Annotated in this window: 53 protein-coding genes, 5 tRNA genes, 1 other RNA gene and 6 pseudogenes (2 of these 65 only partly in view); 35 read left to right on the top strand and 30 right to left on the bottom strand. The window is 71.3% G+C overall.

All coding sequences use genetic code 11. The annotated features are described in order from the left end of the window. Nucleotides 1-283 carry the 5' portion of an META domain-containing protein gene (locus AB0M11_RS07350; protein ID WP_365702320.1) on the bottom strand. It extends 143 nt beyond the left edge of the window, so 283 of the gene's 426 nt are visible here — the first part of the coding sequence; the start codon lies at nt 281-283; its stop codon lies off the left edge, out of view. A gap of 66 nt (nt 284-349) precedes the next feature. Next, nucleotides 350-1147 carry a sterol carrier family protein gene (locus tag AB0M11_RS07345; RefSeq protein WP_365702318.1) on the bottom strand — a complete coding sequence of 266 codons (798 nt, stop codon included), beginning with the start codon at nt 1145-1147 and terminating at the stop codon, nt 350-352. Here AB0M11_RS07345 and AB0M11_RS07340 point away from each other — a divergent pair. Both AB0M11_RS07340 and AB0M11_RS07335 read left to right on the top strand, forming a co-directional pair. Next, nucleotides 1034-1408 carry a Clp protease N-terminal domain-containing protein gene (locus AB0M11_RS07340; RefSeq protein WP_365702353.1) on the top strand — a complete coding sequence of 125 codons (375 nt, stop codon included), beginning with the start codon at nt 1034-1036 and terminating at the stop codon, nt 1406-1408. The genes AB0M11_RS07345 and AB0M11_RS07340 overlap by 114 nt on opposite strands. A gap of 138 nt (nt 1409-1546) precedes the next feature. Beyond that, nucleotides 1547-2131: a Uma2 family endonuclease gene (locus tag AB0M11_RS07335; protein WP_365702316.1), complete on the top strand. Its 585-nt coding sequence runs from the start codon at nt 1547-1549 to the stop codon at nt 2129-2131. Between the two features lie 57 nt (nt 2132-2188). Here the strand turns inward: AB0M11_RS07335 and purL are convergent, their stop codons facing one another. The 3 genes from purL to purS are packed head-to-tail and all read right to left on the bottom strand — an operon-like array spanning nt 2189 to nt 5384. Further along, entirely contained in the window at nt 2189-4447 is a 2259-nt protein-coding gene (gene purL / locus AB0M11_RS07330; RefSeq protein ID WP_365702314.1) for a phosphoribosylformylglycinamidine synthase subunit PurL, read from the bottom strand. Then, nucleotides 4444-5124 (bottom strand): phosphoribosylformylglycinamidine synthase subunit PurQ, encoded by a 681-nt coding sequence (gene purQ / locus AB0M11_RS07325; RefSeq protein WP_365702312.1) that lies wholly within the window; start codon nt 5122-5124, stop codon nt 4444-4446. The genes purL and purQ overlap by 4 nt, the downstream gene beginning before the upstream one ends. Then, nucleotides 5121-5384, bottom strand: a complete 264-nt coding sequence (gene purS, locus AB0M11_RS07320; RefSeq protein ID WP_015659417.1) for a phosphoribosylformylglycinamidine synthase subunit PurS — start codon at nt 5382-5384, stop codon at nt 5121-5123. Before purS ends, purQ begins: the two co-directional genes overlap by 4 nt. 326 nt (nt 5385-5710) lie before the next feature. Here purS and AB0M11_RS07315 point away from each other — a divergent pair, with 326 nt between their 5' ends. The 8 genes from AB0M11_RS07315 (at nt 5711) to AB0M11_RS07280 (ending at nt 10391) form a co-directional block, all read left to right on the top strand. Beyond that, nucleotides 5711-6028: an Lsr2 family protein gene (locus AB0M11_RS07315; protein ID WP_365702310.1), complete on the top strand. Its 318-nt coding sequence runs from the start codon at nt 5711-5713 to the stop codon at nt 6026-6028. Nucleotides 6029-6164: 136 nt separating this feature from the next. Next, nucleotides 6165-6236, top strand: a tRNA-Gly gene (locus AB0M11_RS07310). An 81-nt stretch (nt 6237-6317) separates the two neighbouring features. Further along, nucleotides 6318-6393, top strand: a tRNA-Gly gene (locus AB0M11_RS07305). A gap of 141 nt (nt 6394-6534) precedes the next feature. Then, nucleotides 6535-7467: an ABC transporter ATP-binding protein gene (locus AB0M11_RS07300; protein WP_365702308.1), complete on the top strand. Its 933-nt coding sequence runs from the start codon at nt 6535-6537 to the stop codon at nt 7465-7467. Then, nucleotides 7464-8306 carry an ABC transporter permease gene (locus tag AB0M11_RS07295; RefSeq protein WP_365702306.1) on the top strand — a complete coding sequence of 281 codons (843 nt, stop codon included), beginning with the start codon at nt 7464-7466 and terminating at the stop codon, nt 8304-8306. Before AB0M11_RS07300 ends, AB0M11_RS07295 begins: the two co-directional genes overlap by 4 nt. A gap of 20 nt (nt 8307-8326) precedes the next feature. After that, a complete protein-coding gene (locus AB0M11_RS07290) occupies nt 8327-9685 on the top strand; it encodes a histidine kinase (RefSeq protein ID WP_365702304.1) in 1359 nt (452 codons plus the stop codon). After that, a complete protein-coding gene (locus tag AB0M11_RS07285; RefSeq protein ID WP_365702302.1) occupies nt 9682-10296 on the top strand; it encodes a response regulator transcription factor in 615 nt (204 codons plus the stop codon). The genes AB0M11_RS07290 and AB0M11_RS07285 overlap by 4 nt, the downstream gene beginning before the upstream one ends. A gap of 22 nt (nt 10297-10318) precedes the next feature. Continuing rightward, nucleotides 10319-10391 (top strand) — tRNA-Gly (locus AB0M11_RS07280). 104 nt (nt 10392-10495) lie between these two features. On the opposite strand, the gene AB0M11_RS07275 is transcribed toward AB0M11_RS07280, so the two are convergent. The 6 genes from AB0M11_RS07275 to ffs form a co-directional block, all read right to left on the bottom strand. Beyond that, nucleotides 10496-11395, bottom strand: coding sequence for a phosphoribosylaminoimidazolesuccinocarboxamide synthase (locus AB0M11_RS07275; protein ID WP_365702300.1), 900 nt, complete (start codon nt 11393-11395; stop codon nt 10496-10498). 92 nt (nt 11396-11487) lie between these two features. After that, nucleotides 11488-12984: a N,N-dimethylformamidase beta subunit family domain-containing protein gene (locus AB0M11_RS07270; protein WP_365702298.1), complete on the bottom strand. Its 1497-nt coding sequence runs from the start codon at nt 12982-12984 to the stop codon at nt 11488-11490. Between the two features lie 368 nt (nt 12985-13352). Next, complete coding sequence (locus AB0M11_RS07265) at nt 13353-15320, bottom strand: hypothetical protein (RefSeq protein ID WP_365702296.1); 1968 nt, start codon at nt 15318-15320, stop codon at nt 13353-13355. Nucleotides 15321-15598: 278 nt separating this feature from the next. Further along, nucleotides 15599-16876 carry a phosphoribosylamine--glycine ligase gene (purD, locus tag AB0M11_RS07260; protein ID WP_365702294.1) on the bottom strand — a complete coding sequence of 426 codons (1278 nt, stop codon included), beginning with the start codon at nt 16874-16876 and terminating at the stop codon, nt 15599-15601. 345 nt (nt 16877-17221) lie between these two features. Beyond that, entirely contained in the window at nt 17222-19468 is a 2247-nt protein-coding gene (locus AB0M11_RS07255) for a DNA polymerase III subunit gamma and tau (protein ID WP_365702293.1), read from the bottom strand. A 45-nt stretch (nt 19469-19513) separates the two neighbouring features. Continuing rightward, nucleotides 19514-19612, bottom strand: an RNA gene (ffs, locus tag AB0M11_RS07250) — signal recognition particle sRNA small type. Between the two features lie 72 nt (nt 19613-19684). Between ffs and AB0M11_RS07245 the strand changes: the two genes are divergently transcribed. Then, nucleotides 19685-19772, top strand: a tRNA-Ser gene (locus tag AB0M11_RS07245). Nucleotides 19773-19836: 64 nt separating this feature from the next. Here AB0M11_RS07245 and AB0M11_RS07240 read toward each other — a convergent pair. The 5 pseudogenes from AB0M11_RS07240 to AB0M11_RS07220 all read right to left on the bottom strand — a co-directional run. Further along, nucleotides 19837-21071: pseudogene (locus AB0M11_RS07240) on the bottom strand (tyrosine-type recombinase/integrase). Nucleotides 21072-21212: 141 nt separating this feature from the next. Then, nucleotides 21213-21870 (bottom strand): annotated as a pseudogene (locus AB0M11_RS07235) (replication initiator); the annotation flags it as partial. 64 nt (nt 21871-21934) lie between these two features. Beyond that, nucleotides 21935-22184: pseudogene (locus AB0M11_RS07230) on the bottom strand (SpdD protein). Nucleotides 22185-22201: 17 nt separating this feature from the next. Beyond that, a pseudogene (locus tag AB0M11_RS07225) lies at nt 22202-22395 on the bottom strand (hypothetical protein). A 9-nt stretch (nt 22396-22404) separates the two neighbouring features. Next, a pseudogene (locus AB0M11_RS07220) lies at nt 22405-22512 on the bottom strand (mobile element transfer protein); the annotation flags it as partial. 37 nt (nt 22513-22549) lie between these two features. Between AB0M11_RS07220 and AB0M11_RS07215 the strand changes: the two are divergent. Then, entirely contained in the window at nt 22550-22870 is a 321-nt protein-coding gene (locus tag AB0M11_RS07215) for a transposase (RefSeq protein WP_365702348.1), read from the top strand. On the opposite strand, the gene AB0M11_RS07210 is transcribed toward AB0M11_RS07215, so the two are convergent. Continuing rightward, nucleotides 22827-23414, bottom strand: a complete 588-nt coding sequence (locus tag AB0M11_RS07210; RefSeq protein WP_365702291.1) for a hypothetical protein — start codon at nt 23412-23414, stop codon at nt 22827-22829. The genes AB0M11_RS07215 and AB0M11_RS07210 overlap by 44 nt on opposite strands. Before the next feature lie 101 nt (nt 23415-23515). Here AB0M11_RS07210 and AB0M11_RS07205 point away from each other — a divergent pair, with 101 nt between their 5' ends. From AB0M11_RS07205 to AB0M11_RS07195, 3 genes are all read left to right on the top strand, one after another. Beyond that, nucleotides 23516-24079: a hypothetical protein gene (locus AB0M11_RS07205; RefSeq protein ID WP_365702289.1), complete on the top strand. Its 564-nt coding sequence runs from the start codon at nt 23516-23518 to the stop codon at nt 24077-24079. Between the two features lie 656 nt (nt 24080-24735). After that, the gene (locus AB0M11_RS07200) at nt 24736-25014 is read left to right on the top strand and encodes a CopG family transcriptional regulator (protein ID WP_365702287.1); all 279 of its coding nucleotides are present in this window, start codon (nt 24736-24738) and stop codon (nt 25012-25014) included. After that, nucleotides 25011-25436 (top strand): hypothetical protein, encoded by a 426-nt coding sequence (locus tag AB0M11_RS07195; RefSeq protein ID WP_365702285.1) that lies wholly within the window; start codon nt 25011-25013, stop codon nt 25434-25436. The genes AB0M11_RS07200 and AB0M11_RS07195 overlap by 4 nt, the downstream gene beginning before the upstream one ends. A gap of 394 nt (nt 25437-25830) precedes the next feature. On the opposite strand, the gene AB0M11_RS07190 is transcribed toward AB0M11_RS07195, so the two are convergent. Then, entirely contained in the window at nt 25831-26226 is a 396-nt protein-coding gene (locus tag AB0M11_RS07190) for a hypothetical protein (protein ID WP_365702283.1), read from the bottom strand. 1090 nt (nt 26227-27316) lie between these two features. Between AB0M11_RS07190 and AB0M11_RS07185 the strand changes: the two genes are divergently transcribed. Next, nucleotides 27317-29758 (top strand): helicase C-terminal domain-containing protein, encoded by a 2442-nt coding sequence (locus AB0M11_RS07185; protein WP_365702281.1) that lies wholly within the window; start codon nt 27317-27319, stop codon nt 29756-29758. Between the two features lie 144 nt (nt 29759-29902). After that, nucleotides 29903-30412 carry a DinB family protein gene (locus tag AB0M11_RS07180; RefSeq protein WP_365702279.1) on the top strand — a complete coding sequence of 170 codons (510 nt, stop codon included), beginning with the start codon at nt 29903-29905 and terminating at the stop codon, nt 30410-30412. 28 nt (nt 30413-30440) lie between these two features. Here the strand turns inward: AB0M11_RS07180 and AB0M11_RS07175 are convergent, their stop codons facing one another. Next, a complete protein-coding gene (locus AB0M11_RS07175) occupies nt 30441-32345 on the bottom strand; it encodes a copper resistance protein CopC (protein ID WP_365702346.1) in 1905 nt (634 codons plus the stop codon). A gap of 145 nt (nt 32346-32490) precedes the next feature. Between AB0M11_RS07175 and AB0M11_RS07170 the strand changes: the two genes are divergently transcribed. The 3 genes from AB0M11_RS07170 to AB0M11_RS07160 all read left to right on the top strand — a co-directional run bounded on the left by AB0M11_RS07170 (nt 32491) and on the right by AB0M11_RS07160 (nt 33919). Next, entirely contained in the window at nt 32491-33240 is a 750-nt protein-coding gene (locus tag AB0M11_RS07170) for an HdeD family acid-resistance protein (protein WP_365702277.1), read from the top strand. Between the two features lie 139 nt (nt 33241-33379). Next, nucleotides 33380-33724, top strand: a complete 345-nt coding sequence (locus AB0M11_RS07165; protein WP_365702275.1) for a hypothetical protein — start codon at nt 33380-33382, stop codon at nt 33722-33724. A gap of 63 nt (nt 33725-33787) precedes the next feature. Further along, nucleotides 33788-33919 (top strand): hypothetical protein, encoded by a 132-nt coding sequence (locus AB0M11_RS07160; RefSeq protein WP_365702273.1) that lies wholly within the window; start codon nt 33788-33790, stop codon nt 33917-33919. Nucleotides 33920-33964: 45 nt separating this feature from the next. On the opposite strand, the pseudogene AB0M11_RS07155 reads toward AB0M11_RS07160, so the two are convergent. Beyond that, nucleotides 33965-34928: pseudogene (locus AB0M11_RS07155) on the bottom strand (helicase HerA-like domain-containing protein). Between the two features lie 112 nt (nt 34929-35040). On the opposite strand from AB0M11_RS07155, the gene AB0M11_RS07150 reads away from it, so the two are divergent. Further along, nucleotides 35041-35337, top strand: coding sequence for a type II toxin-antitoxin system VapB family antitoxin (locus tag AB0M11_RS07150; protein WP_003999914.1), 297 nt, complete (start codon nt 35041-35043; stop codon nt 35335-35337). A 111-nt stretch (nt 35338-35448) separates the two neighbouring features. Continuing rightward, nucleotides 35449-36117, top strand: a complete 669-nt coding sequence (locus AB0M11_RS07145) for a LytR C-terminal domain-containing protein (RefSeq protein WP_365702271.1) — start codon at nt 35449-35451, stop codon at nt 36115-36117. 200 nt (nt 36118-36317) lie between these two features. On the opposite strand, the gene upp is transcribed toward AB0M11_RS07145, so the two are convergent. Further along, the gene (gene upp / locus AB0M11_RS07140) at nt 36318-36953 is read right to left on the bottom strand and encodes a uracil phosphoribosyltransferase (RefSeq protein WP_217546064.1); all 636 of its coding nucleotides are present in this window, start codon (nt 36951-36953) and stop codon (nt 36318-36320) included. 114 nt (nt 36954-37067) lie between these two features. Here upp and AB0M11_RS07135 point away from each other — a divergent pair, with 114 nt between their 5' ends. From AB0M11_RS07135 to AB0M11_RS07120, 4 genes are all read left to right on the top strand, one after another. After that, a complete protein-coding gene (locus AB0M11_RS07135; protein ID WP_365702269.1) occupies nt 37068-37274 on the top strand; it encodes a hypothetical protein in 207 nt (68 codons plus the stop codon). Between the two features lie 524 nt (nt 37275-37798). After that, nucleotides 37799-38326 carry a hypothetical protein gene (locus tag AB0M11_RS07130; RefSeq protein WP_365702267.1) on the top strand — a complete coding sequence of 176 codons (528 nt, stop codon included), beginning with the start codon at nt 37799-37801 and terminating at the stop codon, nt 38324-38326. A 56-nt stretch (nt 38327-38382) separates the two neighbouring features. After that, on the top strand, nt 38383-38814 hold the full coding sequence (tadA, locus tag AB0M11_RS07125) for a tRNA adenosine(34) deaminase TadA (protein WP_365702266.1): 432 nt from the start codon (nt 38383-38385) through the stop codon (nt 38812-38814). Nucleotides 38815-38880: 66 nt separating this feature from the next. Then, nucleotides 38881-38965, top strand: a tRNA-Ser gene (locus AB0M11_RS07120). Between the two features lie 66 nt (nt 38966-39031). Here the strand turns inward: AB0M11_RS07120 and AB0M11_RS07115 are convergent. Further along, nucleotides 39032-39259: a PLDc N-terminal domain-containing protein gene (locus tag AB0M11_RS07115; RefSeq protein ID WP_365702264.1), complete on the bottom strand. Its 228-nt coding sequence runs from the start codon at nt 39257-39259 to the stop codon at nt 39032-39034. 288 nt (nt 39260-39547) lie between these two features. Between AB0M11_RS07115 and AB0M11_RS07110 the strand changes: the two genes are divergently transcribed. The 4 genes from AB0M11_RS07110 (at nt 39548) to AB0M11_RS07095 (ending at nt 42388) form a co-directional block, all read left to right on the top strand. Further along, complete coding sequence (locus AB0M11_RS07110) at nt 39548-39724, top strand: hypothetical protein (RefSeq protein WP_365702262.1); 177 nt, start codon at nt 39548-39550, stop codon at nt 39722-39724. Nucleotides 39725-39741: 17 nt separating this feature from the next. Further along, the gene (locus AB0M11_RS07105) at nt 39742-40035 is read left to right on the top strand and encodes a Dabb family protein (RefSeq protein WP_365702260.1); all 294 of its coding nucleotides are present in this window, start codon (nt 39742-39744) and stop codon (nt 40033-40035) included. Nucleotides 40036-40220: 185 nt separating this feature from the next. Continuing rightward, nucleotides 40221-41132, top strand: a complete 912-nt coding sequence (locus AB0M11_RS07100) for a SigB/SigF/SigG family RNA polymerase sigma factor (RefSeq protein WP_365702344.1) — start codon at nt 40221-40223, stop codon at nt 41130-41132. Nucleotides 41133-41461: 329 nt separating this feature from the next. Then, nucleotides 41462-42388: an RNA polymerase sigma factor SigF gene (locus AB0M11_RS07095; protein ID WP_365702258.1), complete on the top strand. Its 927-nt coding sequence runs from the start codon at nt 41462-41464 to the stop codon at nt 42386-42388. A 376-nt stretch (nt 42389-42764) separates the two neighbouring features. On the opposite strand, the gene AB0M11_RS07090 is transcribed toward AB0M11_RS07095, so the two are convergent. Then, nucleotides 42765-43079 (bottom strand): hypothetical protein, encoded by a 315-nt coding sequence (locus AB0M11_RS07090; protein WP_365702256.1) that lies wholly within the window; start codon nt 43077-43079, stop codon nt 42765-42767. Here AB0M11_RS07090 and AB0M11_RS07085 point away from each other — a divergent pair. Continuing rightward, entirely contained in the window at nt 43069-43311 is a 243-nt protein-coding gene (locus tag AB0M11_RS07085; RefSeq protein ID WP_365702254.1) for a hypothetical protein, read from the top strand. The genes AB0M11_RS07090 and AB0M11_RS07085 overlap by 11 nt on opposite strands. Nucleotides 43312-43376: 65 nt before the next feature. On the opposite strand, the gene AB0M11_RS07080 is transcribed toward AB0M11_RS07085, so the two are convergent. After that, entirely contained in the window at nt 43377-43580 is a 204-nt protein-coding gene (locus AB0M11_RS07080; protein ID WP_365702252.1) for a hypothetical protein, read from the bottom strand. Between the two features lie 205 nt (nt 43581-43785). Between AB0M11_RS07080 and AB0M11_RS07075 the strand changes: the two genes are divergently transcribed. The 3 genes from AB0M11_RS07075 to AB0M11_RS07065 all read left to right on the top strand — a co-directional run bounded on the left by AB0M11_RS07075 (nt 43786) and on the right by AB0M11_RS07065 (nt 47906). Continuing rightward, nucleotides 43786-44388 carry a MarR family transcriptional regulator gene (locus AB0M11_RS07075; protein ID WP_365702250.1) on the top strand — a complete coding sequence of 201 codons (603 nt, stop codon included), beginning with the start codon at nt 43786-43788 and terminating at the stop codon, nt 44386-44388. 19 nt (nt 44389-44407) lie between these two features. Next, the gene (locus AB0M11_RS07070) at nt 44408-46954 is read left to right on the top strand and encodes an MFS transporter (protein ID WP_365702248.1); all 2547 of its coding nucleotides are present in this window, start codon (nt 44408-44410) and stop codon (nt 46952-46954) included. Nucleotides 46955-47084: 130 nt separating this feature from the next. Beyond that, nucleotides 47085-47906 carry a YceI family protein gene (locus tag AB0M11_RS07065; RefSeq protein ID WP_365702246.1) on the top strand — a complete coding sequence of 274 codons (822 nt, stop codon included), beginning with the start codon at nt 47085-47087 and terminating at the stop codon, nt 47904-47906. A gap of 71 nt (nt 47907-47977) precedes the next feature. On the opposite strand, the gene AB0M11_RS07060 is transcribed toward AB0M11_RS07065, so the two are convergent. Further along, on the bottom strand, nt 47978-48496 hold the full coding sequence (locus tag AB0M11_RS07060; RefSeq protein ID WP_365702244.1) for a hypothetical protein: 519 nt from the start codon (nt 48494-48496) through the stop codon (nt 47978-47980). A gap of 116 nt (nt 48497-48612) precedes the next feature. On the opposite strand from AB0M11_RS07060, the gene AB0M11_RS07055 reads away from it, so the two are divergent. After that, nucleotides 48613-49086: a PPOX class F420-dependent oxidoreductase gene (locus AB0M11_RS07055; protein ID WP_365702242.1), complete on the top strand. Its 474-nt coding sequence runs from the start codon at nt 48613-48615 to the stop codon at nt 49084-49086. A 70-nt stretch (nt 49087-49156) separates the two neighbouring features. Here AB0M11_RS07055 and AB0M11_RS07050 read toward each other — a convergent pair whose 3' ends face one another. The 5 genes from AB0M11_RS07050 to AB0M11_RS07030 all read right to left on the bottom strand — a co-directional run. Further along, complete coding sequence (locus tag AB0M11_RS07050; RefSeq protein WP_365702240.1) at nt 49157-49897, bottom strand: TetR/AcrR family transcriptional regulator; 741 nt, start codon at nt 49895-49897, stop codon at nt 49157-49159. Nucleotides 49898-49999: 102 nt separating this feature from the next. After that, a complete protein-coding gene (locus AB0M11_RS07045; RefSeq protein WP_365702355.1) occupies nt 50000-50146 on the bottom strand; it encodes a hypothetical protein in 147 nt (48 codons plus the stop codon). Between the two features lie 117 nt (nt 50147-50263). Then, nucleotides 50264-52624, bottom strand: coding sequence for a glycosyltransferase family 39 protein (locus tag AB0M11_RS07040; protein ID WP_365702238.1), 2361 nt, complete (start codon nt 52622-52624; stop codon nt 50264-50266). Next, nucleotides 52621-54126 carry a bifunctional glycosyltransferase family 2/GtrA family protein gene (locus tag AB0M11_RS07035; protein ID WP_365702236.1) on the bottom strand — a complete coding sequence of 502 codons (1506 nt, stop codon included), beginning with the start codon at nt 54124-54126 and terminating at the stop codon, nt 52621-52623. Before AB0M11_RS07035 ends, AB0M11_RS07040 begins: the two co-directional genes overlap by 4 nt. A gap of 14 nt (nt 54127-54140) precedes the next feature. Further along, a protein-coding gene (locus AB0M11_RS07030) for a HAMP domain-containing sensor histidine kinase (RefSeq protein ID WP_365702234.1) crosses the window boundary here: on the bottom strand, nt 54141-55640 show its 3' portion. The gene runs 141 nt beyond the window's last position; only the last 1500 of its 1641 coding nucleotides appear in the window; the start codon falls outside the window, past its right edge — the gene reads right to left on this strand; its stop codon occupies nt 54141-54143.

Below are 55640 nucleotides of genomic sequence, written 5' to 3'. Positions count from 1 at the left end.
TCCTGGTGGTGCGGGCGTGGCTCAGCCGGATCTGGTCGTCGGTGATCTGGGCCGTGGCACTGAACCGGTTGCACCCGAGGCTGCCGGCCGCCCGGCCGTCCTCGATCCTCAGGTGGGCGCGCGCCGGGGCGCGCTGGGTGGTGCCGTCGACGGTCACGCTGTCGACGGTCCAGTCGATGCCGGTCACCGGCGGCCGGGTCGTCACGGGTCCGCCACCTCCCTCACTGCCGCAGGCCGCCGTGGGCGGCACGAGCAGGACGGCCGCCGCTGTCGTCAGGGTCATACGGCGCATGCGCTGTTTCAACCCGTACATGCCGATTCGACGGATCCCGCAGGGTGATCGGTTCCCTCACCGCATGACGGGCAGATAGGCCCCGAGGTCCGCCCGCTCCCCGCTCGCGCTGACCCTGGCGTCCGCCACGGCCTCCTTCCACGCCAGCCGTCCGGTGGCCAGCCGGATCCAGGTCAGGGGGTCCGTCTCGACGACGTTCGGCGGGGTGCCCCGGGTGTGCCGGGGGCCTTCCACGCACTGCACCACGGCGTACGGCGGCACCCGCACCTCGGTGGAGCCGCCCGGCGCCTTGACGGCGAGTGCGTCGGCGAGCAGCCGGGTGCAGGCGGCGAGGGCCTGCCGGTCGTAGGGGATGCCGAGTCCCGGGACCGCCGCGTTGAGGTCGTCGGTGTGCACGACCAGCTCCACGACCCGGGTGACCAGGTAGTCGTCCAGCGACATCGCGCCGGCGCCGGTGGCCAGCAGCCGGGTGCCGGGGTGCTCGGCGAGCAGGGCGCGGAGGCCGGCGTCGGCGTCGGCGAGGTAGGCGCCGAGATCGGCGTGGTCGGCGGCGAGGCGCCGGGTGAAGTCGGCGATGGCGGGGGCGTTGCCGGAGGTCCCGAACGGCCAGTCGAGCAGCACCGCGTCGGCCTTCGCCGGCGCGGGCTGGTCCAGCGCCCGCCGGACGGCGGTGACGGCCATGCCGATGTGGGCGACGAGCTCCCGCACGGTCCACCCCTCCAGCCGGGTGGGGAGCGCGAGCTGCCCGGGGGTGAGGGCGGGGACGCCGTCCCGCACGTTCGAGAACTGGGCGAGGACCGCCGTACGGGTTCTGACCGGGTCGTAACTGCGGGCGCGTTTCTTGGCCTGGGGCATGGCGGTGAGCGTATTCCCTGGGATCGAGCGGGCGCCCGTCCCCGGATCCCGCAAGCGGACCCCCCTCACCTCGGGCCCCGCGCCCTCGCCGAGACGAGAAGGGCCCACAGCCGCCGCATCACCCCGGCCCACCTGCTGCTGGCCCTGCTCGACTGCGAGCGGCCGGACCCCGCGGCAGAACTCCTGGCCGAACTCGGCATCGACCGCACCGCGGTCCGCATCCGCATCCGCATCCGCATCCGGCAGCAGCCGGACCCCTGAGACGTCAGACCCTGGAGTGACGGGCAGGAGGCGAGGTCGCGCGCGGGGCGCTCACCCGCCCGAGTGATCAGCGCCGAAACCGGCCCCCGCCCCGCCGGAAGCGGGCGACGCTGGCCTTCACTCGGAAGGGAGTGCGCCATGACGGTCAAGGCCGAGCCGACGTCCCAGATGTCGGTGGAGGAGTTCGAAACGATCGCCTCCGCCGCTCCAGAGACCGTCACGTTGGAGTTCGCCAACGGTCGGATCGACGTCAGGACGGCGGCGGACGGAGACCACGACACCGTCCTGACCTGGCTGGCCCGGCGCTGTATGCAGGCCAGACCCGACCTGGACCTCTACCAGGGCCGCGGACTCCGGGTGGAGGCCTACCGAGAAGGCAGGGCGAAGCCCGATGCCGTGCTCGCGCCCGAGGCGCACTTCGCGGGGCACGGTGAGTGGGCCGACCCGGACGGCTCGCTCATGGTCGTCGAGGTCACCTCGTACGACTCGGACACCGACCGACGGGACCGGCACGAGAAGCCGACCGCATACGGTCAGGCCGGTATCCCCCTGTACCTCCTGATCGACCGGGAATCCCGCACGGTCACGGTGCACATCGGCCCGGACCGGCAGGTCGGCGGGTACCGCACCGTCCAGACCTCGAAGTTCGGCGAGAAGGTGGTACTCCCCGATCCGATGCGCATCGAGCTGGACACGGAGATCCTCAAGAACTACGTCCGGTGAGCCGAGAAGGCCCCGCCCGGATGTTTCCGGGCGGGGCCTTCGTCGTTCTGCGGCCGGTTACGCCAGCAGCGCCTCGATCGTGCCCTCGTGGGCCTCGCGCAGCTCCGCCAGGGTGAGGCTGAACTCGCCCTGGATCTCCACCGCGTCGCCGTCCACGACGCCGATGCGGGTCGCCGGGAGGCCCCGGGCGCCGCACATGTCGTTGAAGCGGACCTCCTCCGAGCGCGGGACGGCCACGACGGCGCGGCCGGCCGACTCGGAAAGGAGGAAGGTGAAGGCGTCGAGGCCGTCCGGGACGACCAGGCGCGCGCCCTTGCCGCCGAGCAGCGCGGACTCGACCACGGCCTGGATCAGACCGCCGTCGGACAGGTCGTGCGCCGAGTCGATCATGCCGTCGCGGGAGGCGGAGATCAGGATCTCGGCCAGCAGGCGCTCGCGCTCCAGGTCCACCTTCGGGGGCAGGCCGCCCAGGTGGTCGTGGACGACCTGGGACCAGGCCGAGCCGCCGAACTCCTCACGGGTGTCGCCGAGGAGGTAGAGCAGCTGGCCCTCCTCCTGGAAGGCGACCGGCGTGCGGCGGGCGACGTCGTCGATCACGCCGAGGACCGCGACCACCGGGGTCGGGTGGATGGCCGCCTCGCCCGTCTGGTTGTAGAGCGAGACGTTGCCGCCGGTCACCGGGGTGCCCAGCTGCTGGCAGGCGTCGGCGAGACCGCGGATGGCCTCAGCGAACTGCCACATCACCGCCGGGTCCTCGGGCGAGCCGAAGTTCAGGCAGTCGGAGACGGCCAGCGGCTTCGCGCCCGTGGTCGCCACGTTCCGGTAGGCCTCCGCGAGCGCCAGCTGGGCGCCCGCGTACGGGTCCAGCTTGGCGTACCGGCCGTTGCCGTCGGTCGCGATGGCGACGCCGAGGCCGGTCTCCTCGTCGATGCGGATCATGCCCGAGTCCTCGGGCTGGGCCAGCACCGTGTTGCCCTGCACGAAGTGGTCGTACTGCGAGGTGATCCACTTCTTGGAGGCCTGGTTCGGGGAGCCCACCAGCTGCAGGACCTGCTGCTTCAGCTCTTCCGCCGTCGCGGGGCGCGGCAGCTTGTTCGCGTCGTCCGCCTGGAGCTCGTCCTGCCAGGACGGGCGGGCGTACGGGCGCTCGTAGACCGGGCCGTCGTGGGCGACCGTGCGCGGGTCGACGTCGACGATCTTCTCGCCGTGCCAGAAGATCTCCAGGCGGTCGCCGTCGGTCACCTCGCCGATGACGGTGGCGATGACGTCCCATTTCTCGCAGATCTCCAGGAAGCGGGCGACCTTGGCCGGCTCGACCACCGCGCACATGCGTTCCTGCGACTCGCTCATGAGGATCTCCTCGGGCGAGAGCGTGGAGTCGCGCAGCGGGACGTCGTCCAGGGTGACGGTCATGCCGCCGGAGCCGTTCGAGGCGAGCTCGGAGGTGGCGCAGGACAGGCCGGCCGCGCCGAGGTCCTGGATGCCGACGACCAGCTTCTCCCGGAAGGCCTCCAGGGTGCACTCGATGAGGAGCTTCTCCTGGAAGGGGTCGCCGACCTGGACCGCGGGGCGCTTGGAGGGCTTCGCGTCGTCGAAGGTCTCCGAGGCCAGGATCGACGCGCCGCCGATGCCGTCGCCGCCGGTCCGGGCGCCGTACAGGATGACCTGGTTGCCCGCGCCGGAGGCCTTCGCGAGGTGGATGTCCTCGTGCCGCATGACGCCGATGGCACCGGCGTTGACCAGCGGGTTGCCCTGGTAGCAGGCGTCGAAGACGACCTCGCCGCCGATGTTGGGCAGGCCCAGGCAGTTGCCGTAGCCGCCGATGCCGGCCACGACACCCGGCAGGACGCGCTTGGTGTCGGGGTGGTCGGCCGCGCCGAAGCGCAGCGGGTCGACCACGGCCACCGGCCGGGCACCCATCGCGATGATGTCGCGGACGATGCCGCCGACACCGGTCGCGGCACCCTGGTAGGGCTCCACGTACGACGGGTGGTTGTGCGACTCGACCTTGAAGGTGACCGCGTAGCCCTGGCCGACGTCGACCACGCCCGCGTTCTCGCCGATGCCGACGAGCAGCGCGTCCGACTGCGGCGCCTTCTCGCCGAACTGGCGGAGGTGGACCTTGGAGGACTTGTACGAGCAGTGCTCGGACCACATGACCGAGTACATGGCGAGTTCGGCGCCGGTCGGGCGGCGGCCGAGGATCTCCACCACCCGCTCGTACTCGTCCTTCTTCAGGCCCAGTTCGGCCCAGGGCAGCTCGACGTCGGGGGTCGCGGCCGCGTGCTCGACCGTGTCCAGAGGCGTCCGGCTCATGCGCCCACCAGCTTCTTGAGGATCGAGGTGAAGAACGGGAGACCGTCGGTGCGGCCGGAGCCGATGAGCGGCTCGACGGCGTGCTCCGGGTGCGGCATCAGGCCGACGACGTTCCCGGCCTCGTTGGTGATGCCGGCGATGTCGCGCAGCGAGCCGTTGGGGTTGAAGTCGAGGTAGCGGAAGACGACCCGGCCCTCCGCCTCCAGCTTGTCGAGCGTGTACTCGTCGGCGACGTACCGGCCGTCCATGTTCTTCAGCGGAATGTGGATCTCCTGGCCCGCTTGGTAGTCGCTGGTCCAGGCCGTGTCCGCGTTCTCCACCCGCAGCTTCTGGTCGCGGCAGATGAAGTGCAGGTGGTCGTTGCCCAGCATTCCGCCCGGGAGCAGGTGCGCCTCGGTGAGGATCTGGAAGCCGTTGCAGATACCGAGGACCGGGAGACCGGCCTTCGCCTGCTCGATGACCGTCCCCATCACCGGCGAGAAGCGGGAGATGGCGCCGGCCCGCAGATAGTCGCCGTAGGAGAAACCGCCGGGAAGGACCACCGCGTCGACCTGGTGGAGATCCTTGTCCTTGTGCCAGAGCGCGACCGGTTCCGCACCCGCGAGCCGGATCGCCCGCTGAGTGTCACGGTCGTCGAGGCTGCCCGGGAAAGTGACGACGCCAATACGAGCGGTCACTTCGCCGCCTCCGCGACTTCCTCCACCTTGACGGTGAAGTCCTCGATCACGGTGTTGGCGAGGAAGGATTCCGCAAGATCGTGGATGCGGGCGAGTGCGGCCTCGTCGACCGGCCCGTCAACTTCCAGTTCGAATCGCTTTCCCTGACGTACATCGGAGATGCCTTCGAAACCCAGGCGCGGCAGCGCACGCTGGACCGCCTGGCCCTGGGGGTCGAGGATCTCCGGCTTGAGCATGACGTCGACTACGACGCGTGCCACTGGCACTCCCGGTGTGTGGTGCTGAGCTGGTTCCTTCAGACTACCCGCACCAAATTTCTACGCGGGTAGAGTTGTAGGAAGGTACGTGACCCGCATCACGATCAGGTGACGGCGGGGGACCCGCACGAAAAGTTCTGGGAAAGTTCCCCGGGTTCGCCCACGACATCTATTGCCTCGGGACACGCGGACGGATTTAGTCGGGCTTCACTTTGTATTGCCAGGCACTGTACAAATGAATTGGCAATAGCCGATACTCGGCACGTCATCGCCATCGCCGTCATCGCCGATGAGCTGTAAAGACGTGCCACACGAAGGGACCGATATTCGTGGCGCAGAAGGTCGTGGTCACTCTCTTTGACGACATCGACGGCTCGGAAGCGGCGGAAACGATCGCCTTCGGACTCGACGGGAAGTCGTACGAGATCGACCTGAATCAAGCCAACGCCAAGCAGCTGCGCAAGGCCCTGGAGCCGTACGTGGTGGCCGGCCGCAAGCGGTCGAAGTCGGGCAAGGCGTACAAGCAGACGGAGGTCGCCCCCGACCCGGCGGCCGTCCGCGCCTGGGCACAGGCGAACAAGATGGACGTCCCGGCCCGCGGCCGTATCCCGAAGAAGGTGTACGAGGCGTTCAGCGCCGCCCAGTGACAGAGCGGGTCGGCTGCCCTCAGGGTGCGTCAGCCGCCCCTGCGGGCAGCCGACTTGCGCAACCCCCCCGCTGATCAGCTAATGTCTGGAGCACGCCGAGGGGCGCGGCCGAAAAGCCGAAACCCACGGAGTACATGCGGGTGTAGTTCAGTAGCAGAACATCCCCCTTCCAGGGGGAAGGCGCAGTGTGCAATTCCTGTCACCCGCTCTGCACCGCCGGTCCTGAGCATGCTTGTGGATCAGGTAGGCTGGTGCTCGCACCGATCGGTGGGAGCCGGTCGGGAGCAGTGCGGACGTAGCTCAGTTGGTAGAGCGCAACCTTGCCAAGGTTGAGGTCGCGAGTTCGAGCCTCGTCGTCCGCTCCAGCTCATAGAGGAAGCCCCAGTCGGATGACTGGGGCTTTTTCGTGCGCTCCGCCCCCCCGGGGGCACCCTGCTGACATTTGTCATGGGCAGTGATGACACCACGCACTGCTCCCGGGCCCCGGCCGCGGGGACGCTGGAGCCATGGACTACGAACACGTGATTGAGGTCACAGATCTCCGGCGTGTCTACGGGGGCGGGTTCGAGGCGGTCCGCGGAATCACCTTCTCCGTGGCCCGCGGCGAGATCTTCGCACTGCTCGGCACCAACGGCGCCGGCAAGACGTCCACCGTCGAACTGCTGGAAGGACTCGCCCCGCCGGACGGCGGCCGGGTCCGGGTGCTGGGCCACGACCCGCACCGGGAGCGGGCCGCCGTACGGCCGCGCACCGGCGTGATGCTCCAGGAGGGCGGTTTCCCCTCCGAGCTCACCGTCCGCGAGACGGTACGGATGTGGGCCGGCTGTACGACCGGAGCCCGGCCCGCGGCCGAGGCGCTCGGCCTGGTCGGGCTCGCCGGCCGGGCGGACGTCCGGGTCAAGCAGCTCTCCGGCGGCGAGCGGCGCCGCCTCGACCTGGCACTCGCCCTGCTCGGGCGGCCCGAGGTGCTCTTCCTGGACGAGCCCACCACCGGACTCGACGCCGAAGGACGCCTGGACACCTGGGAGTTGGTCCGCGCGCTGCGCGACGCCGGGACGGCCGTCCTGCTCACCACGCACTACCTCGACGAGGCCGAGGACCTCGCCGACCGGCTCGCGATCCTGCACGAGGGGCGGATCGCGGCCACCGGAACACCGGGCGAGGTGACCGCCGGCCGGCCCGCACGGATCTCCTTCCGGCTGCCCCGGGGCTACTTCCTGGGCGACCTGCCACCGCTCGGTCCGTTGGGGGTGAGCGGGCACGAGATGGCCGGGGACCGCGTACGGCTGCGCACGCGCGAGGTGCAGCGCACCGCCACCGGGCTGCTGGCCTGGGCCGAGACGGCAGGGATCGAGCTGCGCGATCTCGACGTGCGGTCGGCCTCCCTGGAGGAGGCATTCCTGTCCATCGCGCGGGAGCAGCCGGAGGTGGCCGCATGAGCGGGCTGGTGCGTCGAGGGGAAGCGACGGCCGACGGCGTCGGCGGTCCCGGCAGGGCGCCGGCGGTGCGGTCCTTCGCTCCCCAGCGGCTGCGGCTGCGCGCGCTGGCACGGGCCGAACTCACGCTGCTGGGCCGCAATCGAAGCGCTGTGGTCACCGCGCTGCTGGTGCCGCTCGCGCTGCCGTTCACGGTACGGCCCGCGATCGACCAGATAGACCTCAGGAAGGAAGGGCTGAGCGTCGGCCCGGTGATGCTGACCGCCGCGATCGGGTTCTCCTTCCTCTTCGCCGTGTACACGTCCCTGGTGAGTGCGTACGTGGCCCGCCGCGAGGAGCTCGTCCTCAAGCGGCTGCGCACCGGCGAGCTGAAGGACGCGGAGATCCTGGTCGGCACCGCGCTGCCCGCCGTCTGCATCGGCCTGGCGCAGGCGCTGCTGCTCGCCGTCGGCTGCGCGGTGCTGCTGGACGCCGGCGTGCCCGAGGCACCGTGGCTCACCCTGCTCGGGCTGCTCTTCGGCCTGCTGCTCAGCGCCGCGCTCGCCGCGCTCACCGCGGCCTTCACCCGGACCACCGACAGCGCCCAGGTCACCGCGCTGCCCCTGGTCCTGGTGTCCATGATGGGCTCCGGCATCGCCGTGCCCGCGGACATCCTGCCCGACCGGGTGGCCGCCGTCTGCGCGTTCCTCCCGCTCTCCCCGGCCGAACGCCTGGTGCGGGCCGGCTGGACCGGGGAGCTGAGCGCGTCCGGGGCGCTGGAAGCGGTCGCCCTCGCACTGGCCTGGGCCGTGGTCGCGGTGTTTGCTGTACGGCGGTGGTTCCGCTGGGAGCCTCGGCGCTGACGGTGAGGAACGGGACCGGGATGAACGGGGCGGGCGGCTGGTGGCGGGGCAAGACCACGCCGGCCAAGATCGAGACGTACACGCGATGGTCGTTCCACTTCTTCGCGGTGATCGAGGTCGCGGCGATCGGCCTGCCGGTGTTCGCGCAGGCGGGGACGGAGGTCGCGAGCTGGCTGATGGCGATGGTCGTCGTGCACGCCCTGCTCTGCGCGCTGACCGCCTCCCGGGCCCTGGACTGGGCCCGCGGCCGGCGGGCGCAGCCGGTGCGGCTGCTGTGGGCGCTCGCCGTGGCGACCTACCTCTTCGCGGTCGTCGCCCTGGTCCTGCGCAGGCACGGGTCGGGCCCGGACGTGGAGGCCGCCGGGGCGGGTGTCTTCACCGGGGTGCCGGCCTTCGGCGCCGGGACCATGGCACTCGGGGTGCACCACCGCAGGCGGGTGCTCTCGCTCGTCGCGGGGTTCGCCTGCGGTGCGGGAGCGGTCTCCTTCCCGCTCGGCTACCCCGGGCCGGCCGCCCTGTTCACCGCACTCGTGGTGTTCCTCGGCGGGGCGTTCCTCGCCTTCACGTCGATCTTCTCCGTCTGGCTGCTGAACGCCGTCTACGAACTCGACGAGGCCCGCGAGACCCGCGCCCGCCTCGCCGTCGCCGAGGAACGGCTGCGGTTCGGGCGCGATCTGCACGACGTGCTCGGCCGGAACCTCGCCGTCATCGCCCTCAAGAGCGAACTGGCCGTCCAGCTGGCCCGACGCGAACGGCCCGCGGCCGTCGACCAGATGATCGAGGTGCAGCGGATCGCCCAGGAGTCGCAGCGGGAGGTACGGGATGTCGTACGGGGCTACCGGGACGCCGACCTGGGTGCCGAACTCGCCGGTGCGCAGGGTGTGTTGACCGCCGCGGGAATCGCCTGCGAGGTGACCGGCGACGCGGCGGGACTGCCGGCCGAGGTGCAGTCGGCGCTCGGGTGGGTGGTGCGGGAGGCCACCACCAACGTGCTCCGGCACGGGGACGCGGGACGGTGTGCGGTGGGGCTGCGGGTGCGGGAGGGGTGCGTGGTGCTGACGGTGGAGAACGACGGGGTGGCGGTGCGCGGAAGCAGCCGGGGTGGCGGGGACGGCTCGGGCGGCGGGGACGGCTCGGGCGATGGGAGCGGCTTGGGCGATGGGGGCGGTGGAAACCGCCGGGGCCGGGGGAACGGCGTGGGCGGGGGGAACGCCGGGGGCGGGGGGTCCGGGCTCGCCGGGCTGCGGGAACGGCTCGCGAGGGTGGACGGGACGCTGCAGGCGGGGCCGGTCGGGGCGGACGGGTTCCGCGTGGTGGCCTCGGTGCCGCTGACCGGTCGGGCGACCGCCGACACGAGTGTGAGTGGGGTCACTTCATGACGTCTCCGGTGCGGCTGTTGCTCGCGGACGACGAGCATCTGATCCGGGGCGCGCTGGTCGCCCTGCTCGGCCTCGAGGACGACCTGGTCGTCGTCGCCGAGGCGGCCACCGGCCCGGAGGCGCTCGCCATGGCGCGGGCCCACCGCCCCGACGTCGCGGTGCTCGATCTCCAGATGCCCGGCGCGGACGGTGTGAGGGTCGCCACATCGCTCCGTGCCGAACTGCCTGACTGCCAGGTGCTCGTCGTCACCGGACACGGACGGCCCGGCCATCTGAAACGGGCTCTGGCAGCCGGTGTGCGGGGGTTCGTCCCGAAGACGGTGAGCGCCCAGCGGCTCGCCGAGATCATCCGGACCGTGCACGCCGGAAACCGCTACATCGACCCGGAGTTGGCCGCCGACGCGATCTCCGCCGGGGACTCGCCGCTGACCGCGCGGGAGGTCGAGGTGCTGGAGCTGGCGGCCGACGGCGCACCGGTCGCGGAGATCGCCGAGCGGGCCGCGCTGTCGCCGGGGACCGTGCGGAACTACCTCTCCTCGGCCGTCACCAAGCTCGGTGCGGAGAACCGTCATGCGGCAGTGCGTCTCGCGCGGGAGCGAGGTTGGGTATAGTTGCTCTCGCGCCACGGCGCATGCGGACGTAGCTCAGTTGGTAGAGCGCAACCTTGCCAAGGTTGAGGTCGCGAGTTCGAGCCTCGTCGTCCGCTCAGCGAAGAAGGCCCCCGGTTTCGGCCGGGGGCCTTCGGCGTTCACGACCCCCCGCGTGCGGGGCCTTCGGCGTCCCCGGACCGGGGTCCGGGGACGCTTCCGGTCACGACCAGGTGTTGCCCGTCAGCCGCTCGAACGCCTCGATGTACTTGGCGCGGGTCGCCTCGACCACCCGCTCGGGCAGCGGCGGCGGGGGCTGCTCGCTCCTGCGGTCCCAGCCGGACTCGGCCGAGGTCAGCCAGTCGCGCACGTACTGCTTGTCGAACGACGGCTGGGCGCGGCCCGGCTGCCACTCGTCGGCCGGCCAGAAGCGGGACGAGTCCGGGGTGAGGACCTCGTCGGCGAGGACCAGGGTGTCGTCCTCGAAGCCGAACTCGAACTTCGTGTCCGCCAGGATGATCCCCCGGTCCCGGGCGATGTCCCGGGCGCGGCCGTACACCGCGAGGGTGGCCTGGCGCAGCTGTGCGGCGGTCTCGGCGCCGACCTGGCGGGCGACCTCCTCGTACGACACGTTCTCGTCGTGCTCGCCGACCTCGGCCTTGGTGGCCGGGGTGAAGATCGGGGCGGGCAGCTCGGAGCCGTCGACCAGGCCCTCGGGGAGGGCGAGGCCGCAGACCGTGCGGGACTCCTGGTACTCGGCCAGGCCCGAGCCCGTGAGGTAGCCGCGGGCCACGCACTCCACCGGGAGCATCTTCAGGGACTTGCAGATCAGGGTGCGGCCCGCCCAGTCGGCCGGGGCGCCCTCGGGCAGCTCGGTGCTGATGACGTGGTTGGGCACCAGGTCGGCGAGCTTGTCGAACCACCACAGGGAGAGCTGGGTGAGGACCCGGCCCTTGTCGGGGATCGCTGTCGGCAGCACCCAGTCGTAGGCGGACAGGCGGTCGCTGGCGACCATCACGAGGTCCCCGGCCGCATTCTGGTACAGCTCGCGCACCTTGCCGGTGTGCAGATGCGCCAGACCCGGCACCTCCACGGGCTCGGGCTTTTCGACGAATCCGGACACGGTTCCTCCCCGTGGTTCTGTACAGGTGCCCTCGATTCTCCCGTATGCCGGGTTGCGCACGGACAGCGGGGCCGCGCGGACACCTGTGCGGGTCAGTCGTGTTTGCAGATGCGGTCCAGGAGGTTGGCGGTGGCGCGCTGGACCCGGGGGTCGGTGTGGCCGGGCCGGTCCAGGGCCGGGGACCAGGCGAAGGTGCCGGAGGCGAAGACCAGGGCGCCGGAGGGGGCGCGGTAGAGGGAGGTCTCCTGGTGGCGCAGGACGCCGTCGTTGTCGGTGTAGGGGGAGTGGGCGAGCAGGATGCGCTCCTCGTGCTCGGGCAGCGCGGTCCGCGGGAAGTAGCGGTCGGCCTCGCCGGCCACCAGGCCCGGAAGTTCGTCGCCCTCGTGGGCACCGGTGGCCTCCCAGAGCCAGTGCCCGGCGTTGCGCACCACCAGGGGGTACGGCTCGGGCACCCGGCCCGCGTACTGGATGCCGACCGTCTGCTGTTCGGGCCGGTCGATCTCACGCCAGAGCACGGGCTTCCCCGGGCCCTTGCGTTTCCGGCAGGTCAGCAGGCGGTTCGCGACCCCCGACGGGGACGGTCCCAACTCCACCTGCCAGTACATGGTGTTGGCGGAGAGGAAGACGAGGCTGGTGCCGCCGTCCCGGGCCAGTTCGACCGTGCGGCGCATCTGCGGCGACCAGTACTCGTCGTGGCCGGGGAAGACCAGGCCCCGGTAGCGGGTGGGATCGACGCGGCCGGCGTGCAGGTCGCGGGCGTCGGCGTAGGCGAGGTCGTAGCCGTAGCGCTCGGCCCAGCGGATGAAGTCGTAGGCGTGGCCGACGTGCAGGGGCAGGCCCGCGCCCGCGTACGGCCGGTCGAAGGAGACGGTGGTCGCCGCGTCGGCCTCGCCGAGCAGCCGACCCCGGTCGTCCCAGGCGTGGTACAGGCTGGCGCCGGTGTGGCCGTCCTCGGGGTAGAGGTTGTAGGCCTGCCAGGTGATGTCCGGCAGCAGGAGCAGCAGGTCCGCCGGGTGGTCGTCGCGGATCGTGAAGGGCACGTGCGAGCGGTAGCCGTCGGCCGTGGTGAGCACGGCGACGTACGCTCCGATGCTCCAGTACGACGGGACCTGCAACCGCCAGGACAGCCACCAGTGGTGGCAGGAGACCGTGCGGTCGGCGGTCAGCGGCGGTGGCTGGACGATGCCCGACAGCCGGGGACTGGTGGTGATCTTCGAGGCGCCGTCCCCGCCGTAGTGGCCGATGCGATAGACGTCGACGCTGAACTCCTGCGGCGGGTCGACGGTGATGTGGAAGTCCACGGCCTCGCCCGGGGCGACCGCGCCGGTCGAGGTGAATCCTTTGATCTGGCGGTGCACGTCGTCCGCCGAGCGCGGTCCGCCGGTGGCGGCGCGCGGTGCGGGGACCCGGGGGTTCTCGCCGGTGGGCTGTGGCCGGCTGGGGTCCACGTACCAGGGGACGACATGACCGGTGTCGTCGAAGTAGGTCTCACTGCCGCGCAGCCAGGGGACGGGACCCTGGCCGAAGGGGTCCGTGACGGCGTGCGCGAGTGCTCCCGACTCCCAGCGGCGGATGTGGTCCGATGCCATGGTGGCTCCCCTCCCTCGTGCCCCCGTGAAGTGCTGATACGAGCCGATGTGCGATGTGGGCGTGTGCTGTGTCGTTCTTCTTCGTGTGCGATGTGGCGTTCTTCGTGGCGTGCGGTGGACGGCGTTGGGCCTCGCTGCTGTGCCTTCGTGACCGCCCCTTGCGCTGTCGTGCCTGGTTCCGGGCGTTTCCCATCTCGCTGGTGGAGCCGAGCCGTGCCGTGACTGTGGCGCCTGTCTTATGTCGGATGCGCTTGCCACATCCGCGAACGGTCCCAGCACATCACATAACGCACGCGTACAGTCACGGTTCGTTGCGAATTTGCCTGAAGTGGAACATTTCGCTCCGCCAAAGCGTCGAAACGCCGAGGTCAGACCAGCCGTACCGGCTTCTCGGGACGTATTCCGGACTCGACCAGCCAGGCCCGCAGCGGGGCCGGGTCTCCCTCCTCGATGAGACTGAGGACTCTGGGCGTCAGGTCGGCGGCCCGCTCGCCGCCGACCATCAGGGACGGGCCGTCGAGCCAGTCCAGGCCGGGGGTGGCCCCGGCGGTGTCCACGGCCGCGCAGCACACCATCGCCGTGACGTGGTCGGCGAGGATTTCACGGGCGGTGCGCGGGGGCTGGAGCGGGAACAGGGGCAGTGCGCCGTCGTCCCAGAGGGGGCTGCCGGGGCCGCCCTGACCGACGGGGGCGGGGCCGCCGGGGGGTGAGGCGGCGGTCGCTCCCGCGTGCCGTCCCGCGCGCTCCTCGCGGGCCAGGGCGGCGCTGAGACCGGCGGCGAGGGCGGCGCTGCGCTCGGTGCCGGTGGGCTCGCCGGCTTCCTCGCCCTCGAAGCCGGCGGTGAGGCCCTGGGCGCCGACGGAGGTGCGGGCGCCCTCGTGGCAGCCGGAGGGGCGGGGGTCCTGGTCGTAGCTGGAGGGGCGGGGGTCCTGGTCGTCGCCGGAGGCGCGCGGGCCGTCGTCGAAGCCGGAGGCGCGCGGGCCGTCGTCGAAGCCGGAGGCGCGAGTGTCCTCGTCATGGGCCGGGGGGCACGGGCGTTCGCCGGTGGCGGGCGGGACGGTCAGGTGGTCCAGGACACGGGCCAGGGTGGGGCCGCCGGGGTCGGGGGCGGCGGGATCGAGGGAGGCGCGGACCCCGAGGGCGTCCAGGACGCGGTGCAGGCGGGCCGCCTCGGTGCGCCAGGTGCGGTCGACGACCTCGTCCGGATACTCCTGCCAGGCCACCGGTGACCAGGTCGGTCCGGGCTCGGCGGGGCCGCCGTGGAAGAGGCGGGCGGCGAGCAGCGAGGCCGCCTCGTCCACCAGCCCCGGTTCCTCCAGCAGGTCGCAGGCGGGCCGCTCGCCGAGCCGGGAGGCGAAGCCCTCGGCCAGCCGGTCGCGCCGGGACAGCTCGGTGAGGGCGGCGACCACGCCCGCGTCCAGCCGGGAGGGCCAGCGGCCCATCCGCCAGGCGGGCAGCGCGACCCGGGTGAGCAGGCGGTCCCAGCCGGCGTAGGCGAGACCGACCTGTTCCTGGGCGACGATCCGCAGTCCGTAGTCCACGGCCTGGGCCCGCTCGGCGGCCGCGGCGGCGACCCCGCGCTCCATCAGCGCCGCGTGCTCCCGGCAGCCGCGCAGCAGCAGCCGGGCCACCCAGCCCACGCCCGCGCACACCAGACGGGTGGCCGGGCACCGGGCGGGCGTCGTGGCGACGCCCACCGCCGCGTCCAGCCCCCGAACGAAGCGGCGGGCGGCCGCTATGTCCGGATGCGCCGAGGGGCCCGTACCCGCGACGACCGGGGCGAGGACCGCGCGGAGTTCACCGACCCGCATCCACCACAGGAACGGGGAGCCGATGACGAGGACGGGGGCGGCCGGGGTGCGGCGGTGCGGACCGGGGGTGCCGAGTTCGTCACCGCCCTTGGGCGCGGGCGGGCCGTGCGCCGGGTGGGTGCGGTCCTCGAGCCAGCTGTCGCAGTCCGGGGTGAGCGCTATGGCGGAGGGCACCGGCACGTCGAGGCGGTCGGCGAGGTCGCGCACCATCCGGTAGAGGTCCGGGGCGGACTCCTCCGGGATCGGGACGGTGGGGCTGACGGCGGGGCGAGCGCGGGCCACGACCAGGGCGATGGCCGCGGCGGCCAGCAGCACCAGTACGGCGAGGGCGCCGACGATCCAGCGGGCGGTGTCCCAGCCGCGGCCTGCGAAGTGGCCGGTGGAGCCGCCGGTCAGCAGGATCACCATGGCCGCGGCGGGGAGCAGGGCCACGGCCAGGGCCCGGCCGCGGACGCGCAGCACGGCGAGCGCCCGGGTGCGCGCCGCCTGCGCTCCCGCCTCCGCACCGATTCCGGTACCGGTCACGTCCGAACCTCACCCCCTCCCTGCTGTCCTCGGCCTGTCCTGGCTGTTGCTCACTCCCCCACTGTGGCACCCCTCACTGACATCGCAATGCCGGTGGGCCAAGTGCCGGAACGCTTGCGCCGCACCCTAGTTGGGGCCTCGGCCCTCGTCAGCCGGATGGTGCATCGGTCACTCGATGGAATGGCTTTGGTCAGAGGTGATCGACAGACAGCAATGATCAGGCCCCGGATCTCGCGGTCCGGGGCCTGACGGGAACGGGTCTGCGGGTGAGCCGGGCCTCAGGCCCCCTGCGCCCCCTGCTCAGCCGCCTCCGCCGCTGCCTTGGCGGCGATGTCCGTACGGTGCTGGGAGCCGTCCAGGCCGATCCGGGCCACCGCCGTGTACGCCCGCTCACGGGCCTGGGTCAGGTCCTGGCCGGTCGCCGTGACGGAGAGGACCCGGCCGCCGGCGCTGACCACGTCGTCGCCGACGCGCCTGGTCCCGGCGTGCAGGACATAGGCGTGCGGCGCGTCCACGGCGGCGATCTCGTCGAGACCGGTGATGGGGTCGCCGGTGCGCGGGGTGTCCGGGTAGTTGTGCGAGGCGACCACGACGGTGACGGCCGCCTCGTCGCGCCAGCGCAGCGGCGGAAGGTCGCCGAGGGTGCCGACGGCGGCGGCGAGCAGGACGCCGGCCAGCGGGGTCTTCAGGCGGGCGAGGACCACCTGGGTCTCCGGGTCGCCGAAGCGGGCGTTGAACTCGATGACCCGCACGCCGCGCGAGGTGATCGCGAGGCCTGCGTAGAGCAGACCGGAGAACGGGGTGCCGCGGCGCCGCATCTCGTCGACGGTCGGCTGGAGGACGGTCTCCAGGACCTCGTCGGCCAGCTTCGGGTCGGCCCAGGGCAGCGGGGAGTAGGCCCCCATGCCGCCCGTGTTGGGGCCCTCGTCCCCGTTCAGGGCGCGCTTGAAGTCCTGCGCGGGCTGGAGCGGGAGGACCGTCTCGCCGTCCGTGATCGCGAAGAGGGAGACCTCGGGGCCGTCCAGGAACTCCTCGATGACGACGCGCTCACAGGCGGCGGCGTGCGCCTTGGCGGCGTCGAGGTCGTCGGTGACGACGACCCCCTTGCCGGCGGCGAGCCCGTCGTCCTTGACCACGTACGGCGCCCCGAAGGCGTCGAGAGCCTCGGCGACCTCCTCGGCGTTCGTGCAGACGTACGAACGGGCGGTGGGCACGCCGGCCCCCGCCATCACGTCCTTGGCGAACGCCTTGGACCCCTCGATCCGCGCGGCCTCCGCGGAGGGGCCGAAGACCGGGATGCCCGCCTCGCGCACGGCGTCGGCGACCCCGGCGACCAGCGGGGCCTCCGGGCCGACGACCACCAGGTCGGCGCCGAGTTCCAGGGCCAGCGCGGCCACGGCCCCGCCGTCCAGGGCATCCACCTGGTGCAGCTCGGCCACCTCGGCGATGCCGGCGTTGCCGGGGGCGCAGTGCAGCGCGGTGACGTCGGAATCGAGGGACAGGGAGCGGCACAGGGCGTGTTCGCGGGCGCCGCTGCCGATGACGAGGACCTTCACGAGGGCCAGCGTAGCCGGGCAAGCCGACTGGAGGTTCCTCCAAGCCCCGCCCCGACAGCTGACCGCCCGCCCAGGCGCCCCCTCAGGGGCTGCCGCTCCAAGCCCCCCGCATCGGCCTTACGGCCTCGTCCTCAAACGCCGGACGGGCTGAGACGGGGCGCGGACCGGCCTTCGCCCTCAGACGCAGACGGGGGTGGAGGCGCCTTCGCTCCGCAGGCGCCGGACGCGCCGAGACACCCAGGGACACGGGGAACTGCACGGAAAGCCCCACCGCCCCGCACCCGCCCGACAAGCTCAGCCCGCCGAGCCGCGAACGCGTCGGCCCGCACCGGCCCGCACCCCACGTCACTCGTTCTGGAACTCCTCCACCACCGTCGCCCCCAGTTCCTTCACGATCAGTTCGTGGCCGGAGAGGGCCGACTCGTCGAGGTCGGGGTCGTCCTCCTCGGGGATGTCGTCCTCGGGGGCGACCGGGGGCGGTTCCGGGGGCATGGGGGCAGGGGCCGGGGACGTCGCCGTCGGGGTGGGCGGCGGGCTCTGGGCGGCCGCGGGGGCCGCCGCCGGGGCCTGCTGGGCGGGCGCCGGGCGGGTCGGGGCCGCGGGGGCGGCGCTGCCGTATCCGGAGGCCGCGGGCGCACCGTAGCCGCCGGAGTGCCCCCCGCCGTACCCGGAACTCGGCGGCGGAGCCGCACCGCCGCCGCCACCCCCACCCGTCGGGTCGACGACCGCTTCGATCCGCCACTGCACACCGAACTGCTCACCCAGCGCCTGTCGCAGCACCTCCTCGCTGCCGCTGCTCGCGAAGTTGTCGCGGGCCCCGGCGTTGACGAAGCCGAGCTGGAGGGTGGTGCCGTCGAAACCGGCGACCTGGGCGTTCTGGCTGAGCAGGATCCAGGTGAAGCGGCGGCGGTTCTTGACCGCTTCGAGGATGTTCGGCCAGAGCATCCGGGGGTCGAGACCACCGGCAGGAGCCGGGGCGGGCGCGGCGGCAGCCGGGGCCGGAGCCGAGGCCGGCTGGGCCGCCGGAGTCGGCGGGGGCGGCGGCGCCTGCTGGGCCGCCGGCGCGCCCGTGGCCGTCGGCCAGCCGCCGGGGCGGCGGGTACCGCCTCCCGCGGGGGCGGCCGTGGGCCAGGCTCCGGGCGCGGAAGCGACCGGAGCCGGGGGCTCGGAGACGGGCGCGGCCACCGGCGCCGGGGCGGGGGCCGGTGCGGGCGCCGGGGCCAGGGCGGGCGCCGGGGCCGGGGCGGGCGCCGGGGCCAGGGCGGGCGCCGCACCCCCTCGTACGGCCGCCCGCGCCGCGGCCGGACCGCCCGCCTGCTGCACAGGGGACGGCGCGGAGGAAGGCGCGGGGGCAGCGGCAGGGGGCACCTGCACGTGCGCCTCGGGCCCGGGAACGTATCCCATCGCGGGCGCACCGCCACCGCCCGAGAAGTTCACGCCCCGCTCCAGCCGGTCGAGGCGCGCCATCAGGGACCGCTCGTCGCCGTACGCCGCAGGCAGCAGCACACGGGCGCAGATCAGCTCCAGCTGGAGGCGCGGGGAGGTGGCGCCGCGCATCTCGGTGAGACCGGCGTTGACGAGGTCGGCGGCCCGGCTGAGCTCGGCCGCGCCGAACGTGCCGGCCTGGGCCTGCATCCGTTCGAGAACGTCGGCGGGGGCGTCGAACAGCCCCTTCTCGGCGGCGTCCGGGACGGCGGCGAGGATCACCAGGTCCCGCAGCCGCTCCAGGAGGTCGGCGACGAAGCGGCGCGGGTCGTTGCCCCCTTCGATGATCCGGTCGACGACCTCGAAGGCCGCCGCGCCGTCCCCGGTGGCGAAGGCCTCGACAACGGAGTCGAGGAGCGACCCGTCGGTGTACCCGAGCAGCGAGGTGGCCATGGCATACGTCACACCCTCCTCGCCCGCCCCGGCGAGCAGCTGGTCCATGACAGACATGGAGTCACGCACGGATCCGGCACCGGCACGCACGACGAGCGGCAGCACCCCGTCCTCGACGGGGATCTTCTCCTTCCCGCAGACCTCGGCGAGGTAGTCCCGCAGGGTCCCCGGCGGCACCAGCCGGAACGGGTAGTGGTGGGTCCGCGACCGGATGGTTCCGATGACCTTCTCGGGCTCGGTCGTGGCGAAGATGAACTTGAGATGCTCCGGCGGCTCCTCGACGACCTTGAGCAGGGCGTTGAACCCGGCCGACGTGACCATGTGGGCCTCGTCGATGATGTAGATCTTGTAGCGGCTGGAGGCGGGCCCGAAGAAGGCCTTCTCGCGCAGCTCACGGGCGTCGTCCACACCACCGTGAGAGGCCGCGTCGATCTCGATGACGTCGATGGAACCCGGCCCGTTGCGCGCCAGGTCCTGGCACGACTGGCACTCCCCGCAGGGAGTCGGCGTGGGCCCCTGCTCGCAGTTCAGGCACCGGGCCAGGATCCGCGCACTGGTCGTCTTCCCGCACCCACGCGGCCCGCTGAACAGGTACGCGTGATTGACCCGGTTGTTCCGCAGCGCCTGCTGCAACGGGTCGGTGACATGCTCCTGCCCGATGACCTCGGCGAACGACTCCGGGCGATAGCGGCGGTACAACGCGAGAGACGACACGCTTACGAGGTTATAGGCGCCCACCGACAACCAGCCCCGCCCGCAAACGCAAGCGCCCCCCACGCACCCGCCAGAGCCAACCTACCCTTGCTGCCTTCCGGCCCTGGGGGAGTTCAGTCAGATAGCGCCGCGTGAGGGGCTCCGCACAGAGTACCCGACGTCAGCAGGTGAGAACGAGTTCGCGAGCACTCCTCTCGGTCATGTAATGTTTCCGGCGGAGGATTCGCCTAGAGGCCTAGGGCGCACGCTTGGAAAGCGTGTTGGGGGCAACCCCTCACGAGTTCGAATCTCGTATCCTCCGCCAGCTCAGAGGGCCGGACCACGAAAGTGGTCCGGCCCTCTGGCGTTTCTCCGTCTCAGTTTCCGTCTCAGTCGCCCTTCGGGGGCTCCCAGAGAGCGTCTCCGACTTGCTGCGCGACCTTCCGCAGAACCGTCCCGGTCACGTGCACCGGGCCCGCATGCGTGCCGCTCCCCCAGGCTCCCAACCCGTGATCGAGTCGACCACGACGTCCGGGACACCAAGGATCAGGAGCACGGTCGCGGCAGTGTGGCGAGCGTCATGAAGACGGCCGTCCCGTACCCCCGCGTCCCGCAGGAGCCGTTTCCAGACGTGGAAGTCGGTGTTCGGGCTCAGCGGCCCGCCCGTCGGCGAGGCGAACACGTACCCCTTGCCCTCCCAGTCGGCGCCGGCGGCAGCGCGCTCCCGCCCCTGGACCTCCTGATGCTGGCGAAGAACCTTGATCAGCGGATCGGGTAGACCGATGGTGCGCCGTCCCGCCCGCGACTTGGTGGACTTGTGCTCACGGCGGGTCTGCTGCCGCTTCGGGCAGTAGCCCGCCTTACGCCCGCAAGGTTCGCCGTCGCAGCCGTGCGCGTACTTCGGGCGCAGGCGGTTCTTGCGGATGCGCACGTACCCGGCGTCCAGGTCGACGTCTTCCCAGTGCAGCCCGAGCGCCTCACCCTGTCGGAGCCCGAGCGCCAGGGCGACCACCCACCGCGCGCTGTTGCGCAGCTTGGCCGCCTCGACGAGGAGACTCCGCACCTCTTCGATCGTGTAAGGCTCGATGTCCTCTTCTTCGAGCCGCGGGGCCTTGGCGATCTCGGCCGCGTTGGTGACGACGTGCCCACGTCGGACCGCTTCACCGAGGGCGACCCGGATCGTGCGGTGCGCGTGATGCGCGGTGCCGGCGGAGCTCCCGGAAGCCTGCATCTTCCGATAGAAGCGCTCCAGGTGCTCCGGCTCCAGGCGGTCAAGCTTGTGAGCGCCCAGGCCGGGCACGAGGTGAACGCGTACGTCGACCTCGTACCCGTCGTACGTGTTCTCCGAGACGTACGGCTTGGCGATGTTCTCGACCCAGTGCTCAAGCCAGGCCTTAAGCGTCCAGCTCTGCCCCGGCTTCCTGAGTTTCTTGTCGTCCCGCGCCCGTTCCATCTCACGGACGGCCTTGGTCACCTCAGCCTTGGTCTTGCGCTCGATGTGCCGGCGGTCGGGCTTGCCGTCATCACGGACGCCGACCGTCACCCGCCCGTGCCACTTGCCGTCCTTGCCCAGGTAGATGGTCGAGGCCCCGTTGGGCTGCCGGGTGCGCTTCTGCTCTGCCATGTCGTCCCCCTCAGGCCGCGCGGGCGGGTCGGTGGCGGAGCTTGGCCACGTAGGCGGGTACGGCGTCGGCGGGCTGCTTCCTCCGCCGTCAGGAGGACCAAGGACGCGTCGGAGGTCTCGGCCACGGTGGCGAGTCGGGGCTCAGCCATGGGTTGGTTCTCCTTCCGTTCCGGGGGCGGGTTCGAGGGTTGTGGCGAGCCAGGTCTCAGCGGCGCTGAGGCCGGTTCCGGCGAAAACCCAGTGGGCGAGGACGAGGGTCGTCTCACCGTCCTGCGGGGCAGGCGGAGCCGTCTGGGCGCGGCGCCAGTCGGCGCGGGCGTCGCGGAGGGCACCGAGGGTGGTGGAGTAGCGCCGGGATTTGGTGGAGAAGCGGCCGCGGAGGCCGAGCATGTGAGCCCATGCGCGCAGGCGGAGGTGTTCCAGGTCCTTGCGTGCGCCGAGGGTCCAGGCGGTGCGGATGAGGCGGCGGGCGTGTTCGCTGATCTGGGACTGAGCCAGCTCGGCCAGGAAGCGGATCGGTCGGTCGAGAGTGCCGGTCGTGGTCTCGGCGCCCTTGGTGGCGTACTTGGCGACGTACGCGGCTACGGCCCGCTCGGACAGTTCCTGGCCGCCTTCGAAGTCGGCGGAACGGATCGGGCGGACGTCGAGCTGTCGCCCGAAGGTGGGCCCGGTCGTCGATCTCCGGACCCTCGATGCGGGCGGCGGCCGCGGCAGCGCGGATCGCGTCGGTCAGCAGCTCGGCCGTGGCCCAGGCAGGGGGCGCGGTGTCTCCGCCTTCCGGGCCGTCCAGGCGGATCACGGTTGGGAGGTGCGGCCCCGGGGCGGCGGGATGCTTGGCGGCTTGTTGCCGCCCCGGCGGCCGGTCAGCGCCTGTTGGCGCCATTGAGGAGCGGAACGCAGGACCACGGCGGCGATGGCCACGGACACGGCCGTGACGGCGACGGCCGCCAGGAGCGCAGTGAGGACGATGCCGACTACGACCACGGCGACGACCACGCCCACGTAGGGGGTGAGCGAGCGGTCGGCGGACGGCGCGGGAGCCTGCACCTGGTGTTGTGTGGTGACGGCGGTCGTGGGCAGGTGCGGAGCTTCGGGAAGCTGCGGACGGAACAACACGGCGCATCCCCTTGTCACTTGTTGTCGCCGTTGACGACGCCGACCCCGGTACGGGTGCCGGTCTCGATGGCGGGGGCGAGGAAGGTGTGCGAGAGCCAGAAGCCGAACAGCGCGATCACGACGGCGACCCAGATGCGGACGCCGAGGAACTTGATCGCGTCCCAGGCGATGACGCCCAGACGAAGACGAGAGGGAGCGAGACGGTCACGGGGTCTCCTCAGCGGACGCGGCAGCGGTGGGTGCGGGCGGCCAGCTCGGCGGCGGCGCGGCTGTCGTAGTCGGCGGAGAAGCCGCAGCGCGGAGCCGTACAGACGGCGGCGTGCTTCGCCGCAGACACCGGCGACCGCACCGCCGCCCAGGTCCTGCTCAGGCAGGTCGCTGACGCCCATCACCAGCTGGAACTGGTCTGGGCTGATGGCGGCTACACCGGCAGCCTCATCGAGCGCTGCCTGGCCACGTCCGCCCTGGTCCTGGCGACCGTCAAACGCAGCGACGACCGACGAGGGTTCGTGGTGCTGCCCAAGCGGTGGATCGTCGAACGTCTCTTCGCCCACCTGATGCGAAGCCGCCGCCTGGTGCGCGACTTCGAGCGGCGCACCACCAGCGCGGAGGCGATGGTCTACTGGTCGATGACCATCATCATGAGCCGCCGCCTGGCCCGCTCACGCCTGCCGCGAGGGTGAACCGGCCCGGCTGCCCCTCGGCCAGCCAGCCGCGGGCCACCAGGCGTTTCACCTTCGACCGCAGTGCCTCCACCCTCGTCGGCACCACGTCCATGCCGAACACGGCAGCCATCTCCTGGCAGGTCAGCGGCCCTTGATGGAGCCGGGCCCGGTCCGCGAGTACCTGCAGGATGCGCTGGTAGTCAACCGAAACCACCGACCAGGCCAGCCCCTGGCGCCACACCGGCACCTGCGATTTCGGCTTCGCCGCATCCTGGAGCGCTGACCGCACCTCCGCATCCCGCGGATCCGCGGTGACCTCCGCCTCGGCGGTGGCACCGTCGTCTGGAGCCGGCACCGTATCGACCCGCCTGCGCGCGATCGCCCACTCCCGCCATTCCAGCTCGGCCGCGGCCAGCTCGGCCTGGATACGGTCGGCCTCCTCCCACAGCCCGTCGACCCGACGCCGAGCGGCGAGCTCGTGCTTATCCCAAACCAGCGGAAACGCGTCGATCACGCCCGGAAAGACAACAACCTCTAAGCAGTTCTGTGCATTGACAACCATCCCGGCACTGATCCACTCTCCAAGGTGACAGGTGCTTGAATCTTGTAGCGTCGACTGCAAGTAGATAGGCGCTCAAAGCTCGACAAACGGAGGGATGCGACATGAGGTACACGAAAAGCCTCGATGCAGAGCGGGCCAAAGAGGATAAGGTGGGGGTGCGGCTCCGTATTTCGGGGGGGATCGCACGCCGCGCATGGGCGGCTGGAGCCGCCCTCGTCCTGACCCTGGGGCTTTCGGTCTTAAATGCCAATCCCGCGTCCGCGTATGTCGACGCGAATTTCCTGCGCAATTGGGAAACTGGGCTCTGCCTGACCGAAGTCCAGACCGACGCCAATAGCGGAATTGCGCACGCGTACCCTTGCTACCAGGGGGACACCAGCCAGCAATGGCAGCCAGACTTCATCGAGCACGGGAACTATGACCTGGTCAGGGTGATAAACGTCCGGACCAAACACTGCCTGACCCTAGACGGCAGCGGTACACTGCGGATCTCTTGGTGCGATGGCACCTTTAACCAAAGATTCTGGGCTAAAGGGTCGAGCTGGGACCAGGTTCAGCTCCAGAGTTGGTATTTCGGTACTTGCCTAGACAGTAATCGCGATGGTGCCGTCTATATGCATGCCTGCAACGATGGTGGATACCAGAAGTGGAAGCTGGGCTACTGAACTAGCCTGATCCAGGGAGGGGCCCGATTCCCGTGTCCCCTCCAATTGGTCCACCGAGACCCAGCCGCGCCTGCCTGGCGTCAGCGAAGGTTGACCGGTCTCGCGGAGGTGCAGCCTCACTCCTCCACCAGCGCCTCACCGGGCATGCTTCCGAAGGGCCTCACGGTTGCCGTCATTCCAGATGTAGACACCGCTGGTACCTGCGCCGTACCAACTCTCTGGCCGGACCTCGACTGTGAGTGACGGGTACTCGCTGACGGAATCCCAGACGTCGGCCGGCCCCACCTGCCTGTATGGCTGGTTGAAGACCAGCCCGCTTCCCGAACACCTCTCCCCGGGTACATGCGGAGAGACCAACTGCCCGCCGAGCAGTTGCGGAACCTATAGCTCGATCGATCTGAAGACGTCTGCCGAAGGCAGCAGGGACATGGACTCTCCTCCCGTCGTTGCATCAACGGCAGGAGGCTCATCACCGCGAAGGACAACCATCCTCGTCTGACGCAGCATGCGCTGATGAGAGTGAACGACACACGGTGGCCGAGTGAAGCGGTACGAGGCGGCGATCACGCGTGGGCAGGGCTCACGGATTGGCCATCGACCTCCTTGAGTCATGGCAACCTGGTAAGGGCATACACACCAAGAGTATGGTGACTTGTATGGCAACCAAGAAAGTAACGGTGACGATCCCCGAAGATCTCCTGGACGAGATCCGCGCCGACGCGGCTGAGCGGGGGCTTTCGGCGTACGTTGCCGAAGCACTGCGGTTCAAGCGCGATCGGGACCGGCTGCTGGAGCTGGTCGACTGGTTGCAGGAGGAACACGGGCCGGTCACCGAGGACGAGCGTGCGACAGCCCTCGCGGAACTGGACGATCTCGACGCCGAGCACGAGCGCCGCCGCACGGCCGGAGGACACGATGCCGGAGAGGCAGCGTGAAGAAGCGCGCCGGTGAGCACAGGCAGCGGCCACTGCGTGTCTTCGTACTCGACTGCGAGGCCCTGTCCCTGGCCGTGCGCGGCGACCGCAAGATGATCGCCTGGCTCGACCTCGCAGCCGGGGGTGAAGCCGAGGTGGTGACGTCTCCCATGACGCTGGTCGAGGCGTTCGACGGCAGAACCACCGAGCAGCGCTGGGACTGGGTGCTGTCCCGGCTCAAGGTCGCGGACATCGGCAAGGACGAAGCCCGCCAGGCCCGGCGTCTCCTGGCCGACGCCAAGCTGCACGGTCACAAGTACGCCATCGATGCCGTGCTCGCCGTCATCGCATGCCAGCAGAAAGGGCAGGTCACCGTCTTCACCTCGGACGTGGACGACCTGGAGAAGCTCCTCCCGAAGGCCATCGTCGTCAAGCAGGTATGACCCAGCGCTCTGGTCTCAGCTCGTCTCTGAGTCCGCTTCGGGAGCTCCCAGAGAGCGTCGCCGACTTGCTGCGCGACTTTGCCGCATCCCGCAGAAGCCGCTTCCAGACATGGAAGTCGGTGTTGGGGCCAAGCGGTCCGCCGACCGGCGAGGCGAAGACATACCCCTTGCCCCCAGTCGGCACCGGCCGCGACCGGGTCCCGCTCCTGAGGCCGGTGCCGCGGTCGTGCGGCATGGCATGCAACATCCCAGACGACGCCCCCTGACCTGGATCAGGCCAAGGGGCGTCGGCATTACAGGTGGACCATTTCGTTGCGATCAGGCACAATCATGAAATTTGCCGCTTTGCGATTTCCGAAGAATGTGCCACAGGGAATACCTGAAGGTTCCCCGGTCACGCCGACGAAGTGGCAGTGTGGCAGAAGCGGTCGCCCTCCGCCGCGTTGTTCAGACACACCTTAAGGGTGACCTTCGTCCCCTCGGCCAAGTTCCAACTGTCCGGAGAATAAGTACAATCCCCGTTCGACTTGGCATAGAGAGTGGTCGAGCCACCCGACCAAGTCACAGTGCCCTTGGCGGCATAGCCATCAGCCTGCTGGTCACAGACGACCCACTTGTCCTGAGTGCCCGAATAGGCGCCCCACCAGTCCAAGCTGCCACCAGGATTGTCATCCGTCGTATAAAGCAGATAGGCGGACCCCGCTGCGTAGGCATTGTTACCCGTGAGAGCGAGCGCCATCGCACCAGTGGCCAGTCCAGTCACCGTGAAGGCCTTACGAAGACCGAGCATGAATTACTCCTTTGATTCGATCCCTAAGTGAGAGCACCTGACGCCGCCTGCACCGCGCCGGGCCCATATCGCTTGGTGGCGCGACGCATTCGAGACGACAACCGTGGACAACAGGCCAGGCCAGAGACGTGGCACGTACCACATGGGCACTCACGTTGTCGCCCCTGTAGCGATCAGGGCACGGTAAGTTAATAACAAAGCAAGACCCAAGGTCAAGCAAGAAGATCTTGCGAGCGGTCGAACCGGCAGAGTAAAGGGGTCCAATCAATAACATAATTCATTTTTATCTATATAGAGATACAAAATGGACCTCCCTGATATCGACAAGTGATGCACTCACAGCCTCTACAGCCCTCACGGCACACGACCAGGGCACACGCTTGGGGTGAATTCGATCATCCGAGAAAAGGTGGATGGCTGCACGTCATCGACTTTTCTGAGAGTGTGATCAAGTTGGTCGCGCAACGGATTTCTTGATAGAGCATCAAGCGATATCAACGAGATGCTCACAAACGCGGCGTAGGAATTCGCCGCTGGTGGGTATCCGTAGAGCACTTCAACACTTCAGCAACGGAGGGCGCGCTGAAACAGTGCCGCCTACGCCATGTTCTTCAGGTACACACGTCCCTGTAATGGGGAGATTCTGCGCGATGGCCTCCGGCCGTGCGGAGCGGGTCATTGCAGAGCGTGCAGGGCACCGGGCTCAACCGGCGACCGGACCGGCTGTTGAAATCAGCGAATTGCAGCAACTCCAAGCGCTGACCAGTCTCCGCGTTGGTCAACGCCCTCCGACACAGGGCGAGGTGGTGGCTGTCCAACTGCAGGGCATACGACCAAGGGTGGACAACCGCGAACGGGGCCACCCCAGCCCAGGGCCGCGCCCTCACCGAAGCTCTCCAGCAGCGTTTCCGCCGTCAGCAGGCTTCCTGCCGGCGTGCTCGTCCTTCGGCGCCGTCAGGACAGCCGCTGACGCCCGCCGGGGGGAACCTGGGCTGATGTGGCACCCGCCGGCCAGGACGGTACGCCATTCTGGGGACGCGGCGTCGGGCCTTCGCCGTGCTGCCGCTTCCCGGTCTGACGAGGTGCACCCATGCAGTCCCGATCGACACTGGCGCCATGGCTGAGCAGCCTCGGCGCCTCTCGTCTGGCCCGCGTGCTCGACGCGAGAAGGGACGCCATGTCCCCTCCGGAGCCGCGCTCCTTGGGCGAGCTGGCGGACCGTCTGCAGCGCCCCGGATCGGTGGCACTGGCCCTGTCACAGCTCGCGCTGCCACACCTCCAGGTGGCCGAGGCGCTGGCGGCGCTGGGTGCGCCCGCGTCGCGCGATGTGCTGGCGGGGCTGCTGGGGGCGACGGACGACGAAGCCGCCCGCGAACTGGACGCCGTGCTGGAAGCCCTGGCCGACCAGGCTCTGGTCTGGCCGGACGGCGCGGGGAGGCTCCGGATGGCCGGACCCCTGCGCCAGGCCTGGAACGCTCCCCTGGGGCTGGACGCGCCACTGGAGCAGCTGCTCGCGGGCGCAACCTCCGAGGACCTGCGCGGCATGCTGGCGGCCCTAAGCATCAAGCCCCCGGGCACCAAGCCGCAGCGTCTGGCCGCACTGGTGGCCCATCACAGTGACCCGGACCAGGTCGTCCCCCTGGTCGCGCAAGCTCCCGCGGCGGCCCGGAGGCTGCTCGAACGCCACGCGGAGGGCGGGTCCGGGCAGCCGCAGTTCATCGTGTTCGGCGCCTCCGGTCCCGGCCTCGAACCGGGCGAGCGGTGGGCACTGGAGCGGGGACTCCTGGTCCGGGACCGTCACGCCTACGGCCCGGCCCGGATGCCGGCCGAGGTGACGCTCGCGCTGCGCGGACCCGGCTGGCACGCCCCGTTCGCGCCGGTCCCGCCCTCCGTGCGAGCGGCGTCCGCCACCCCGGTCGAGGTGGACCGGGAGGCGTCGGCCGCTGCCACGGTGTTCGCGTCCCGTGCTCTCTCGGTCCTGGCGGTTTGCTCGGACACCCCGCCGACCCGGCTGAAGTCCGGCGGGATCGGGGCGCGTGAACTGGCCCGCATCGGCAAGGCCGCGCAGACCGACGACGCCGTCGTACGCCTTGCTCTCGAGACGGCGTTCGCCGCCGGTCTGCTGGGCCGGGACGGCGATCGCGTGGTGCCCGCGGAGGCGTACGACGCCTGGGCGGAGCAGGAGCCCCCGGAGCAGTTCGCGGTGCTGCTCCAGGCATGGTGGAACCTGCCGCTCACCCCGACCGAGTCGCGCGACGAGGACGACAAGGCGCTTCCCGCTCTCGCCGGGGCACCCCCCTGCACCGGCTGCGTGCAGGCTCGCCGCGGGCTGCTGACCGCGGCCGGAGAGCTACCGGCACGGCAGGGCGCAACGGTCACCTCCGATCTGGGGCCCCTGATCACCTGGCACCGCCCGCTCGCCCACTCATCGCCCACGGACGCGACACCGTTCGCCACCGTGATCCGTGAGGCCGAGATCCTCGGTGTACTCGCTCGCGGCGCGCTGTCCACCTTCGGTATCCAGCTGCGCAACGGCGACACGGAGGGGCTGGACCTGGAGTGCCGACGGCTGCTGCCCTCGGCCACCGCGACGGCACGGATCGGCGCCGATCTCACCGCCGTCGTCACCGGCACGCCGTCCGCGCGACTGGCCTCGCTCCTGAACGCCGTCGCCGACCGTGAGACCAGCGGCACGGCATCGGTGTGGCGGTTCAGCGCCGGCAGCATCCGCCGGGCCCTGGACGCCGGCCGTCTCCGCGACGACATCACGGCCGACCTGGCCGCTGTCGCCGCCGGGCCGCTGCCGCAGCCGCTGTCATACCTGATCGCCGACACCGCGCGCGTCCACGGCCGCGTGCGGGTCACCCCCGCCGCCTGTGTCGTCCACGGCGACGACCCCGCTCTCCTGGCCGAACTCGCCGCCCATCGCAAGCTCGCCAAGCTCGGGCTCCGGCAGCTGGCGCCCACGGTGCTGATCAGCCGCAGCCCGCTCGACACGACCCTCGCCGCGCTCCGGGCCGAGGGATACGCCCCCGTCGCCGAGACGGCCGAGGGCACGGTACGGATCGAGAAGGACCGGCCTCAGCGGGCCGCCGCGCCGGGGCCGGTGCCGGCGCCGCGCGGCACCCGAGCACGGGACAGCGGCCGGACGGCTGCCGCAGGCGCGGCGAAGCAGTCCGCCCCGGTCGATGCGGACACCGTGGCGACCCGGCTGCTGGCCGCGCCGCCGACGCTTCCCGACCCCGCGCCGTTCGACGGAGGACCGCCCTTCGCCACGGACACGGAGGAGATCGTCGCAGGCTGGGCGAAGAACCTGCCCTACAGCGACGTCCGCCAGCTCGCCCACGCCATCGACGCCGGCGTGCCCATCACCGTCGACTACGTCGCCACCTCGGGGAACCGGACGGTACGCACCCTCAGCCGCCTCGCACTCGATCCGCCCTACCTGGAAGCCTGGTGCCACCTGCGAGAGGACAACCGCGTGTTCACCCTCTCCCGGATCCACGGCGTCATGAGCCCTGTACTCGAATGAAACGGGAACCGTCGCGGCACCGCACGGACCCGGCGGGCGCCGCAGCGCCGGGGCTGACCGTGAACCGCCGAGTGGATACTGCTGGTTGCGCCCGGCCGCCGGGGCGGGTGGACAGGGGAAGCGGAGGGACGAGGAGTGGGGTCAGTGAGCGGTGACGACCGGGTGGGACCGCCCAACTTCGGCAGTGAGCGGGACATGTTGCGGGCTTTTCTGGACTTCCACCGGGCGACCCTCGCCATGAAGTGCGAAGGGCTCACCGACGAGGAGTTGCGGCAGCGGTCGATGCCGCCGTCCACGTTGTCGCTGCTCGGGCTGGTGCGGCACATGGCGGAAGTGGAACGCGCCTGGTTCCGCCGGGTGTTCGAGGACAAGGACGCGCCCATGGTGTGGTCCGAGGAGATCGACTTCCAGGCGGCGTACGACGCGAGCGAGTCGACCCGGCAGGAGGCGTTCGCCGCCTGGGAGGCCGAGGTGGCGACCTCGCGCCGTATCGAACGCGCGGCCGGCTCGCTGGACCAGGCCGGGTACCAGCCGAGGTGGGAGGAGGAGGTGTCGCTGCGCATGGTGATGCTGCACGTCCTTCTGGAGTACGGCCGCCACAACGGCCACGCCGACTTCCTGCGCGAGGGGATCGACGGGACCGTGGGCGCCTGAGCGGCAACGCACCACGCCCACGGTTCGGCTAGGCGGCGATCCGGATCTTCTGTGTCACCGTCACCTGGTCCAGGTCGGAGATCCGGACCGTCACCGTCATCGTCCACTCGCCCGCGATGGGCAGGTTGACGGAGTCGGCGGCCCAATAGCCGCCCCGGTCGGTCAGGTTGGCGGGCAGGGGACCGATCTTCTGGGCGCCGAGGGTGAAGGAGAGGCGGAGTTCGGGGACGCTGGAGATGCCGTTGTCGGGGCCGAAGGCGACCGCCTGCACCGAGTTCGCGCCGACCCGGCCAGGGTCCAGGGTGATCTGGATCTTGCCGTGGCCGTTCGGGGTGCCGACGTCGAAGGGGACGACGGCGACCGCGGCCGCGGGGATACCGGTCGTGAGCGACGCCGTCCCCGACTCGGCCGCCTCGGCCGCGGCCCGGCCGGGCAGAGTGCCGGTGAGGATCGTGGTGATGCCCAGGACGGCCACGCCGACGGCCACTTCGGCGAGGACCGACCGACGCAGGGCGGCGACCTGACGGGAGCGGCCGGCGGCTGCGGTGGACGCGGTGGCGGACGGCTCACCCTGGGGTGACGGCTCGCCCTTCGGTGACGGTTCGTCCGCGGGCGATGCTTCGTCCGGGGAGGCCGCCTCGTCGAGGGAGGACGGCTCCCCCTCGGACGCGGTGGCCGCGGTGGCCGCGGTGGCCGCCGGGGCCGGGGCGCCGACCGGCACGGGGACGCGGGCGGGGGCCTCCAGGGCCGGGGCTGTCGCCAGTTGCGCCGTCCAGCGGCGGGACTGCGAGGCCGCCGCCAGCAGCAGCGTCACCCCGGCGAGTTTGATGAGGAGGAGCCTGCCGTACGACGTGTCGGTGAGCGCCTGCCAGGAGCCGAGGCCGCGCCAGGACTGGTAGACGCCGGTGACGACGAGGACCGTCACCGAGCCGAAGGCCACGCGGGAGAAGCGGCTGACGACGGTGGCGGGCAGGGGCGTGGCGGAGCGCTGCAGGGTGAAGAGGAGGGCCGTGAGGCCGCCCAGCCAGAGCGCCATCGACATCAGGTGCAGCACCGAGGACGTCATCGCCAGCGGGACCTGGATGCCGGCCGACGCGTGTTCCGCCGCCGCCCAGGTCAGGGCCAGGCCGAGGGAGAGGGCCGCCGCCGTGGCGATGAGGGGGCGGGTCGGCCGGATTCCGCTCACACGCTTGCGGAGGACGAGGTGGAGGGCGGCCGTGACCACCAGCAGGGCCAGCCTGGCCAGCAGGGCGAGCCCCGGGCGGCCGGTCGCGGACCTGTCGAGGACGGAGAGGCCGAAGGCCGTCGCCGGGGAGGTGCCCTCCTCGTACGGGGAGCGGAGGACGAAGAGGAAGAGGGTGGCGGCGAGCAGCGCCCACCATGCCGTGCGGATCGGTCGGCGCAGCGGCGCGGCGTCCGGCGGGCGGCAGACGGCGATGAAGGCGACGCTGCCGATGAGCAGCGCCAGGGCCGCGTACGCGACGTAGCGGCCGATGTTGTAGAGGCTGCCGGTGACCGGGTTCTCGACGGGGCCGGTGGGGACGGTCGCCGTGGTCGCCGACGGCTTGCCCACGGAGAAGGTGAGGGCCCCGGAGACGGGGTGGCTGTCCGCCGAGACGATCCGCCACGCCACGGTGTACGTGCCGGTGCCCAGCTTCTTCGGGAAGGTGATCCGGGCGGTGTCCGAGCCGGCCGGGCCGTGTTCGGCCTCGCTGGTGGTCACACGGTGGTTGGTGGGGTCGTACACCCGGAACGAGTCGTCGAGGAGGCCGACGGACTCGGTGAAGGTGAGGGTGACGGACCGGGGCGACGACTTGAGTACGGCACCGTCGGCGGGATCGCTGCCGCGCAGGGCCGCGTGCGCCGCGGCGGGTCCGGCCGAGGCCAGCAGGAGGGCGGCGAGGAGGGCGCCCAGGAGCGCGAGAGCGCGCACGGCCCGGTGCCGGTGGCTGCCGGTCGCCGGCGTCGTCAGCCGCTGGTCGTGTTCTTCGCTCACGTCACCCGCTCCGAGTTCGGAAACACGCGTTCCATGGTCATACGGCTGGAAGGCCCGCCTTGCTCATTCGCGGCGAGGGGGAGTGAGCCGCACGGCGGGGGTGGTGCGGGAGGGCCGCACGCCGTCACCCGGCCGGCCGCTGTCTGCTGGCCCGTCCGCCGCCCTCGGTCTCAGCTGGAACCATGACCGAGCCCCCAGCACCGGCCCCGCCGACGACGACCGGAAGGCGCACGCCACCGGTACCGCCCGGCACGAGCCCGAACCGCCCTTCGAAGGGCCGCTGCACGCCCTCTCCCGGGCCGCCTGGCAGATCGTCCTGGTCACCGGGGTGGCCTCGCTGATCCTCGGTGTCCTGGTCCTGGTCTGGCCCGGTGCCTCGCTGCACGTCGCCGGGGTGCTCTTCGGCGTCTACCTGCTGATCGCCGGTGTCTTCCAGCTGGTCGCCGCGTTCGGCACGCACCGGGCGACCTCGCTGCGCGTGCTGGCGTTCATCAGCGGCGCGCTGTCGATCCTGCTGGGCCTCTTCTGTCTTCGCGGCCCCCTGGAGTCGATCCTGCTGCTCGCCCTGTGGATCGGCATCGGCTGGCTGATCCGCGGGATCACCCAGACCACGGCCGCCGTCTCCGACTCCCGGATGCCCGCGCGGGGCTGGCAGATCTTCCTCGGGACCGTCACGTTCCTCGCCGGCGTCGTGCTGATCGTCTCGCCGTTCAAGTCGGTGGCGGTGCTCACGCTCGTCGCCGGCATCTGGCTGGTCGTCGTCGGCATCGTCGAGATCGTCACCGCCTTCGGCATCCGCGGCCGGGCCCGGCAGATCCCACGGACCCTGTGAACGCGGGCACCGCCGACGCCGGCCCCACACGTCACCGTCCCAGCCGCCTCGTCAACCTCGCGCCTCGCCGGTACGCCGTGCGAGCGGATCTCGTGACCCGCGTGCTGAACACCGTCCGTCCCGCGGGGAGATGACCGCCATGAGCAGCGGTCCGTCGGCCGGACGTGGCCCGCGGCCGGGCCCCGCCTGGTCGCGGGTGCTCGTGCTGCTGCTCGCCCTGCTGCTGGCCGGCGTCCCGACGGTGGCCGACGCGCTCGCGGCGGCCACCCCGGGTGTCTCGGCGGAGAGCGCCGAGCACGACCTCCTGGGCACCCCGCTTCGGCCGCCCGCCCGCGCCGTCCACCGCACCGACGTGCCCCAGCGCCCCGCGCCGCTGCCCGATCCGGCGCCCGCCTCCCCGGCGGACCGGCACCGTCCCCGCGCGGCGGCACCGTGTCCGCCGTACGCCACACCCCTTCTGCGCACCGTGGTCCTGCGCTGCTGACCGACCGGCCTGTCCCCGCACTCCACTCCCCAGGTCAGTCAGTTCTACGCAAGGAACACAGCCATGTCCTCAGACCCGTACGCGGTCCTGCGCGCCCTGCTGCGCGCGGAGGCCGTGCGCAGCATGCCGAAGCCGGACGAGACGAAGTCGGAACAGCCGCCGCGGCCGCAGGAGCCGGAGCAGAAACGCGGTTGACCGTGCGGGGGTGAGCCGGGCCGCGGTCCGCGCGGGGCGCCCGGCTCACCTGCGCCTGCGGGCCGTACCGAACAGCGACCGCGTGATCTCCCGGCCGAGCTGGGTGCCCACCGACCGGGCGAGGGACGTGAACATCCCGCTGCTGACCACCCGTTCGACGAGCGAGGGCTCCTCGTCCTTCGGGGCCGCGGGACGGTCGGCGGACCGGTCGACGGTTCGGTCGGCGGACCGGTCCGCTGCGGCCTCCGGCTCGGCCGTCGGCCGCCGCAGTTTCTCGTACGCCGACTCCCGGTCCACAGCCTGTGCATAACGCCCGTGGAGCGCGGAGTCGCGCACCGCCGCGTCCAGCTCGGCCGCGTCCACCGGCCCCATCAGGGACTCGGGGGCCCGCAGCCGTGGCCGTCGACAGCCCTCCGATGGTCCGGAGCTCCGCCCTGCCCTCGTCGGAGGTGAGGAAGGCGACCACCGCCCGGAGGTCCTTGAGGTCGACGAGGTCCAGGCCCTTGGTGTCGGCGTAGTGGAAGATCAGGCCGAGGGACTGCTCCTGGGTCTGGTTGAGCTGGAGCACCTTGGACAGCAGCACCGGTCCGAAGCTGGTGATCGTCGCTCGGACGGGTACGCCGTGGCCGATGCCGCCGAGCGCGAGGGACTCGGCGGGAAAGCCGGTCTCGGTCCACCGCTGGCCGACCTCGCCCGCCCGGCCCTCGACCCGGTCGTTCGCCTGCCCCGGCCGGGCGACGCCGGACAGGTCGCCCTTGACGTCGGCCAGGAACACCGGGACGCCGTGCGCCGAGAGCTGCTCGGCGACCAGCTGGAGTGTCTTGGTCTTGCCGGTACCGGTGGCCCCGGCGACCAGGCCGTGCCGGTTGAGCATGGGGAGAGGGACGCGGACCGGGGCGTCGGGACGGCACCGCCCGTCCCAGAGCAGTGCACCGAGCTCCAGCGCCGGACCGTCGAAGGCGTACCCGGCGGCGATCCCGGCGACCACGGGATCACCGGCACTCGTCATCGAACCCCCTGTTCCCGTTCAGCCCGTTCGATGCCCTTTACGGCGTATTTTCCAGCGTCGCACTCGGTCGCCATGGCTGCGCCCGGAACGTCTGGACCGGTAGGCTTTCCGTGTGATCTTCAAGCGCATCGGAAACGGCCGGCCGTACCCCGACCACGGCCGGGAGAGCACCCGGCAGTGGGCGGACGTCGCACCGCGCCCGGTCCGCCTCGATCAGCTCGTGACGACCAAGGGGCAGCTCGACCTGGAGACCCTCCTCGCCGAGGACTCGACGTTCTACGGCGACCTCTTCGCGCACGTCGTGAAGTGGCAGGGTGACCTGTACCTGGAGGACGGGCTGCACCGTGCGGTCCGCGCCGCCCTCCAGCAGCGTCAGGTGCTGCACGCGCGCGTGCTCGAACTCGACTGACAGCCTTCCGTCACCCGGCATTTGACGCCGGTTGCCCCTTTCGGGTTGGACCGGGCACCATCGGATGATCATCTATTAGTCAACGCACCCGTGGCGCACTACGCTGCGCTCATGAGCATGCTGACTCCCCCCGGCATGGGCGGCCAGTACCGGATCACAGGGGACAAGTACCCTCGCATGCGCCCGCGCCGACGGCGTGCCCGGCTCGTCCTCTCCGTGGTCGCCTCCGTCACCGCGCTCGGCCTGGTCGGCTGGGGCACCCTGCAGCTCATCGACGTCTTCACGGGCGGCGGCGGAACGGCCACGGCGGCCGGTTCGTCGGGTGACTGCGTGAAGCAGGCCGCCGCCAGCGCGAGTCCCGCGGCCGGGGCGTCGGCCGGAACGTCGGCCACGGTGCTGCCGAAGCCGGCCCAGATCACGGTGAACGTCTACAACGCCACCACCCGCACGGGCCTGGCCAAGGAGACCGCCGACGAACTGAAGAAGCGCGGCTTCAAGATCGGCGACGTCGGCAACGCGCCGGCGAAGTTCGACCAGAAGGTCAAGGGCACGGCGATACTGCTCGGCCCGGCCTCGGCCCTGAAGACCTCGCTCCCCGTCCTGGCCACCCAGGTGACGGCCGCCGACCAGCGGACGGAGGCGGGCCGCAAGGGCACCGCCGTCGACCTGATCATCGGCAACGCCTTCAAGACCCTCACCCCCCAGGCCACGGCCGCCAGGGCCATCACAGCCCTGTCCGCCCCCAGGCCTACGGCGTCGACGACGAGGAAGACCTGCTGAAAGCAGGGCACCGCCGAACTCGACCGTCGCGGCCGACGCCGTCACCGAAACACCCTGAAGGGGCGCGGGGGCTGTATTGATCATGCGGCTCCGCCGCGTGGGCGCGACCGACCACGACGAACCCGCGGCCGCCGACGCACCCCACGCCCCCAGGCGCCGAAGCGAATCGCCAGGCTTCGGCCCGGCAGGACGGACGGCTGCTACTCGGCCGCCCCGTACAGCCGGTCGCCCGCGTCCCCCAGCCCCGGCACGATGTAGCCGTGCTCGTTGAGGTGGTCGTCCACGGCCGCCGTCACCACCGTGACCGGCGTTCCCGCCAACTCCCGTTCCATCAGCTCGACGCCCTCCGGCGCGGCCAGCAGGACGACCGCCGTCACATCGTCGGCACCGCGCTTGATGAGCTCGCGGATCGCCGCGACCAGCGTGCCGCCCGTGGCCAGCATCGGGTCCAGGACGTACACCTGGCGCCCCGAGAGGTCCTCCGGCATCCGCGAGGCGTACGTGGACGCCTGCAGCGTCTCCTCGTTGCGGATCATGCCCAGGAAGCCCACCTCGGCGGTCGGCAGCAGCCGGACCATGCCGTCCAGCATGCCGAGCCCGGCCCGCAGGATCGGCACCACCAGCGGGCGCGGCCGGGCGAGCTTGACGCCGGTCGTGGCGGCCACCGGGGTCTGGATGTCGACGGCCTCGGTCCGCACGTCCCGCGTCGCCTCGTAGGCGAGCAGGGTGACCAGTTCGTCGGCGAGCCGCCGGAACGTCGCGGAGTCGGTGCGCTGGTCGCGGAGCGTGGTGAGCTTGTGGGCGACCAGGGGGTGGTCGACGACGTGGAGACGCATGTCCACAACAGTAACCGGGCCCCCGCCCACCTCGTGCAGGCCCGCGCGGGCACACCCTGGCATCAAACCGCCCATCCGGGGGAAAGTGGAGGTGTCGGACTGGGGTGGTGTGACGTGCCTGAACTTCCTGGGCCGCCGGAGCGGCCCGACCGCGCCTACGGCGCGCCCGAGGGCGAGACGGAGTCCGAGCGGCGGCGCCGCCGGGCCCGGTTCCTGCGTGAGCTCGCGGAGGCGCGGGCGCTGCGCGACCGGGTCCAGCCCCGCCGCGCCAAGGTGGCGCGTCTGCGGCACGCGATGCGCATGCGGACGTTCCGCTGGTAGGAACCGGTAAGAGTCCACCGTGAGCCGCAACGAGCCGCCGTGTGCCGCCGTGTGCCCCAACGAGCCGCCGCGTGCCGCCACGACTCGCCATGAGTCGCCATGGACCCCATGGGCCGCCACGACTCGCCCGGCCCGCCGGCAGTCGGCAGGAGGACGGCAAGCCCCCGCAGGACTCGGCAAGATCCGGTAAGAGACGTAAAGCCGATCCTTCGGCAAAGATCCACTGCTTGTAGCGCGTTGCGGTCAGTCACAGGGAAGGCCGTGCGTGGGCCGCGGGAAAACCCGCGTACGATCCGCAGGTGGCGGCAACGAGTGCGCTGGTGACTGCGTTGACGGACGCGTGGATGCCTCTTTGCATACGTGCGATCAAAACTGCCAGACACAGGGAGCCGAAGACGTCCCCTGAACGCCTTGTTTCTGCCACGATTCCGAGTGGGCGGGGCTTGGAGCACAGCTCTCCCCACCCAGAACCTCCGCCGGGGGGACCCCCAACCGGCACGCCTAAGACCAGTGGGAGAGTCACGGTGTACTTCGCCGCACTGCTCGCGCGCACCGAAGACGGGTGGGAAGCGAGCGACACAGAGCTCGACGATGTGGAGACCCTGTCGGACCTGGCCGACCTGGCCCGGGAATCGGCCTCGGAGGCCGACGACACGGTGCTCGTCTTCATCGAGCAGGAAGACGCTTGGTTCGGCGTCGTGCGCGTCGACGGTGAGGAGGACCCCAGGGTCTTCGTCTCCAACGCAGCCGCCGCCGCCCGCAGCTCGTACGGGGAGCTCCTGCTCACCGACGAACTGCTCGGAAGGGAGCCCAAGGACCCCGCCGACGACCTGGACGCCCTCGACCTCGACGGCACCGAGGACGGTGAGCCCGACGCCGAGGAGGACGACGACGCGGACGGTTCCGCCGTGCCGGCCGGCCCGGTCGGCGACGCCGCGATCCTGGACGACCTGGGCGTGAGCGCGAAGGAGCTGCTGTCGCTGGACGAGGACGCGCTCGGCGAGATCGCCGAGGCTCTGGGCGCCTCCGACGTCCTGGAGACCGTCCGCTGACCTTCCACGAGGCACCCGGGTCCCCCGACCCGGTACGCGACCGCTGGCGGGCCGTGATGCGGCTCGCCCTGGACGAGGCCGGCCAGGCCGTCCGGGGCGGGGACGTTCCCGTCGGCGCCGTCGTGCTGTCCCCGGACGGTACGACGGTCCTCGCGACCGGTCACAACGAGCGCGAGGCCACCGGCGACCCCACCGCGCACGCCGAGGTGCTCGCCCTGCGCCGTGCCGCCGCGGCGCTCGGGCAGTGGCGGCTCACCGGCTGCACCCTGGTCGTCACCCTGGAGCCCTGCACGATGTGTGCCGGCGCCCTGGTCCAGTCCCGGGTGGACCGGGTGGTCTACGGCGCCCGCGACGAGAAGGCCGGAGCCGCCGGGTCCCTCTGGGACGTCGTCCGCGACCGGCGCCTGAACCACCGCCCGGAGGTCGTCGAGGGCGTCCTGGCAGCCGAATCCGCGCGCCTCCTCACGGACTTCTTCCGCGGCCGCTGAGCCGGCCGCCGCAGCCCCCGAATACCGATTTCGGAGCACGGCCTCCCGTGCTGTAAGGTCTCCCTCGGTAGCGTGTCCGAGCGGCCGAAGGAGCTCGCCTCGAAAGCGAGTGTGGCGCAAGTCACCGAGGGTTCAAATCCCTCCGCTACCGCTGTCGCACGAGGGGCGGCTCCGCATCGGAGCCGCCCCTCGTTCGCTCCGCCCCGGACACGTCACGTCACGGCCGGAGCCGTCCCGGCCCGGACGCCAGGGGCGCGGGGCGCTTGCCCGCGTAGTTCCAGACGAGGGCCCCGAAGACCGGGGTGTGCAGCAGGAACAGCAGCCAGAGCCACTTCGGGACGTACCTGACCCGCTCCGCGGGTGTGCGGACGCAGTCGAGCAGCGCCGCCACGACGAGCACGATCAGCAGGGTGACGAGGCCGAAGGCCATCGCTGTCATCAGCATCCGCGTTCTCCCTCTCGACTCCGGTTGCCGCGGGTTCGCGTCCACCGCATCGACCCTTCATCGGACCGGCCCCCGTGATCGGTTCACGTGATCGGTTCGCGTGGTCGGTCACGCGAACCGACCACAGTGCGGAGACGCCGAGATCCGGAGATTCGGAGATTCGGAGATTCGGAGATTCGGAGAAAAAAACCTGGCATCCCACGTGCCGTTGGTCATACAAAACGATCGGAGGGTTACACTCGCGCCCGTCAACCGGGGGAACCGGGCGGGAGACAGGGGAGAGGCCAGGTGGCGGTGAACGCCAAGAAGATCGCCGTCTACGCACTCGTGATCTTCGCGCTCTACGTGATCATCACCGACCCGCCCAGGGCGGCAGACTGGGTCCAGATAGTCTTCCAGGGCATATCGGACGCCGCAAAGGCCGTCGGCCAGTTCTTCACCTGGCTGGCCAACGGGGCGAAGTAGACCCACCGGGAGTACCCATGATCCGCCACCTGGTCCTCTTCAAGCTCAACGAGGGCGTGGGGCGCGAGGAGCCGCGCGTCGCCGCGGGTGCCGACGCCTTCTTCGCCCTGGGCGACCAGATCGAGGAGCTGCGCTCCTGGGAGTGCGGCTGGAACATCACCGAGCGCCCGATCGCCCACGACTTCGCGATCAACTCGTCGGTCGAGGACGGGGACGCGCTGAAGCGGTACCTGGAGCACCCGGCCCACCAGGCGGCCGCCGCACAGTGGCGGGAGTTCGCCACCTGGGTGATCGCCGACTACGAGTTCTGAGCCGTACGGCCGCTTCCCGGCCCCGAGCCCCCCGCCCGTGACGGCGGGGGGCTTTACTGTGCCTTACACCTCAACTTGCCCGTATTAATACCCAACACGACGTTATGAGGTGCTTGCACACAGTGCACATGTCTTGTGATGCTATGACCGCTTTTGACGGATGATTGACCGATGAAGAGGTGGCGTTGACCGTGTCGGCCAGTTCTGCGCCGCCCCAGGAAGAGGCGCCCGCCCCCGCTCAGACTCCCTCGACTCCCGTGGCACACGGGGCCCCCATGGCCCCCATGGCTCCCGCGACTCCCGCCCAGGCCGACGCCCCCGCCCCCGAGAAACGGCGGGGCGCCGACACCCGGGCGCTGACCCAGGTGCTCTTCGGCCAGCTCAAGGAGCTCAAACCGGGTACGCCGGAGCACAACCGCGTGCGTGCGGCGCTCATCGAGGCGAACCTCCCGCTCGTGCGCTACGCGGCCGCCCGGTTCCGCTCCCGCAACGAGCCCATGGAGGACGTCGTCCAGGTCGGCACCATCGGCCTCATCAACGCCATCGACCGCTTCGACCCGGACCGGGGCGTGCAGTTCCCGACCTTCGCCATGCCGACCGTCGTCGGCGAGATCAAGCGCTACTTCCGGGACAACGTCCGCACCGTGCACGTGCCGCGCCGGCTCCACGAGCTGTGGGTCCAGGTCAACAGCGCGACCGAGGACCTGACCACCGCCTTCGGCCGCTCCCCCTCCACCGCCGAGATCGCCGAACGGCTGCGGATCAGCGAGGAGGAGGTGCTCTCCTGCATCGAGGCCGGGCGGTCGTACCACGCGACCTCCCTGGAGGCCGCCCAGGAGGGCGACGGGCTGCCGGGGCTTCTGGACCGCATCGGGTACGAGGACCCGGCCCTGGACGGCGTGGAACACCGCGACCTGGTCCGCCACCTGCTCGTCCAACTCCCCGAGCGGGAGCAGCGGATCCTCCTGCTGCGCTACTACAGCAACCTCACCCAGTCCCAGATCAGCGCGGAGCTCGGCGTCTCCCAGATGCACGTCTCCCGCCTCCTCGCCCGCAGCTTCCAGCGCCTGCGCTCGGCGAACCGCATCGAGGCGTAGGGGCGGTCCGACGACCCCGTTACCGGACCGAGACACGCCCCGGGCGACTTGGTACGACCGTAACCGCAAACAGGATCGAGCCATCACTGACGGGAGCGAATCGCTCACCAGCGCACTTCCCGACAGTTGAGGGGCGAAAAAGCGTCAGACCCCCTGCTTCCAGGGCGGATTCACGTCTCGCATGTCGACATGTCACTACAGCGTGTTGCCGACATGTGACATTCTGCCGGAAGCGCGTTTGCCGGGGCTTCGGCTCCGGTATTCAGGTGAAGGCATCGTTCCTCGCAGGGAACGCCGCCGCGACCGTCCCGCGACCCAAAGGGGGTGGCATGTCCGCAGAACAGGGCAGCTCGAAGGTGCTCACGCCCACGAAGAGCGAGGCAGCGCCCAAGGAGCTCGACGCCATCGACGTGCTCGACAGCATCGATGGCGCCCTCGACGGCGCTCCGGCGCTGGAGGCCCCGCCGACCCCGGAAGCCCCGGCGGTCGCGGAGAACCTCGACACCCGCACCCTGTCCCGCTCCCTGTTCCTGCGCCTTGCCGCACTCGAAGAGGACAGCCCCGAGCGTGCCTACGTCCGGGACACCCTGATCGAACTCAACCTCCCCCTCGTGCGCTACGCGGCGGCCCGCTTCCGCAGCCGCAACGAGCCGATGGAGGACATCGTCCAGGTCGGCACCATCGGCCTGATCAAGGCGATCGACCGCTTCGACTGCGAACGCGGCGTGGAGTTCCCGACGTTCGCGATGCCGACGGTCGTGGGCGAGATCAAGCGCTTCTTCCGTGACACCTCCTGGTCGGTGCGCGTGCCGCGCCGGCTGCAGGAGCTGCGCCTGGCCCTCACCAAGGCCAGTGACGAGCTCTCCCAGAAGCTGGACCGCTCCCCGACGGTGACGGAGCTCGCGGCCGTCCTGGGCGTCTCCGAGGAGGACGTGGTCGACGGCCTCGCCGTCGGCAACGCGTACACCGCCTCCTCGCTCGACTCCCCGGCCCCGGAGGACGACGGCGGCGAGGGCTCCCTGGCCGACCGCCTCGGCTACGAGGACACCGCCCTGGAGGGCGTCGAGTACCGCGAGTCGCTCAAGCCGCTGCTCGCCAAGCTCCCGCCGCGCGAACGCCGGATCATCATGCTCCGCTTCTTCGCGAACATGACCCAGTCCCAGATCGGCGAGGAGGTCGGCATCTCCCAGATGCACGTCTCCCGCCTGCTGACCCGCACCCTGTCCCAGCTCCGCGAGGGCCTGATCTCGGACTGAGGTCGCTCCTGCCGCTTCCTTACTGACGGAGCGTCAGCCACACTGGCGCGATGCTTCTCCGTGGCGCGCAGACCCACAGGGCACCGATCCGCAGGGCACCGCGTGGCCGCGGGGCCGAGGCCCCCGCGGCGCCGGCGGCCGACCCGGCACGTCCGCGTGGGGCGCCGGGCGGCCGGTGGGGCAGCGGCACGGCTGTCTCCGTGGTCGCCGCCTGCCTGGCCTCGGCACTCACGGCGTGCGGGGGCGGCGGCGACGGCGGCTACACGGCGGTGGGGGCGGCAGGCGGCGAGCCGGGCACGTCAGCGCGGCCGACGGGGTCGGTGACGCTGGTACCGCTGGACGGCGCGAAGGACACCCGGGGCGGCACGGCGGCCGGTCAGGGCACGCCGACGGACGGCCCATCGACCGCCGCGGCATCCGGATACGCCGGATCGACCGGGTCGACCGGAACCATCACATCGACCGACAACTCCACTGCGGGCACGGCGACCTCACCCCGGACGCCGTCCTCGCCCGCCGCTTCCGGCCGCGACGGCGGTCGGCCACCGGCCTCCGGCCCTACGGTGCCGGGCTCACCGCGCCCCGGCAGCTCCTCGGCCTCCTCGGCCTCTCCGGCACCCGCGGCGCTCGCCTGGAGCGCCCCCACCCGTGCGGCCACCGACCAGCGGTGGTGCGAGAAGGTGACCGTCACTTTCGTCAACTCCGGCGGTACGCCGGTCCGTTCCGGCACGGTCACGCTCGGCACGCACATCGTCGACCTCCTCGGCATCGACTGGGCGACCGTCACGTCGACCGAGCCGCTGCCGGCACCGATCGGGCCCGGCGCCCGCGTCAGCAGGACCTGGACGGTCTGCGTGGACGACTGGCGCGTGCCGCTGGGCATGCACGTCGAGACCCGGGTCGCGGGCGTCGACTGGAGCTGAGCACGCCGAAGGCCCGGGGCACGCGTCCCCGGGTTCCCTCGTCGTACCGCGGCGTGGCCGCCGTCCTACATGAGCGCGAGCCAGGCCACCGCCGCCACCACGACCACCACGGCGACGACGCCGAGGATCAGGCCGAGGCGGGGGCCGGAGGAGGAGTAGGTGGTCGCCGTCTGCTGGGACGCCTGCGGGGCCTCGTCGACGAACGCGCGGAACATCTGGGTGCTGCCGGCGGGGTCGTAATTGCCCTGGGGGCCCTGGGTGTTAGCCATGGCCCGAGACACTAGCGAATCCGTCGGTGCGGCCCAAGTGGGGGGCCTCCCCCGCGTGCGACCGACCCCACCTGCGTGTTTACGGGCGCAATACGTGCCTTTGCCAAGTTTTTATGCGCACCCCGGCCAGATTATTTGCCTGCGGCAACCAAGCAGATCTATGGTTGCCCCAAGCAACGAATACGGTCGTGAGGAGGTGTACGGGATGGCGGAGCAGGCGCAGTTCGAGGAGCTTGCGCGTCAGCTCAGCGCCGTCGGAGCCGTGAAACGGGACCTGGGGCGCATCCTCCCGCCCGAGTGCCCCGCAGGCTCGGCGACGGTGCTGACGCTGCTCGGCCGCCACGGTTCCATGCGCATGAGCAAGCTCGCCGAGCTGCTCGCCGTGGACATGTCGGTGACCAGCCGGCACGTGGCGCACGCCGCCGAGCGCGGCTGGATCGAGCGCTCCGCCGACCCGGCGGACAAGCGCTCCCGCATCCTGCACCTCACCCCCGCGGGCGAGGCGACCCTCGCGGACCTGTCCCGGCGCAGCACCGAACTGCTCGCCGAGCGGCTGGGCGACTGGAGCGACGAGGAGGTCGACCAGCTGATCAGGCTGATGACCCGGCTCCGCGCCAGCTTCGGCGACTGCCGTGCCGCGGCCCCGCACCTCCGGCCCGCCGCCGTCCCGGCTCCGGCCCCCGGCGCAGCGAAGCCCCCGGCCGCGGCCGGAGCGGGGTCCGCAGCGAAGGCCACGGCCATGGTCCCCTCCACCGCCCGCGCCCCCACGCCCGTACTCGAACCGTCGACCACCCGTACACCCGCATAAGACGAAGAAAAGGAAGCTCATGGCAACGACCACACCAGCCGGTGTGCGGGCTCATGCCAAGCCGCACGGGGGAGGCTCCGCCGAGCAGACCCCGATGACGCACCGGCAGATCATGGAGGCCATCTCGGGCCTGCTGCTCGGCATGTTCGTGGCGATCCTGTCGTCCACGATCGTCACCAACGCCCTGCCGCACATCATCACCGACCTGGGCGGCGGCCAGTCCGCCTACACCTGGGTCGTCACCGCCTCCCTGCTGGCCATGACCGCGACCACCCCGCTCTGGGGCAAGCTCGCCGACCTGTACAGCAAGAAGATCCTGGTCCAGATAGCCCTGGTGATCTACGTCGCGGGCTCCGCGGCGGCCGGTCTGTCGCAGAACGCGGGCATGCTCATCGCCTGCCGTGTCGTCCAGGGGATCGGCGTCGGCGGTCTGTCGGCGCTCGCCCAGATCGTCATGGCCGCGATGATCTCGCCGCGCGAGCGCGGCCGCTACTCCGGCTACCTCGGCGCGACCTTCGCCGTGGCCACCGTCGGCGGCCCGCTGCTCGGCGGTGTCATCACGGACACCTCGTGGCTGGGCTGGCGCTGGTGCTTCTACGTCGGCGTCCCCTTCGCCGTCATCGCGCTGATCGTGCTGCAGAAGACCCTGCACCTGCCGGTCGTGAAGCGGGACGTGAAGGTCGACTGGGCCGGCGCGTTCTTCGTCGCCGCCGCGGTGTCGCTGCTGCTGGTCTGGGTCACCTTCGCCGGTGACAAGTACGACTGGATCTCCTGGCAGACGTACGCGATGGTGGGCGGTTCGATCGCCCTCGGTCTGATCTTCGTGCTCGTCGAGTCGAAGGCCAAGGAGCCGATCATCCCGCTGCGGCTCTTCCGGAACCGCACCATCACGCTGGCCTCGCTGGCCTCCCTGTTCGTCGGTGTCGCGATGTTCACCGGCACGGTGTTCTTCAGCCAGTACTTCCAGCTGGCCCGCGACAAGTCCCCGACGATGTCCGGTGTGATGACCATCCCGATGATCGGCGGTCTGTTCATCTCCTCCACCGTCTCGGGCCAGTTCATCACCCGCACCGGCCGCTGGAAGGCCTGGCTGGTGAGCGGTGGCGTGCTGGTGACGGCGGGCCTCGGGCTGCTCGGGACCATCCGCTACGACACGGCGTACTGGAAGATGTCGATCTTCATGGCGCTGCTGGGCCTCGGCATCGGCATGATGATGCAGAACCTCGTGCTCTGCACCCAGAACCAGGTCGCCCCGAGCGACCTCGGCTCGGCCAGCTCCACGGTCACCTTCTTCCGCTCGCTGGGCGGTGCGGTCGGCGTCTCGGCGCTCGGCGCGGTGATGGCCCGCCGGATCACGCACTACGTGACCGAGGGCGCCGCCGCCCTCCCGCACAAGTACCAGGTCGCCCTGGCCGGTTCCAGCTCGTCCGACGACAGCCTCCCGGACCTGGGCAAGCTGCCCGCGCCGCTGCGCACCCTCATGGAGAGCGCCTACGGCCACGCCATCGCCGACGTCTTCCTGATCGCCGGCGGTCTCGCGGCCCTCGCCTTCCTGATCAGCCTGTTCATCAAGGAGGTCCCGCTGAGGACCAAGGGTGCGCTCGCCCAGGCCGCCGAGGAGGCGGACGCGGGAAGCCCCACGGCGGTGCCCGCCGCTGCCGCCGTCGCCACGCCGGGTGAGGAGCAGCAGGTGCCCAGCTGGGCCGCCCCGGTGGTGAGCACCGCGGAGCTCGCTCCGGAGGGCACGGAACGGCAGTACGCCGCCGTCGCCACCATCGCCGCTCCCGAGCAGTCGGCGGGCTCCGTCGGCATCCCGGTGCACGGCTTCGTGCGCGGTGCCGAGAGCGCCCCGGTCGCGCAGGCCGCGGTCACCCTGATCTCGCTGGCGGGCCGTCAGCTGGGCCGCTCGGTCGCGGGCCACGACGGTTCCTACCGGCTGGACGCGCCCGGTGCGGGCTCGTACGTGCTGATCGCCTCCGCCGACGGCTACCAGCCGCAGGCGTCCACGATCGTGGTGGGCGAGGAGCCGGTGGCGTACGACATCCTGCTCAGCGGCACCAGCGGCCTCAGCGGTGTGGTCCGCGGCGCCGGCAGCGCGCTGCCGGTCAAGGACGCGATGGTCATCGTCACCGACGTGCGCGGCGACCTGCTGGCCTCCGCGGCCACCGGTGAGCAGGGCGACTTCCGCTTCGGCGAGCTGGTGCCGGGGATCGTCACGGTCGCGGTGAACGCGGCCGGGTACCGGCCCCGCGCCGTGCCGGTCGAGATCGGCGGCACCGGCGTCACCCGGATCGAGGTCGACCTGGACGCCGGCGCCCAGCTCCAGGGCGTCGTACGGGCCCCGCACGGCCCGCTGGCCGACGCGCGGGTGACCCTGGTGGACGCGGCGGGCAACGTGGTCGGCACGGCCACCACCGGCGTGGACGGCGCGTACGCCTTCGCCGACCTGGACGGCGGGGACTACACCGTGATCGCGACGGGCTACCCGCCGGTCGCCACGGCCCTGCACGTCACCGGCGCGGGTGTCGACGACCACGACATCGAGCTCTCCCACCCCGGCGAGTAGTTCCGGCTCCGGCCCGTGGCGGGCGCGCCCACCAGGAGGCGCCTGCCGCGGGCCGGTTCCACGAGGCCGATTTGTAATCGTTTGACTGGTTCATCAGATGACCGTTCGAGTGTTCGCAGGGAGAGACGGGATGGGACTGACCGCGAGGATCCGTACCCGGGACGGATGGGCCGTGTCGCACGCGGTCGTCACGGTGACCGACATGACCGGCAGCCAGGTGCTGCGCGCCGAGGCCGACGACGAGGGCACGGTGCGCGACCCGAACCCGCTCGCGCCGGGCGCGTACACCGTCATCGTCACGGCCGTGGGCTACGCGCCCGCCGCCTCCAGCGCCATCGTGACCGCGAGCGGCCGCGCCGAGGTCGGCACGGTGACACTGGCGCGGCAGGGCGGCACCGAACTGCCCCCGCCCGGCCCGTGGACGGTGGACCCCGCACACTCCACCGTGGGCGCGGTCGCCCAGCACCTGGGCATCTCCAGCGTCCGCGGCCGGTTCACGGACTTCTCCGCCGGCATCGAGATCGCCCCCGACGACGTCGGCAAGTCCCGGGTCCACGCGGTCATCCGCGCCGCCTCCATCGACACCGGCAACGGCATGCGCGACACCCACCTGCGCTCCGCGGACTTCCTGGACGTCGACCACCACCCCGAGATCACCTACACCTCGACGGGCCTGACGGCGGCCGGCTCCGACCGCTGGACGGTCCACGGCGAGCTGTCGCTGCGCGGTGTCGTACGACCGGTCGACCTCGCCCTCGCCTACCTCGGCACCGGCGCCGACCCGTGGGGCGGCACGCGCGCCGCGTTCCGCGCGACGACGGAACTGCACCGCGAGGACTTCGCGATGAACTACAACCAGGTCGTGCAGGCGGGCATCGCCGCCATCGGCACGACCCTCAAGGTGGAACTGGAGATCCAGGCGGTGCAGGGCGAGTCGCTGCCGCAGGCCTAGGCGTGGGCGTGGGCTTGGGCCAGGGGTGGGCATGGGCCAGGCGTGGGCTTGGGCCAGGGGTGGGCTTGGGCCTAGGGCTGGTCGGGGCGGGGAGCGGGGCGCTCCTCGCCGTACACCCCCGGGATGTGCGACCGCGACACCGCGATGAACTCGTAGATCAGGGACCGTGACGCCTCCCGGGCCGGGGCCAGCTCCTCCCGCGACCCGGCACCGGCCAGGCGCTCGACCGACTTGAGGGCCCGCCGCCCCAGCGCGTCGAGCTCCGCGGAGTGGGTCAGCAGTTCGGACCGGAACATCGCCTCCATGGCCGCGGCCCGCAGCCGCTGGGCCTCCCGGCGCAGCTCATGGAGGGACTCCTCCCCGACCGTGCGGCCGTCGTGCTTGGCGAACCAGTAGTCCATCTGGCCGCGCCGGTAGTTGGCCAGCGCGCCGCCGAACTCGCTGAAGGCGTCGATGCGTTCCTGGCGCAGCCGCTCGCCGCGGGTGAACTGCTCCGCCCGGCTCTCGGTACGGCGCTGGAACCGGTAGGTCAGGGCGGAGCCGAGCAGGGTGCCGAGCACGGCTATGAGGCTGGTGACCACAGCTTGCATGAGGTCAGCGAAGCATGCCGCGCTGCCCGCCGTCCGCACCTTGGGCCACGCCACGCGCGGAAAGGTGTGCCCGGCAGGGTCAGGCTGAGCGGCCCCACCGGGCCTAGGCTGGCGCCATGGCACCGAACATCGCGACGAACACCGCCGTCTCCCTCGACGAACTGCTGGACTTCGTACGACCTCGCCACCGCGCGATCCTGCTCACCCGACGCACCGACGGGAGCCCGCAGGGGTCGCCGCTGACCTGCGGGGTCGACGACTCCGGACGCATCGTCGTCTCCACGTACCCCGAGCGGGCGAAGACACGGAACGCGAAGCGGGACGACCGGGTGAGCCTGATCGTGCTGAGCGACGACTGGGACGGGCCGTGGGTGCAGGTGGACGGAAGGGCCGAGGTGATCGACTCGCCCGAGTCGGTGGAGCCCCTGGTGGAGTACTACCGGAACATCGCCGGGGAGCACCCGGACTGGGACGAGTACCGGGCGGCGATGGTGAAGCAGGGGAAGTCCATGATCCGGGTGACGCCGGAGAAGTGGGGGCCGGTGGCCACCGGCGGTTTTCCGGCGCGGCTGGCTGCGCCCGGCGCCTAGCGGGGTGGGTGCGGTGTGCGTGCGCGGGTAACGGTGCGTGGTGGCTGCCCGCGCAGTTCTCCGCGCCCCTTCAGGGGCGCTGCGCCATCGCCTCGATTCCAGCGACCAGCAGGTCCAGGGCGAAGGTGAAGTCCCTGTCGAGCATGTCGGCGACGGTGTCGCCGCCTCTGGCCGCCATGAGGTCCCTCGACTCCTCGATGATCCGCGCGGTGTCGGGGGCCTCCGTCACGGCGTCCATCGCGGAGTCGAAGTACTCGTCGGGGGTCATGCCGGCCGCCGCCACCCTCGCGGCGAAGTGGCCCTCGATCGTGCCGTAGCCGTAGACGAACTGGAAGACGGCCGCGATCGCGCCCGTCACGCCGTGCGCGGGCAGGCCGGCGCGGCGGACCACTCGCTGGACCACGCGGGAGAACGCGAGCGAGTGGGGGCCGATGTTCAGGTAGCGGCCGGCCAGCGGGGAGAGCCAGGGGTGGCGGACCAGCAGGGCGCGGTACTCCGTGGCCAGCGCCCGCAGTCGGTCCCGCCAGTCGCCGGCCTCGGCATCGGGCAGGCGCAGCTCGCCGAAGGCCGCGTCAAGGGCCAGTTCGAGCAGGTCGTCCTTGGTGTCGACGTACCAGTACACGGACATGGCGGTCACCTTCAGCTCGGCCGCCAGCCGCCGCATGGAGAACCTGTCGAGCCCGTCGGCGTCGAGGAGCCGCACGGTGACGGAGGTGATCCTGGCCCGGTCGAGCCCGGACGGCTGACCACTACGACCGCCCTTCCCGCCCTTCCCGCCCTTCTCCTCCAGCCACACGCTGGCCCGCGCCATAGACACACCTTCCTCCGCGACCACTTCCCACGATGCTAGAACTCCAGCGCCTCTTCGGGGGCGCGGGGCCGCACCCGCAAACCGACACATACCCCCTCCCTCTCAGGCGGCATTCCTCTCCGCCCTCCGCAGCAGCCCCGCCGACAGCGACTTGCCCGAGGCCACCGCAGAACTCAGGACGGCTCCCAGCACGGCCACCCCCAGCCCGTTCCCGAACTCGGCCAGCGTGCCGTTGATCCCGACGCCCACCCCGGCCTTCTCCGTAAGGCAGTTCCTATACGTCGTACAGCGCAGGGATGCGGGTGGCATACGGCAAAGGGCGGTGACCGAGGAGTCACCGCCCTTGCGCCGCTGTTCAGGAGCCCGTCAGTCGCTGCTCGCCTTCTGTGTGAGGTCGTAGAAGGTGGACGAACCCACCGTCACCTTCTTGAAGTTCTTCTCGACCCAGGAGGTGATCTGCGAGGCGGTGCCGCTGCTGCTGCCGCCCATCATGCCGCCGCCGGTGCCGGAGGAGATGAAGTAGTGGATCCTGCCGTCCGCCACGTACTTCTCGAACTGGGCCAGCGTCGGGGACGGGTCGGTGCCGTTGAAGCCGCCGATCGCCATCACCGCGTCGCCGGTGGAGAGCTGGTAGCTCGCCGCGTTCTGGGCGCCGATGGCCGCGGCGACCCAGGTGTACTGCGAGGAGTTCTTCTGCAGCAGGGCCTTGGCCGCGGAGCTGACCGTCGCGCCGTTCAGCAGGCCGCCGACACCACCGCCGCCGCCCATACCACCGGCCTCGCCCCTCGCGCCGCCGCCGGGGAAGCCGCCGGTGCCGTTCTGCGTGCTGCCGTTGCCGTTCCGCTGGTTCTGGCCGAAGCCGCCGGTGCCACCGCCCGGGAATCCGCCGGTGCCGTTCTGGCCCTGCCCCTGCCCCTGCCCCTGACCCTGCGTGGTGCCGTTGCCGCCCTGCTGGTTCTGGCCGAAGCCGCCCATGCCGCCGCCGAAGCCGCCCCGGCCGCCGCCGGGACCGCCACCGCCGCCGAAGCCCATCATGCCGGCGCCCGCCGGACCGGCGGTCGGGATGGAACCGGTGTGCGCGGAGTTCACCGTGCTGAGGGTGTACGCGGTGGGGCCCGCCAGCGCGGCCACCAGGCCGACCGCGGCCGCCCCGAGGGCGAGCCGGCGCGAGATCCGCCCCGCGAAGATCAGTCCCAGCGCGGCGGCCAGGCCGCCGACCAGGACCAGGTACTTCAGCCAGGGCAGGTAGCCGGAGGTCCGGTTCAGGAGGACGTAGCCCCAGACCGCGGCCGAGACCACGGCTGCGGCGAGGGTGATCGACGCCCACAGCTCGGCGCGCTTCTCCCACAGCAGCCCGGCGCCCATGCCGACCACGGCGGCGATGTAGGGGGCGAGGGCGACCGTGTAGTACTGGTGGAAGATGCCCGCCATGTAGCTGAACACCACCATGGTCATCAGCAGCGAGCCGCCCCAGACCAGGAACGAGGCCCGGGTCACCGAGGTCCGCCGCAGCCTGCGGGTCGCCACCAGACCGGCGACGAGGAGGATCAGCGCGGCCGGGATCAGCCAGGAGATCTGGCCGCCGATCTCGGAGTTGAACATCCGGTCCCAGCCGGTCTCGCCCCACTGGCCCGAGCCGGTGCCGCCGCCCCCGCCGCCGACGCTGCCGGTCTCGTCGCCGCTGATGCGGCCGAGGCCGTTGTAGCCGAAGGTCAGCGACAGGAAGCTGTTGTCCTGGGAGCCGCCGATGTAGGGGCGGGAGGACGCCGGCCACAGCTCGACGATCGCCACCCACCAGCCGCCGGAGACGACCAGCGCGCCGGTCGCCAGAGCCAGCTGCCCGAGCCGCTTCCTCCACGTGTGCGGGCCGACGGCCGCGTACACGAACGCCAGCGCCGGCAGGATCAGGAACGCCTGCAGCGTCTTGGCGAGGAAGGCGAAGCCGATCGCCACGCCAGCCCACACCAGCCACCTGGTACGCCCGTCCTCGACGGCCCGGACCACGAAGTAGCAGGCCAGCGCCATCAGCAGGGCCAGCATGGCGTCCGGGTTGTCGAACCGGAACATCAGCGCCGCGACGGGGGTGAGCGCGAGCACGGCGCCCGCGACCAGGCCGGCCGCGGGGCTGAACCGGCGGCGCACCGAGGCGTAGACGACCGCGACCGTGCCGACGCCCATGAGGACCTCGGGGCCGAGGATCGTCCAGGAGTTCAGGCCGAAGATCCGGGCCGCGATCTCCATCGGCCACATGAACACCGAGGGCTTGTCGACGGTGATCGCGTTGCCCGCGTCCAGCGAGCCGAAGAACATCGCCTTCCAGCTCTTGGTGCCGGCCTGGACGGCGGCCGAGTAGAAGGAGTTGGAGTAGCCGTTGACGCTCAGGTTGTAGAAGTACAGCACCGCGGTGGCGAGCAGCAGGCCGAGGAAGGCCGGGCGCGCCCAGCGCGGGTCCTCGGGCCGGCCGCGCCAGAGCCTCCGGGCGAACGGCTGCTTCGGCTCCCCCGCCCCAGGGACCGGCGAGGCGCCCTGGCCGCCCGGTTCACCCCGTTGACGCCGTTCGCCCCGCGCATCCCGTGCGTCCTGCCCGTGCTGCCCGTCCTGCCCGTCCTGTCTGCCAGGCAAGTACGGCATCGGCGGCTGCGGCTGCGGCTGCGGCTGCGGGGGAGCCGTGGGCGGTGCGGTCGGTGGCGGCCCCCACTGGGCCAGGTGGTCGGTGTTCGTACTCATCGGGGTTCCCCCGGATCGCTGTCGTGGGGGCGCACCGGCTGCAACCGCATGGTGCTGTCCCTCCAGGTGCCGTCCGCGGCTTCACCGGCGCGGAACTGGGTGGTCGTGGTGCCCTGCGGGGCGTACGGCTGCTGCGCCGGGCGCTGCGGAAGGGGGCCCCGCGGCTCGAACGGCTGCTGGTACGACGGGAGTCCGCCGGTCTGGTAGGTCGGCGACGACGGGGCGTGCGCCGCCACCACCGTCGACTCGGGCCCTCCGGTGCCGTCCCGGTCCGGGAAGACCCAGGCGCGGAAGAGCAGGAAGCGCAGCACGGTCGCCGCGAGGTTGGCGGTGATCAGTACCGCCAGCTCGGTGGAGTGCGAGGGGTCGCTGCTCGCCGCGTTCAGGGCGGCGAGGGAGCCACTGGTCAGCGCGAGGCCGATGCCGAAGACGACCAGGCCCTGCGCCTGGTGCCGGACCGCCCCGCCCCGGCCGCGCACCCCGAAGGTCAGGCGCCGGTTGGCGGCCGTGTTCGCCACCGCCGACACCAGCAGCGCGAGCGCGTTGGCGATCTGCGAACCGGAGAACTGCCGGCAGACGCTGTAGAGGAGCAGGTAGAAGAGGGTCGACAGGCCGCCGACCACGCAGAACCCGACGAGCTGGCGGGCCAGGCCCTTGGGCACGTCCTGGACGTCGCGGTCGCGCGGGTCGTCGCCGAACGGGCGGGTGAGCCGGTCCAGCGGCAGCGCACCGGTGGTCAGCGCCTTGCCGACCCGCCACACGCCCTTCAGGTCCTCGGTCGCCGTCTTCACGATGTGCACGGTCGAGTCGGGATCGTCGACCCAGTCGACCGGCACCTCGTGGATCCGCAGGCCCGCGCGCTCGGCGAGCACCAGCATCTCGGTGTCGAAGAACCAGCCGGTGTCCTCGACCAGGGGCAGCAGCACCTGCGCGACATCGCGGCGTATCGCCTTGAAGCCGCACTGCGCGTCCGAGAAGCGGGCCTGCAGCGAGCCGCGCAGGATCAGGTTGTACGAGCGGCTGATGAACTCCCGCTTGGCGCCGCGCACCACGCGCGACGAGCGGGCCAGCCGGGAACCGATCGCCAGGTCGGAGTGGCCGGAGATGAGCGGCGCCACCAGGGGCAGCAGAGCGTTCAGGTCGGTCGACAGGTCGACGTCCATGTAGGCGAGGATCGGCGCGTCCGAGGCCGACCAGACGGTCCGCAGCGCACGGCCGCGGCCCTTCTGCTCCAGCCGGAACGACGTCACCTCGGCGATCTCCGCCTCAAGCCGCTTCGCCACCTGGGGGGTGGTGTCCGTGGACGCGTTGTCCGCGATGGTGATGCGGTACGCGTACGGGAATGTGCGCTTGAGGTGCTCATGCAGTCTGAGGACGCATGGGCCGAGGTCCTTCTCCTCGTTGTAGACGGGGATCACTACGTCCAGGACAGGCGTACCGGCGTCTCCGGCCGGGAGGTGCTCCCGCGCCGGCAGGGTGCCGGGAGAAGAGTCGGTTCGCATGGCACCGACTCTCGTCAAGCCCCCTGTTCCACCCATGTGGTGGCACTGTGCTGGACCTGTGAGTGCGATTGCCAGTTGGTTTCGGAGTCCGGCCGGGGGCCCGCCGGGGCGAGCGCGGGCAGGTAGAGGGTGAACACCGTGCGGCCGGGCACGCTGTCCACGGTGACGGCACCGCCGTGTGCGGTCGCGACCGCCTGGACGATGGCGAGGCCGAGACCGGTGGAACCCGTGGACCGCGAGCGCGCGGAGTCACCGCGCGCGAACCGCTCGAAGACGTGCGGCAGCAGATCCGGCGGGATGCCCTGGCCGTTGTCCTCGACGTCCACGCACATCCACGGCCCGCGCCGCTGGATGCGGGCGGTGACCGTGGTGCCCGGCGGGGTGTGCTTGCGGGCGTTGCCGAGCAGGTTGATCAGCACCTGCTGGATCCGGGCCGCGTCGGCGGCGACCAGCGCCGGCTCGTCGGGCAGGTCGAGGCGCCAGTTGTGGTCCATGCCGGCGGCGCGCGTGTCGCTGATCGTGTCGACGACGAGCGGGATGAGGTCGGTGTGCTCGAACTGCAGCGGACGCCCGGCGTCGAGCCGGGCGAGCAGCAGCAGGTCCTCCACGAGGAGGGTCATCCGCCCGGCCTCGGACTCGATACGGCCCAGGGCGTGCCGGGTGTCGGGCCCGACCTGCTCACGGCCCCGCCGGGTGAGCTCGGCGTAGCCGCGGATGGAGGCGAGCGGGGTGCGCAGTTCGTGGCTGGCGTCGGCGACGAACTGCCGTACCCGCATCTCGCTCTGCTGACGGGCGTGCAGCGCCCCGTGGACGTGGTCGAGCATGCGGTTGAGCGCTGCGCCGACCTGGCCGACCTCGGTGTGCGGGTCGCACTCGGTGTCCGGCACCCGCTCGCTGAGGTTCACCTCGCCGGTGTGCAGCGGGAGTTCGGAGACCCGGGTGGCGGTGGCGGCGACCTTGCGGAGGGGGCGGGTGGCTACGCCGACGAGCACATAACCGGCGATGACGGCGGCACCGAGACCGGCGGCGGTGACGCTGATCTCCACGAGGATCAGGGTGTTGATGGTGTTGTCGGTGTCCTTGGTGGGGATGCCGACGTAGTAACTGCCGTTGGGGCCGTGGACGTACGAGACGCGGTAGGAGCCCAGCCCCGGGATGTCCACCGTGTGATTGTTGTCGTCCTGGGCAACGGAGTTGAGGGCAGCCAGTTGGGCGCTGGTGAGTGACACCGCGCTCATCTCGAAGGTGGAGGTCGACTTGCGGCCCACCTTCCCCGAAGTGGCGGAGCCGTTCACGACCGTGGCGGCGATCGTGGCGGACGTGGGCTGCGGCCCCCGGGCCACGAAGTTCGTGAGGTTGGTCGTGTGGTCGCGCGCGTGATCATCCTGCCCGTTGCTCTGCTGGCCGGGCGCGCCGTTCCCGTCCTTGCCAGGGGCCGCTGGCCCGAACGCACCGGACGCGCGCTTCCCGACTTCACCCAGCTGCTTGTCCAGCTCGGTGTACAGATGAGACCT

The sequence above is a fragment of the Streptomyces sp. NPDC051987 genome (assembly GCF_040680735.1).
Classification (GTDB): domain Bacteria; phylum Actinomycetota; class Actinomycetes; order Streptomycetales; family Streptomycetaceae; genus Streptomyces.
The sequence above is the reverse complement of the archived record's forward strand: the minus strand, read 5'-3'. Positions and strand labels throughout refer to the sequence as shown.

Coding starts and splice junctions, on each gene's coding strand:
- AB0M11_RS07345 (WP_365702318.1), bottom strand. CDS start 1,147: ATGCCCCAGGCCAAGAAACGCGCCCGCAGTTACGACCCGGTCAGAACC.
- AB0M11_RS07335 (WP_365702316.1), top strand. CDS start 1,547: ATGACGGTCAAGGCCGAGCCGACGTCCCAGATGTCGGTGGAGGAGTTC.
- purL (WP_365702314.1), bottom strand. CDS start 4,447: ATGAGCCGGACGCCTCTGGACACGGTCGAGCACGCGGCCGCGACCCCC.
- AB0M11_RS07300 (WP_365702308.1), top strand. CDS start 6,535: ATGGACTACGAACACGTGATTGAGGTCACAGATCTCCGGCGTGTCTAC.
- AB0M11_RS07295 (WP_365702306.1), top strand. CDS start 7,464: ATGAGCGGGCTGGTGCGTCGAGGGGAAGCGACGGCCGACGGCGTCGGC.
- AB0M11_RS07290 (WP_365702304.1), top strand. CDS start 8,327: ATGAACGGGGCGGGCGGCTGGTGGCGGGGCAAGACCACGCCGGCCAAG.
- AB0M11_RS07285 (WP_365702302.1), top strand. CDS start 9,682: ATGACGTCTCCGGTGCGGCTGTTGCTCGCGGACGACGAGCATCTGATC.
- AB0M11_RS07270 (WP_365702298.1), bottom strand. CDS start 12,984: ATGGCATCGGACCACATCCGCCGCTGGGAGTCGGGAGCACTCGCGCAC.
- AB0M11_RS07210 (WP_365702291.1), bottom strand. CDS start 23,414: ATGGTTGTCAATGCACAGAACTGCTTAGAGGTTGTTGTCTTTCCGGGC.
- AB0M11_RS07205 (WP_365702289.1), top strand. CDS start 23,516: ATGAGGTACACGAAAAGCCTCGATGCAGAGCGGGCCAAAGAGGATAAG.
- AB0M11_RS07200 (WP_365702287.1), top strand. CDS start 24,736: ATGGCAACCAAGAAAGTAACGGTGACGATCCCCGAAGATCTCCTGGAC.
- AB0M11_RS07190 (WP_365702283.1), bottom strand. CDS start 26,226: ATGCTCGGTCTTCGTAAGGCCTTCACGGTGACTGGACTGGCCACTGGT.
- AB0M11_RS07185 (WP_365702281.1), top strand. CDS start 27,317: ATGCAGTCCCGATCGACACTGGCGCCATGGCTGAGCAGCCTCGGCGCC.
- AB0M11_RS07165 (WP_365702275.1), top strand. CDS start 33,380: ATGAGCAGCGGTCCGTCGGCCGGACGTGGCCCGCGGCCGGGCCCCGCC.
- AB0M11_RS07160 (WP_365702273.1), top strand. CDS start 33,788: ATGTCCTCAGACCCGTACGCGGTCCTGCGCGCCCTGCTGCGCGCGGAG.
- AB0M11_RS07145 (WP_365702271.1), top strand. CDS start 35,449: ATGAGCATGCTGACTCCCCCCGGCATGGGCGGCCAGTACCGGATCACA.
- upp (WP_217546064.1), bottom strand. CDS start 36,953: ATGCGTCTCCACGTCGTCGACCACCCCCTGGTCGCCCACAAGCTCACC.
- tadA (WP_365702266.1), top strand. CDS start 38,383: ATGCGGCTCGCCCTGGACGAGGCCGGCCAGGCCGTCCGGGGCGGGGAC.
- AB0M11_RS07115 (WP_365702264.1), bottom strand. CDS start 39,259: ATGCTGATGACAGCGATGGCCTTCGGCCTCGTCACCCTGCTGATCGTG.
- AB0M11_RS07105 (WP_365702260.1), top strand. CDS start 39,742: ATGATCCGCCACCTGGTCCTCTTCAAGCTCAACGAGGGCGTGGGGCGC.
- AB0M11_RS07095 (WP_365702258.1), top strand. CDS start 41,462: ATGTCCGCAGAACAGGGCAGCTCGAAGGTGCTCACGCCCACGAAGAGC.
- AB0M11_RS07080 (WP_365702252.1), bottom strand. CDS start 43,580: ATGGCTAACACCCAGGGCCCCCAGGGCAATTACGACCCCGCCGGCAGC.
- AB0M11_RS07075 (WP_365702250.1), top strand. CDS start 43,786: ATGGCGGAGCAGGCGCAGTTCGAGGAGCTTGCGCGTCAGCTCAGCGCC.
- AB0M11_RS07070 (WP_365702248.1), top strand. CDS start 44,408: ATGGCAACGACCACACCAGCCGGTGTGCGGGCTCATGCCAAGCCGCAC.
- AB0M11_RS07065 (WP_365702246.1), top strand. CDS start 47,085: ATGGGACTGACCGCGAGGATCCGTACCCGGGACGGATGGGCCGTGTCG.
- AB0M11_RS07060 (WP_365702244.1), bottom strand. CDS start 48,496: ATGCAAGCTGTGGTCACCAGCCTCATAGCCGTGCTCGGCACCCTGCTC.
- AB0M11_RS07055 (WP_365702242.1), top strand. CDS start 48,613: ATGGCACCGAACATCGCGACGAACACCGCCGTCTCCCTCGACGAACTG.
- AB0M11_RS07050 (WP_365702240.1), bottom strand. CDS start 49,897: ATGGCGCGGGCCAGCGTGTGGCTGGAGGAGAAGGGCGGGAAGGGCGGG.
- AB0M11_RS07040 (WP_365702238.1), bottom strand. CDS start 52,624: ATGAGTACGAACACCGACCACCTGGCCCAGTGGGGGCCGCCACCGACC.
- AB0M11_RS07035 (WP_365702236.1), bottom strand. CDS start 54,126: ATGCGAACCGACTCTTCTCCCGGCACCCTGCCGGCGCGGGAGCACCTC.